Genomic DNA, 54,683 nt, shown 5'->3' with positions numbered 1-54,683 from the left:
ACGCGAAGCGCGCGCTTCATGGGGTTGCGGCCGATCCGGGCGAGGAGGTCGCGCCGGCCGACGATGAAACCCGCCTGCGGCCCGCCCAGCAGCTTGTCGCCGGAAAAGGTGACGAGGTCGGCGCCGGCGGCGATCGCCTCGCGCACCGTGGGCTCCTTCTCCAGGCCATAGCGCGACAGGTCGACCAGCACACCCGAACCCAGATCGTGGACCAGCGGAACGCCGGCCTCCCGCGCGATCCCGGCAAGCGTCGCCGCGCCGACCCCGGTGGTGAAACCCTCGATCCGGTAGTTGGAGGTATGGACCTTCAGGATCACCCCGGAGCGCGGGCCGAGGGCCGCGGTATAGTCGCGCGGATGGGTCCGGTTGGTCGTGCCGACCTCGGCCAGCCTGGCGCCGGCGCGGGCCATGATGTCGGGCAGGCGGAAGGCGGCGCCGATCTCGATCAGCTCGCCGCGGGAAACGATCGCTTCGCGCCCGCGGCTCAGGCTGTTGAGCGTGAGCAGGACGGCGGCGGCGTTGTTGTTGACCACCGTGGCGTCCTCGGCGCCGGTCAATTCGCACAGCAGTTGGCGGACGTGCTCGTCCCGTTCGCCCCGCTTGCCGGAGGCGACGTCGAACTCCAGTGCGGCGGCCATGCGCATGGCTCCGATGGCGGCCTCGACGGCGGCGTCGGCGAGGATGGCGCGCCCGAGATTGGTGTGCAGCACCACGCCCGTCAGATTGAACACCGGACGCAGGCTCGGCTGGCTCGCCTGCTCCAGGCGCGCGCCCGCGCGGGCGGCGATCTGGCCGACATCGGGGAGGCCGCCGTCGCTTTCGCGGAACGCGGCGCGAGCCTCGTCGAGCTCGGCGCGGATGGCGTCGGTCAGGGCGGGGCGGCCGAACCGACCCCTCAGCGCCTCCGCCTCGGCCGTGTTCAGCACCAGGTCGACGGAGGGCAGGTTTCGAAGGCTTCGCGGCGCGGAGGTCGCCACCGCCTCAATACCCCACCAGATAGGGATCCACGCCGGCCCGCCGGTAGTCGCTCCCGCGCAGCAGCTGGTCGAGGGCGAGGCTCGCCACGTCGTCGGCGATGGGCTCCAGCGCGGGGTCCTTGTCCTGGTAGAGCACCTTCAGATAGCCGCTGCAGGTGTCACAGGTCTCGGCCTTGACGGTCCCCGCGTGGCCCTCGATCTCCTCGTAGCCGACGCCTTCGGTCGAGCCGCAGGCGAGGCATTTCACCCGCACCTCGTTCCAGAGGGTCGAGCACAGGGCGCAAGCCGCATAGCGCGCGCCCTCCGCGCCGGCCCGGCCGGAGATGATCGAGACGGCCGGCGGCCCGCCGCAGGCGGGGCAGGCGCCCGTACCGACAGGCTTGAGCGCGTCCGGTTCGAGCTGCGCGGCCAGGCGTGTGAAATGGATCTGCAGGGCCGCAGTCAGAAGGATGTGCTCGGCGACCTCCGACGTCGGCGCCACGTCGCCGAGCGCCGCGGCGATCAGGTGATCGAGCTCCGCGTCATCGGCCTGACGGACGCGGGCGAGGGCGGCTTCGGCGGCGGCGGGCTTGGGCGCGGCGGCCAGGGCGGCGAACAATGCGCGGCAGGTCTCGCGCAGACCGGCGTCGGACGCGGCGGTCGCCCGGTCGAGCGACGGCATGGCGAATTCGCGAGCGCGGGCGAGCGCCTCGGCCGGCGGAGGAGCCGGCGCGGGCGTGGCGGAGACGATGTCAGCCTGGGCCTCGGCGATCGCCGCCAGGAAGTTGAGGTAGGGACCCAGCTCGCTGGACGCGGCCAGCACCCTCAGGCGCGCGGAGCGGCGGGCGAATAGTTCTTCGGGATCGGGGAGGAAGACGAACGGAGCCGTCCCGACCCGGCCGATCCTCGATGGGTCGGGCTCGACGCTGTGGGAATCGGACATCCTGTCTCCCGAGCCCGCCGGGCCACGGTTGCGGTTCTCCGCTCCTATAGCCGATCCGTTCCGGCCGCGCGACGCTCAGCCAGCTGACGAAACCATTTGCGGTGATGCCGCCAGGCCCAACCCGCCGTCACGTGACCCTTGATCATGGCGTCGAAGCTGCCGCGGACCCAGATCGCCGCGTAGACGTGTAGGATGATCACCAGGATCACGAAAACCGCCGACACGGCATGGACGATAAGGGCGATGCGCTGCGCCGGGATCGGCGTGAGCCCCTCGAAGAACTGATCCCAGATCATGATGCCGGTGGTCAGCATCACGACGATCAGCGCCGCCAGCGACCAGAAGACGAACTTCTGGCCGGCGTTGTACTTGCCCACCTCAGGCATCTTCTCGTCGTGGCCGGCGACCAGGTCGCCGAGGTGGGCGACCCAGGCGCCGTCCTCCGGCTTCCAGAGGTTGCCGCGCCAGAACTGCAGGAACAGCAAGAGGAAGCTCGCCGCCAGGACCAGGCCGAACAGCGGATGAAGCGTGCGCGCGATCTGTCCGCCGCCGAACAGCGAGGTCAGGAAGAACAGCGCCGGATGGAACAGGCCGAGGCCCGACAGGATCAGCAGCACCATGGTCAGGGCGGTGATCCAGTGGTTGATCCGGGCGCCGGCCCGATAGCGCTCGACGACCGGCGGCTCGCCGGGGCGGATGGCGTCGCCGGGCTCGACGAGCGTGGGTTGGCTCATGGGCGGCCTCCCGTCCCGTCACCCTCGGCGAGCGCTCGTCCCGCGTCCTCGTCTTCGGCCGTCACACGGTCGGGCTTGGCGAAGATCCCGTGCGCGATGGTGGCGGCCGCAGCCAATCCCATGGCCAGGAGACCCGCCGACTTGGTGACGCCCTTCCAGGCCGTCACCACCGGCGAGATGGCCGGATCGTCGGGCAGGCCGCTGTAGATGTGCGGCTTGTCCGCGTGGTGCAGCACGTACATCACATGGGTGCCGCCGACGCCCTTCGGATCGTAGAGGCCCGCGTTCTCATAGCCGCGGGATTTGAGGTCGGCGATCCGCTCCTCGGCGTGCGCCTTCATCTCCGTCTTGGTCCCGAACACGATGGCCTGGGTCGGGCAGGCCTTGGCGCAGGCCGGCCCCTGGCCGACCGCGACCCGGTCGGAGCAGAGCGTGCACTTGTAGGCCTTGTGGTCCTTCTTCGAGACGCGGGGGATGTCGAAGGGGCAACCCTTCACGCAGTAGCCGCAGCCGATGCAGGCGTCGTGGTCGATGTCCACGATGCCGTTCGAATACTGGACGATCGCGCCGGGCGACGGGCAGGCCTTGAGGCATCCCGGATCTTCGCAATGCATGCAGCCGTCCTTGCGGATCAGCCATTCGAGGTCGCTCGTCGCGGGGTTCTCCCACTCCTCGAACCGCATCAGGGTGAACATGTCGGGAGTGAGGTCGTGGGGGTTGGTGTACGCCCCGACGTTCTCCTCGATGTCCGGCTGGGTGTCGTTCCACTCGACGCAGGCGGACTGGCACGCCTTGCAGCCGATGCATTTGGACACGTCGATCAGCTTGGCGACCTCGTCGAGCTTCCGGGTCGGCGGCGGCAGGGACGCCGTCGCCGAACGCCGGACGACGTCGCCCTTGCCCAAGTTCTCCTTGAAGCCCTGGACGGGGGGATTGCTGACGGCGGGGTCGCGCGGGCTGTCGAGCATGTCAGTGTCCCTCCGGCGGGGTCGTCGGCTCGAGGTTCACCAGGAACGCCTTGAACTCCGGCGTCTGGGTGTTGGCGTCGCCAACGAAGGGCGTGAGCGAGTTCGGGCCGAAGCCCTTTCGCGCCGCGCCGGTGAAGCCCCAGTGCAGCGGTATGCCCACGATGTGGACCGTCTTGCCGTCGCAGATCAGCGGCTTGATCCGCTTGGTCACCACCGCCTTGGCCTTGACCGAGCCGCGCTTGGACCAGACCCGCACCCAGCCGCCGGCCGAGACGCCCTTCTCCTTGGCGAGCTGCTCGGAGATCTCCACGAAGAACTCCGGCTGCAGGGCCGAGTTCACCCGGTTATGCTTGGTCCAGTAGTGGAAGTGCTCGGTCAGGCGGTAGCTGGTGGCGGCATAGGGGAACTCCTCGGACGTGGCGAATTGGGCCAGGTCGTTGGCGAACACTCGCGCGGCCGGGTTGCCCCTGATCTTCGGATTGATCGGATTGTCGATCGGGGATTCGAACGGCTCGTAGTGGATCGGGAAGGGGCCTTCCTTCATCAGGCCGCGCGCGAACAGGCGGGAGACGCCCTCGGCGTTCATGATGAAGGGACCGACCTCCTGCGGCTTGGCGGTCGGCGCGATGTCGGGCACGTCGCCGCCGACCCACTTCGCCTGCCCGGTGTCCCATTCCAGGATCTTGCGGCTGGGATCCCAGGGCTTGCCCTCGAGATCGGCGGAGGCGCGGTTGTAGAGGATGCGCCGATTGAGCGGCCACGACCACGACCAGCCCGCATAGGTCCCCAGGCCGTCGTGATCGACGTTGTCGCGCAGGGCCATGTTGTTGCCGGCCTCGTTGAAGCAGCCGGAATAGATCCAGCAGCCGCAGGCCGTCGTGCCGTCGTCCTGCAGCTGCGAGAAGTTCAATAACTGCTTGCCTGCGGGCGTCACGACCTTGGTCTTGTCCTTCGGGTCGTGGACGTCGGCGAGGGCCCTGCCATTGATCTCGCGGGCCAGCTCCGCCGCCAGGGGCTCGCCGGGATTGGCGTAGGTCCAGGTCAGGTTGAGGATCGCGTCGGGGAACACCCCGCCTTCCTTGCGATAGAGGTCGCGCAGGCGGACGAAGATCTGGGCCATGATCCAGTTGTCGTGCTGGGCTTCGCCCGGCGGCGAGCCGGCCGGCCAGTGCCACTGCAGCCAACGGCCCGAATTGGTGAGCGAACCTTCCTCCTCGGCGAAACAGGTGGTGGGAAGCTGGATGACCTCGGTCTGGATCTTGGCGGTTTCCACGTTGTTGTAGTCGCCGTGGTTCTCCCAGAAGCGCGAGGTCTCGGTGTCCAGGGGATCCATGGTCACCAGCCACTTCAGGTTGGACAGGGACTGGGTGATCTTGGCGCGGTTGGGGAAGGCCAGCAGGGGGTTGAACCCCTGGCAGAAATAGCCGGTGACCTTGCCCTGGTGCATCAGCTCGAAGGTCTGCAGGACGTCGTAGTAGGGCTTGTCGAGCTTGGGGATGTAGTCGTAGGCCCAGTCGTTGTCCTGGGTGGCCGCATCGCCGAACAGGGCTTTCTGCAGGCTGACGACGAACTTGGGATAGTTCTGCCAGTAGCTCGTCTGGTTGGGCTTGAGCGGCTTGTACTGGCGTGTGGAGAGGTAGGTCTTGAGGTCGACCTCCGTCTCGTTGGGCATGTTGAGGTAGCCCGGCATCAGCTCCGACATCAGGCCCAGGTCGGTCAGGCCCTGGATGTTGGAGTGGCCCCTGAGCGCGTTCATGCCGCCGCCGCGGATGCCGATGTTGCCCAGGATCAGCTGGAGCATCGCCATGGCGCGGATGTTCTGGCAGCCCTTGCTGTGCTGGGTCCAACCCAGGGCGTACATCGAGGTCATCGCCTTGGCCGGCGAGGACGTCTCGGCCATCATCGCCGCGGCCTTCAGGAACTTGGCCTTCGGCGTCCCGCAGATGCGCTCGACCATCTCGGGCGTGTAGATGGCGACGTGCTCTTTCAGCAGGTTCCAGACGCAGCGCGGGTTCTGCAGTGTCGGATCGCTGACCGCGAAGCCGTCAGGTCCGATGTCGTAATCCCAGGTCGAGTGGTCGTAGGCCCGCTTGGCCGGGTCGTAGCCAGCGAACAGACCGTCCTGGTAGCCGAAGCCCTCCTTCACGACGTAGGCCGCGTTGGTGAAGTTCTTCACGTACTCCCACTGGACCTTGCCGTTCTCCATGCAGAAACGGATCACGCCGAGCAGGAAGGCGATGTCCGTCCCTTGCCGGATCGGCATGTAGAGGTCCGACACCGAGGCGGTGCGGGTGTAGCGCGGATCGATCACGATCAGCTTCGCGCCGCGATTGGCCTTGGCCTCCGTGACCCACTTAAACCCGCAGGGGTGGGCCTCGGCGGCGTTGCCGCCCATGACGACGACCAGATCCGTGTTGCGGATGTCGGTCCAGGAGTTGGTCATCGCGCCGCGACCGAACGTAGGGCCCAAACTGGACACCGTAGGTCCGTGTCAAACGCGCGCCTGGTTATCGAACGGCAGGATCCCCGCGCCGCGCACGACCTTGTAGGTCAGGTACGCGGTCTCGTTGGTGGTGGCCGAGGCGCCCAGGAAGCCGACCGTCGTCCAGCGGTTGACGGTGGCGCCGTCCTTGTTCTTGACGACGAAGTTCCTGTCGCGGTCGTCCTTCATCAGGCGCGCGATCCGGTCGAGCGCATTGTCCCAGCTCACCTGCTCGAACCTGTCCGAGCCGGGCTTGCGCACGCGCGGATGCAGCAGGCGAGTCCTCGAATGGACGAAGTCCTTCAGCGCCGCGCCCTTGGGGCAGAGCGTGCCGCGGTTGGTCGGGTGGTCCGCGTCCCCCTCGATGTGGGTGATCTCGGCCTTCTCGCCCTTCCGAAGGTCGCCCTTGGAATAGATGATCACGCCGCAGGCGACCGAGCAGTAGGGACAGGTGTTGCGGGTCTCGGTCGTCCGCGCGAGCTTGAAGGCTCGCACATGCGCCTGGATCGCCGCCTCCGCCTCGCCGAAGCCCAGGGCTCCCAGCGCCGTCCCTGCCGCCCCCGCGCCCGCAGCTTTCAAGAAGCTGCGTCGGGAGACTTCCACGTTCATCGGCAAACTCCTCCGCTGCGGGAACGGAAGCCCGTCCCTGGAAGCCGGCGCCGGTGACCTGTCGCCTCGCGGCTCAATCGCCCGGACGTCCAAGGCGGATTGTTAGACCCTATGGCGGCATCTTCAAGCTGTGATGCCCATTCGCCAGCGCACCTCGCCGCCTAGGCAAATCGCGGCGGGTTCTGGATACTGGGCCGATGGACGGCGCAACACCCTGGCCGCGACTGCGCTGGCGCGACGGCGGCGGGGAGCCCGGCGTGCGGGAGGTTCCGGACGAGACCCCGGTCGCCGTGGTCTACGATGCCTCCACCTACGCGGTGATGATGGCCACCCCGCTCGATCTCGAGGACTTCGCGCTAGGTCTCAGCCTGACCGAGGGCGTGGTGGCCTCGATCCACGACATCCGCGAGATCGAGATCGTCGAGGGCGAGCTGGGGATGGAGGCGCGGATGTGGCTCGCGCCCGGCCAACGCGAGGCGCTGGCCACTAGGCGCCGTCGCCTGGCCGGCCCCACGGGCTGCGGCCTCTGCGGCATCGACAGCCTAACGGAGGCGGCGCGCGCGCCGAGCCCGGTGACCGGCGAACTCACGCTGAGCCCGCAGGAGGTCATGGCCGCCCTGGCCGCGCTCCAGCCGGCCCAGGCGCTGGGAGGGCGCACCCGCGCGGTCCACGCGGCGGGCTTCTGGACGCCGGCGGCGAGCCTCGAGGCGGTGCGGGAGGACGTCGGCCGGCACAACGCCCTGGACAAGCTCGCCGGCGCCCTGGCGCGCGCCGGGCGGCAAGGCGCGGACGGCGCCGTGCTGCTGACCAGCCGCGTCTCGGTGGAGATGGTGCAGAAGACCGCAGTGATCGGCGCGCCGATCCTGATCGCGGTGTCCGCCCCGACCGCGCTGGCGGTGCGAACCGCGGAGGCGGCCGGCATCACCCTTGTCGCAGTCGCCCGCGCCGACGGCTTCGAGGTTTTCACCCACCCCGAACGGATCGTCTTAACTGGACCTTGAGCTTAGCTGTCGCGGCGCTTCCGGGCCTTGCCCAATCACCGTAATCTTCCAAGGCGCGCCGCTTCGAGCCAACGCCCAAGCGACGCGAGGCTCGTTGGGAGCGCGGGGAATGATCGGGGCCTTGATCCTGACAGGCGGCGCCGCGTCCAGAATGGGGCGCGACAAGGCGGAGTTGGACGTTTGCGGCAGGCGAGCCGTCGATCGGCTCCTGCAACTCTGTTTCGTCTCCGGCGCGACGGCCGTGTTCACCATCGGGGGCAAGGGCTACGGCTATCTGCACATCGACGATCCGGTCCCCTTGGGCGGGCCGGTCGGCGGCATCATTGCCGGAGCCGGAACTCTGCGTCGGCGAGGGTGCAAGACCGCCCTGGTGCTGGCGGTCGATGCGCCCACCCTGCAGTCCCAGGATCTGAAGCCCCTCTTCGATCTAGCCGAGGGCGCCGCTTACGAAGGCTACCCATTTCCCTTCGTGGCCCCGCTTGGCGGCCTGCCCGCGGATGCTCCGGCGGACTGGGCGGTCGGCCGCCTGCTCGACGCCTGGGGCGTCACCCGCTTGCCGGCACCCGTCCACGCCATCCAGCGCCTCCGCGGCGCCAATACGCCAGAGGAGTTCGAGGCTTTAGTGGAGGCGTTCAGAGGGTTGGAAGGAACCGGCTAACGACTTCCGGTATGCCTTAGAAGGCTGTGGCGTCCGCGCATCGTCGTTGAAGACCTCCGGTCTCCCACGGTCCGTCTGGCCTAAAGATCGACGGCAGCGACGGAACCGTGGCCTATCGCGTAGATCCGCTCGCGCCGTCGGTTAGCGCTCAGCAATTCAATTTTAGGACGGAAATTAGGACTCTAGTTTCGGCTGGAGATCTAGGAATATGAATTTCCTATATATTCCAGGAATCGATGGCTCCCCGAGCAGGACTCGAACCTGCGACAAGTCGGTTAACAGCCGACTGCTCTACCAGCTGAGCTATCGGGGATCAGGCCGTCGAGGGTGGGGCCTATACGCTGGCGCGCCGGTCTATGCAAGCCGGGCGGGTCGCCGCACCGGCGCGGCTGGAAAAAAGAGCCCGGCGCAAGCGCCGGGCTGGAAAAAGTCGGTGATGGTGGGGTGTCTTCAAGGAAGACAAGCGTGACCTTGGACTCGCGTGGTTAAGGGTCGATTAACAGCGTCCCGGCGCGCCAAGACATCGGTAAGGGACGCCTGCGCGGAGCGCGATTGGAGCCTGAATGGGCATGCGCTAGCCTTGTCCGGGCGGGGACGGACAGGCGAATCGGGAGCGAATCGAAGGCCGCCATGCGCATCCATTTCACCGGCGTCGCCGGAGCCGGCATGAGCGCCGCGGCGCTGATGATGCGCGAGGCGGGCCACGAGGTCTCCGGCTCCGACGAAGACGTCTTCCCGCCCATGTCGACCTATGTCGAAAGCCTGGGCTTTCCGTTCTACCGCCAGTTCGACGCCGCCAATCTGCCGGCGGGACTGGACGTCCTGGTGTTGGGCGCCAGCGCCAAGCTGGGCGGCGAGGCCAACCCCGAGGTGGCCGCGGCACGCCGCCGCGGCGCGACGGTCACCACCTTCCCGGAGCTGGTGGGCGAGACGACCTTTGGCCGCGTCAACACCGTGGTCGCCGGCTCCTTCGGCAAGTCCACCTGCACGGCGCTGATGGCCCATGTCCTGGATCGGGCCGGGCATGACGCGGGCTGGATGGTGGGCGCGATCTCGCCGTCGCTGCCGGACACCGGCCACTGGGGAAGCGCGCCCGAAATGGTGCTGGAGGGCGACGAGTACATCGTCTCGCCCACGGACCGGCGCTCGAAGTTCCTGCTGTATCACCCGCGCGACCTGCTCTTGACGTCACTGGTCCATGACCACGTCAACGTCTTCCCGACCTTCGCCGAATACGAGGCGCCGTTCCGGGAGCTGCTGCGCCTCTTGCCGCCGGATGGGCTGCTGGTGGCCCGCGAGCATCCGGCGATCCGCGCCATCGCCGAAGAAGCCGTCTGCCGCATCGCCTGGTACGACACCGGCCGCTGCCCCCATGGCGGTGAAGGGGGCTGGTGGGCCGATGAGGTGGCGTTCGGCGAGGAGAGCCGCTTTGTCCTGGTGCGTCCGGACGGCGGGCGCATCGCGCTCTCCACCCACCTCCTGGGCGCGCACAACATCGAGAACATCGTGGGCGTCGGCGCCTATCTGCTGGAGCGGGAACTGGTGAGCGAAGCCCAGCTCGCCGCGGGCGTGGCGAGCTTTGCCGGCATCCGGCGGCGCCTCGACCGGCTGACGACACGCTCGGCCGTGCCGGTGATCGAGGGCTTCGGCTCGTCCTACGAGAAGGCGCGCTCGGCCATCGAGGCCCTGCTGCTGCACTATCCGCACCGACCGCTGGTGGTGGTGTTCGAGCCGCACACCTTTTCCTGGCGCAGCGCCGACGCGCTTCCCTGGTACGACACGGTCTTCGAAGGCGTCGACCGCGTCCTGATGCTGCCGCCGCCGACCCACGGGGCGGCCACCCACCATCAGTCGAGCCTGAAGGACATCCTGCGCCGCACTGCGGCCGCCGGCGTCCCGGCGACCGGCGTGGCGACGGCGGAGGAGGCGACCCGGGCTCTCAGCGCCCTGAAGGGCGACGAGGTGGTGCTGCTGCTCTCGTCCGGCCCGCTGCTCGGCCTGCCCGGCAGCCTGCCGCCGGTGTTCGACCGCCTCTACGGCGGCCAGGCGGCGGCCTAGCCGTCCACCACGTAGATATAGGCCTCCACCGCGCCGTCCGGCCCCACGACCGTGACGGCCACGCGCCGGTAGTCCTCGCCCTCGAAGGCGTCGAGGCGCGCCCAATGGGCCGGCAGGTCCGGCGAGGTGAAGACCTGCACCCCGACTTCCGCGCCCTCCGGATCGAGCACCAGCCCCGGGAAGCCCTGGGCCGCGCCCCAGCCGGCCTGGCGCAGCGACCCGCGCACCGCGCCGGGCCGCCAGTCGCCGGCCAGCCCCGCCAGCTGGCCGTGGTTCGAGCGTCCGGGCGCCAGGGAGCCGTAGACCGCCAGCCGATGCTCCACAGTGTGGCTCAAGCCTCGATCCCCTGTTCGGCGAAAGCCCGCCGCTTGGGTCCGGCATAGCCGAACAGATAGGCGGCCACCTTGCGCATCTGGATCTCCTCGGAGCCCTCGGTGATCCGATAGCGGCGGTGATGGCGGTAGATGTGCTCGAAGGGCTTGTGCCGCGAATAGCCGATGCCGCCGTGGGTCTGCATGGCGCGGTCGGCCGCCTCGCAGACCAGACGGTTCGCCCAGTAATTGCACATGGAGACCTTGTCGGAGATCGTCCGCTCGATCTCCTTGTGGTCCATGCGGTCCATCTGCCAGGCGGTCTTGCGGATCAGCAGGCGCAGCATCTCCGCCTGGGTCGACAGCTCCACCAGCGGCCACTGGATGGCCTGGTTCTCCGCCAGCGCCTTGCCGAACGGCTTGCGCTCGCGGGCGTACTTCACGCTTTCCTCGATGCAGTAGACGGCCGCGCCGAGGGACGAGGCGGCTTGGCGGATGCGGTTCTGGTGCACGAAGCTTTGGCCGAGACTTAGGCCCTTGCCGACCTCGCCCCAATAGCTGTCCTCCGGCACCCAGACGTCGGTGAAGCTGACCCGCGGGTGGTCGGTGGGCATGTTGAAGGTCCAGAGGTACTCCTCGACCTTCACGCCTGGCGTATCGGCCGGGACGATGAAGCAGGTGATGCCGGCGGCGTCGCCATCCTTCCCCGAGGTGCGGGCGAAGACCATCACGTGGGTCGCCACGTGCATGCCGGTGGTCCACATCTTTTCGCCGCGGATCAGCCAGCCCGGCTTGCCGTCCTTGTCCTGCGGGACCGCCGTTGTCTCCATGAAGGTGGCGTCGGAGCCATGGTTGGGCTCGGTGAGGCCAAAGCCCGTGCGCAGCTGGCCGGTCAGCAGCTTGTCGGCGTCGCGCGCGTACTGGGTGTTGGTGGCGAAGGCCTTGAACATCAGGATGAAGGGGTTGTTGCCGACAATCGAGTGCTCATTCTGCAGGTCGTTGTGCAGGCCGAGGCCCTTGGCGGCCAGGTGCTCGCGGATCACCGCCAGGTCGAGCTGAGAGCCGCCGCCGCCGCCCAGCTCCTTGGGCCAGCCGTACTTCAGGTGGCCGGCCGCGTCGGCGCGTCGGCGCGCTTCGCTCAGCAGCTCTTCCCATTCCTTCTTCGGCAGGCCGCCGCGCTCCCAGTCGGTGCGCTCGTATTCCCGCCGGTGGTCGAAGTAGCGGATGTTGTCGTCCTGCGCCTCCAGCGGCTTGATCTCGCGCTCGATGAAGGCGTCGAGTTCGGCCAGATAGGCGGTCAGTTCGGGCGGCAGGTCGAAATCCACGGGCGTCCTCCAACGGCTTTTGCCGGGAGCTTAGCGCATCGCGGTCATTTACAAGCCGCTGGAACGCAGCCCTGATCGCGGGCAGGAGAGCCTGGTGTTGGGGGGTATTAAGTCATGAGCGTCGACGTGCTTGCCGTCTTGCCGGCGCTGGCCCGGCGGCTGGGGGGCGAAGACGCCGTCCTGGCCGCGGCCGAGCGGCTGTCGGGCGGGGCCAGCATGGAGACCTGGGCGTTCTCGATGGAGATCCCGGGCCAGCGCCGGCGCGACCTGATCCTGCGCCGCCGCTCCGCGCCCTTCGATCCGGATGCGTCGCGTTCCACCAGCCTGGCCGCCGAGGCCGCCCTGATCCGCGCGGTGCGCCTCCAGGGCGCGCCGGCCCCGCCGCTGGTGCACCTGTGCGACGACGAGGACGGCCTGGGCGAATGCCATGTCACTGAGCGGATCGTCGGCGAGGCGCTTGGCCGCCGCATCGTCGCCGACCCGCGCTTCGACGCCGTCCGGCCGGGGCTGGCGCGCCAATGCGGCGAGGTGCTGGCGCAGATCCACGCCACGCCGCCGCCGGCCGCCGCCGAGCTGAAGACCGCCGATTTCTTGGTCGAGCTTGGCCGCTATGAGGACATCTACCGCGCCTCGGGCGCCGAGCGACCGGTGCTGGAGCTCGCGTTCCAGCACCTGAAGGCGTCCGCGCCCGAGCCGGTCGACCTGGTGCTGCTGCACGGGGACTTCCGCAATGGCAACCTGATGATCAGCCCGGAGACCGGCGTGGCGGCGGTTCTGGACTGGGAGCTGTCGCACATCGGCGACCCGGCCGAGGACCTCGGCTGGATCTGCGTCAACTCCTGGCGGTTCGGGCGGCCCGACCGTCCGGTGGGCGGCTTCGGCGACTATGCCGACCTCCTCGCCGGTTACGAGGCCGCGGGCGGACGGCCCGTGCCGCTCCGCCGGGTCCGCGCCTGGCAGGCCCTGGGCTCACTGAAGTGGGGCGTCATGTGCCTGATGATGTACCTGAGCTGGTCCGGCGGGACGGAGGCCTCGGTGGAGCGTCCGATGATCGGCCGCCGCGTCTCCGAGACCGAGATCGACCTCATCCACCTCCTGGAGGCCGGGCTGTGATCACCCATCCGCGCACCGAGGAGCTGGCGCAGGCGGTGGCGCGCTGGGTGGACGAGCTGCGGCCCGACCTCGATCCGCGCAACGCCTTCCTGGCCCGGGTGGCCGTCAACGTCCTGGGGGTGATCGGCCGCGAGCTGACGCTGGGCCCGGCGGCCGAGGCCGCCGCGACCCAGCGGCTGGTCGTGCTGCTCGACCACGGCGGCGGCTACGCGGAGCTCAACGGCGAACTCTGCCGGCGCTTGCGCGAGGGGACGATGGATGTCGCATCGCCGGGCCTGCTGGCGGCCCTGAAAGCCAATGTCCTCGACCAACTCGCCATCGACCAGCCGAACTACCGGCACGAAGGCTAGGCCGCCTCCAGCACCCGGATGATCTGGCACTCGTCCTCATTCCACAGGACCGAGACGTTGGCGGCGCGGGCGCAGAGCTTGCCGAGCGCCTTCTTCACCTCGGGCGCGCGCAGGCGTTTTTCGCTGAGCCGCAGGAGGGTGCGGCCCGCGCCCTGGTCCTGGGCCTCGTCGTGGAAGCGCAGCACCGCGTCGACCACGGAGCCCGGCAGGGCAGGGCGTTCGAAGGCGGCCATCTCGATCGGCTTGGCCAAGCGGGAGCGGAAGCGGCGGTAGGTCATGGTCTGAACTCCGTTGCGGGTTTCAACGCGCTCAGCTCTGATTGGTCGCCACGCCAGAATCGGACGTACGAGGTCTCCATGCGCCACGAAAAGGCCGGACGGCTGCTGGAGCTGGCGCGGATGCTGGCCGCCACCGCCGAGGGCCTGACCCTCGACGAGATGGCCGAGCGTCTGGGGGTGGGCCGCCGCACCGCCGAGCGGATGCGCGACGCCGTGCGCGACGTCTTCCCGCAGATGGAGGAGGTCGACGACCCGCCCACCCGGCGTTTCCGCATCCCGGCGGGACTCGACGGCCTGTTTCAGGCTCCGACGGCCGAGGAGCTTGCGGCTGTGGCCGCGGCGGCTGAGATGTTCGCCCAGCAGGGCGCCTCGGCGCGGGCCGGGGCGCTGAAATCCCTGGAGCAGAAGGTGCTCTCGGCCACGCGCGCGGCGGCGCGGCGCAAGCTCGCCCCGGACCTGGAGGCGCTGTTGCAGGCCGAGACCATCGCCGTCCAGGCGGGGCCCCGGCCCTTCGAGGACGCAACCGTGCTGGCCGCGGTGCGCGAGGCGCTGCTGTCCCTGCGGGCCTTGCGCTTCCGCTATAAGGGCGGCGCCACGCCCGGGCGGGTGCGTCAGGTGACGCCCTTCGGTCTGCTGTTCGGCCGCTCCAACTATCTGGTGGCCGACGAAGGGCAGGGGCCGCGCAACTGGCGGCTGGACCGCATCCGCGACATCGAGGTCACCGCGCGGGCCGCCGTGCGCCCGGACGGCTTTTCCCTGCAGGACTACGCCGATCAGAGCTTCGGCATTTTCCATGACGACACCGAGGATGTGGTGCTGCGCGCCACGCCGGCGGGAGCGGAGGACGCCCTGCGCTGGCGCTTCCACGCCAACCAGTCGGTCGAACCGCAGGCGGACGGCGCGGTGATCGTGCGCTTCCGGGCCAGCGGCATGCTGGAACTGGCCTGGCATCTGTTCACCTGGGGCGACCGGATCGAGGTCCTGGCTCCGCCCGTGCTCAAGGCCACCCTCGCCGAACAGGTGGAGATCGCGCGGCGGGCCCATACGTCCGGAGCTGTCGTAGCGGGCGCCTAGAGCTTCCCCCTGTCATGCAGGAGGACCGCCGATGAGCGTTATCGCCGACTACGCCAACCTCTACGAAACCGAGATCCGCCCGCGCCGCCGGGGTCTGCGCTACCTGGGCGTGCTGGCCGTCTGGGGCGCGCTCTTCATTGTGCGGCCGAGCCTCGCCCTGGCCATCTGGCGCGAGAGGGGCTGATATCGCTCGGAATTTCGGTCGGGCGCCGCCGCGGAGGCGCCCGTTTTCCGCCTACGGAACTCTACCTACTCTACTCATACGGGAAACCACCTAGGTAAACGCCTCAGGATGATCCCAGCGAATCAACGTGGTTAAAAACATTAACCATAAGTCAATCGCTGAGAACGCCGCGCAGATGCCAAACCTTCGCCTAGTCACCGATGAGCAGCCCGACGGCCACACGGCCGCCACGGTGCTGCTGATCGACGACGATCCGGCCCTGCTGGATCTGATGGCCAAGGGCTTCATCGCCGCCGGCTACATCACGCACACCGCCGAGAACGGCCGCAAGGGCCTGCTCGCGCTGGACAGCTTTCACCCCGATCTCGTCGTCACCGACATCGTCATGCCGGAGATGGAGGGTATCGGCGCCATCCTGCAGATCAAGCGCCGGCCGACGCCGCCGAAGATCATCGCGATCTCCGGCGCGGGCCCGGGCGGGCGGCGGGATTACCTGAGTTGGGCGAAGCACCTGGGAGCCGACGAGGTCCTGGCCAAGCCCTTTCGCGTGTCGCAGATCCTGGCGATCTCCAATCGCCTGATCGGTAAGAATTCCAATCACTTAACTGGGCATGGGAGCTAAACGAGATGCATATCCTTCTGGTGGAAGACAATCCGGTTGCGGCCAAGAGCATCGAGCTGAAGCTCGTGGCCGAAGGGCACAATGTGTTCACGACCGACATGGGCGAGGACGCCATCGAACTGGCCGGCCTCTATGACTACGACCTGATGCTGCTTGACCTCGACCTGTCCGACATGGACGGCATCGAGGTGCTGCGCGCCGTCCGCCTGAAGAAGATCCGCACCCCGATCATCATCCTGACCGCCACCGGCGACATCGAGACCAAGGTCAAGACCCTGGGCGCCGGCGCCGACGACTTCATCACCAAGCCGTTCCACAAGGCCGAACTGGCCGCCCGGATCAACGCGGTGGTGCGCCGGTCGCGCGGCCACGCGGAATCGATCATCCGCACCGGGAACATCGCGCTCAACCTCGACACCCGCACCGCGGAAGTCGCCGGCGCGCCGGTCCACCTGACGCCCAGCGAGTACAAGGTGCTGGAGCTGCTGTCCCTGCGGAAGAACTCGGTGCTGACCAAGGAGATGTGTCTCAACCACCTCTACAACGGCCTGAAGGAGCCGGAGGTGAAGATCATCGACGTGTTCATCTGCAAGCTTCGCAAGAAGCTGGCCGCGGCCGCCCATGGCGCCAACCAGATCGAGACCGTCTGGGGCGGCGGCTACATGCTGCGCGACACGCCTGCCGAGTCGATGATCGAGGAACGCCAGGCGCTCGCCGCCTAGTCCCTGATAGGTCTCCCAGCCAAGAGGGCCGGACGCCAGGCGGCGTCCGGCCCTTTTGCTGTGCGGGGTGGACAGGAGATCGAGCCAAGCCACTAGGGACCGCTCATCCCGGCGAAGGCCGGGATCCAGATCTCAGGGCTCAGAAACTGACGGGATGTCCTCAGTGCGGATAGAAGCCGCGTTGGCGTCATCCCATCCGGGCCCCGGCCTCCGCCGGGACGAGCGGGGTCGAGGGAGGATGGAAGCGCCGACGCCAGCCGGTCAGGCGGCGACCGCGTCTGGCGCGGCGTCGAGCAGCGGCAGGTAGAGGGTGGCCGTCGTGCCCTGGCCCGGGCGGGACCACAGCGACAGCGCTCCGCCCGCCGAGCGGGCGAAGTCGGCCACAGAGCTCAGACCCAGGCCGGTTCCCGTCGCCTTGGTGGTGAACAGGGGATCGGTGGCGCGCGTCAGGGTCTCCGGCGACATGCCGCAGCCGGTGTCGCGCACCGAAAAGGCCGCATAGGCCCCGGCCGTGAGGCCCAGGTGGTCGGACCTGCCGACCTGCACGCGGTGGGCCTGGACGACCACACGGCCGCCCGCGGGCGTGGCGTGGCCGGCGTTCAGGCAGAGGTTGAGGAGCGCCATCTCCAGGCCGACGCGGTCGCCGGCGCAGGCGATCGCCTGGTTCGGCTCGCGGACCTCCAGGCGCACGTCCGGGGTGATGGCCTGGCGGGCGAGGCCCCGCACAGTGGCCAGGGCCTCGGCGGCGTCGATGGTGTCGGAATCGGGCGCTTGGCCCTGGGCCAGGGTGAGCGCACGGCGCAGCAGCTCCGCGCCGCGTTCGGCGGCCTCGAGGGCGATCAGGGCGAGCTTCCGCTGCTCGCTGCCTTCGGGCAGCTCTTCGGCGAGCCGCTCGTTGGCGCTGAGGATCACCCCCAGCAGATTGTTGAAATCATGGGTGAGCGCGCCGGACATCCGGTGCAGGGCGTCGAGGCGTTGCGCCACGTCGCCGGGCGCCGGATACGCTTGGCCCTCATTCGCCGGGGGAGCGGCGAGATGGGGTTTCAACACGGACTGGACGCTACTCATGGCAGGGCCGACTCAAGCATAGCCGCAGGCGAATTTCACCCGAGAGGCAATACTTAGGTAAAATCCCCTATCGCGCGATAGTCTTCGGAAAACGGTTCAGGCCGCGCCGCTGGAGAGGGTCATGCGGATCAATTCCGACAGGCTGTCGGCGCGCATCTTCGACATGACGTTGGCGCGGTAGATTTCCACCGTGCGCGGGCTGATCGCCAGGCTTGAGGCGATCAGCTTGTTGCTGGCGCCTTCCATGATCAGGTCGAGGACCTGGCGCTCGCGGGTCGTCAGGCTCTCGATGCGGCGCAGGACCCGCATGCGCCCGGCGCTCATGTCGTGGGCCTCGTCGTTCTCCTCGAGGCAGGCGCGGACCATGCGCAGGATCTGTTCGCTCTCGAAGGGCTTCTGGATGAACTCCGCGGCGCCGGCCTTCATCGCCTGCACCGCCACGGTGACGTCGGCGTGGCCGGTGATGACGATGACCGGCAGGATGCAGCCGATCTGCTTCAGGTGGCGCAGCAGTTGGACGCCGTCCATGCCGGGCATCCGCACGTCGCTGATCACGCAGCCGCGGGCGTTCGGCGACAGGGCGTCCAGGAACGCGTGAGCGGAAGAAAACCCGCTAGGGTTGAGTCCGTCCGAGCGCAGCAAAAGGACGAGCGAATCTAGCGCGGCGGCGTCGTCATCGACGACGAACACGGTCCGTTCGGACGCTGGCGTCATCACCCTTCACACTCGTCCGCGCCAGTACGAAACGAAAAGCGGCGCCTCCCAGCGGGCTGGATTCGACCCAAATCCGACCGCCGTGGTTTTCGACTATAGCGCGGCAAATCGAAAGGCCTAGCCCCATTCCGGTAGGCTTGGTGCTGGCGAGCGGTTGAAAGACCCTGCCCATAACCGCGGTATCGACCCCTGGACCACTGTCCTCGACTGTCGTCAGAAGTTTACCATCTGCATCCGGCTTGGTGGAGATTTTAATTTCTCGATCAGGGAACTTCGCCACTGCATCGATGGCGTTCCGCACCAAGTTAACCACAAGCTGTTGGATCTGGATCCGATCAGCAAGGACGACATCAGGACCTTGGTAGAGATCGTAGAATACCCTGGCGCCGGCATCACGAACCATTAACCCTATAATGAATTCGATTTCTCCTAAGATGCCGGAGAGGCTCTCGGCCTTCTGCTCCGTACCCCCACGTGTGGCCAAATCACGCATGGTCCGAATGATTTCACCGGCCCGGACAGCCTGGTCTCCGGCCCTCGAAACCGCGTCGATCAGGTCGTCGTCATCGATCTCATGATGGGCGATCAGGGTGCGGGCGGCGCGTAGGTAGTTGGCCACGGCGGACAATGGCTGGTTGAGTTCGTGCGCCAGCACCGAGGCCATCTCGCCCATGGAGTTCAGGCTCCAGACCTGGGTGAGGTGGGCCTGCAGTTCGTCGGAGCGCCGCTCGGCCTCGCGCATGGTCGACAGGTCGCGCACCGCGCCGATGAAGTAGCGCCGCCGGCCGACCCGCAGCTCGCCCAGGCGCAGCTCCATCGAGAAGGCCTCGCCGTCCTTGCGCCGACCGGTGACCATGCGCGAGGAGCCGACCACGCGCCGCTCGCCGGTCTCCACATAGCGGCGGATGTGGTTGTCGTGGCCCTGGGCGTCGGAGAGGGGCATCAGGATGGCGGCGTTGCGCCCGATCACCTCCGCGGCGGTCCAGCCGAACACGGCCTCGGCCGCGTGGCTGAAACCGATCACCACGCCTTCCTCGTCGACGACCACCGAGGCGTCGCTGGCCGCGTCCAGGCTGGCGCGCAGGATCGCGGCGCGTTCCGCCAGTTCGATCAGCTGCTGTTCCTGCCCAACGATCATGCGCCGCAGCTGGCCGCCGACCAGGGCGAAGCCCGCGCCCAGCAGCAGGAAGACCGCCGCGCGGCCGACCTGCTCGGGAAGCGTGAGCGCGGCGTAGGCGTCGGCGACGAAGGCGCCGATGGCCAGGATCACCGTGGCGCTCATCGCCGAGGGGAAACCGCCGAAGGCCGCGCAGATCAGCACCGCCGGCAGGCAGAACAGATAGACCGAATGGCTGAAGATGGGCCCGAACAGCATGTGCAGGGCCAGCGCCGCCACAGACGCCAGCAGCGCCAGGACCTGGCCCAGGAAGAAGCCGCGCAGGGAATTGCCGCCGTCGACGGGAATCGCCCTGAAGGCTGGCCACAATCTCGTCATAGGCTTCAATTCGCGGCTCGCCTCGAGCATCGCTATTCTGCGCGCGTCCATTCGTCCGGATCAATTCAGGGCAAACACCTAAGGGGCCGCGCCGGTTGTATCCGTCGGGTATCAAACATTTGCGGACGGCTTTTGAAAGGCCGCCAACCGGGGCGGGAATCGCGGGAGGCTCGGCCGCATGACAGCGGTGGTGATGTCCTGGAGCGGCGGCAAGGACGCCTGCATGGCGCTGAGCGCCCTGCAACAGACGCCTGGAACCACGGTCGCGGGCCTGCTGACCTCGGTCACCCGGGACAGCGAGCGGATCAGCATGCACGGCGTGCGCCGCGACCTGCTGGTCCGGCAGGCCACCGCCCTCGGCCTGCCGTTGCGCGAACTGGCGCTGCCGGCCTTCCCGAGCAACGCGGTCTACGAGGCCGCGCTGGGCGAGGCGCTGGCCGAGTATCGGCGCGCCGGGGTGGAGACGGTGGCCTTCGGCGACCTCTTCCTGGAGGACATCCGCGCCTATCGCGACGCGCTGATGGCCAGGCTGGGCATGACCGCCATCTATCCCGTCTGGGGCCGGGCGACGCGCGGCTTTCTCGAGGCGTTCATCGCCCAGGGCTTCAAGGCGGTGGCGGTCTGCGTCGACCTGGCCAAGCTGGATCTGAGCTTCGCGGGGCGGGCGGTCGACGTGGCCTTCCTGGCCGACCTGCCGGACGGCGTCGATCCCGCCGGCGAGAACGGAGAATTCCACACCTTCGTCTTCGACGGCCCGAACTTCCGCCAGCCGGTGGATTTCACGCTCGGTGGGCGTGAGGCGAGGGATGGCTTCGGCTTCGTCGACCTGATCCCGGCCGCCTAGGCTCGCGGCGGCGCCGGCGATGCGGTAGGGGAAGCGGCGTTCCTCAACTCCCGGAGTCCCGCCGGTGTCCCAGCCTCGCGCGCCGCGCATCGTCTCCCTGCTGCCCAGCGCCACGGAGATCGCCGTCGCCATCGGCTGCGGCGACGCCCTGGTCGGGCGCTCCCATGAATGCGACGTGCCCGCCGGGGTCGAGCGCCTGCCGGTCTGCACGGCGACCAAGCTCGAAAAGGGCCTGACCGCGCGCCAGGTCGAGGACCGGGTGCAGGAGATCGTCCGCCAGGGTCTGTCGGTCTATGAGGTGGACGCCGAGCGGCTGAAGGCGCTCAAGCCCGACATCATCCTCACCCAGTCGCAATGCGCGGTCTGCGCAGTGACCCCGCGCGACCTGGAAGAGGCCTTGGCGAGCTGGGTTGGGACGCCGCCGGTGCTGCTGTCGCTCGCACCCGACACCCTGGCCGACGTCTGGGGCGACATCCGAAGGGTCGGCGAGGTCGCCGGCGCGGACAAAGCCGCCGCCGAGACCATCGTCAGGCTGGAGGCCCGGCTCGAGCGGCTGCGGGCGAAGGCCGCGCGCCGGGACTGGCGTCCGCGCGTGGCGGCGGTCGAATGGATGGATCCGCTGATGGCGGCCGGCAACTGGGTCCCCGAGCTGATCGAGGCGGCGGGCGGCGCGCCCCTGTTCGCCGCGGCCGGCCAGCATTCGCCCTGGCTGGAATGGGACGCCCTGCGCGAGGCCGACCCGGACGTGATCGTGCTGATGCCCTGCGGCTGCCGCATCCCGCAGGTCCTGGACGAGATGCCGGCGATGACCGGGCGCCCCGGCTGGCGCGACCTGAAGGCCGTGCGGTCCAGCCGCGTCTACGCCGTCGACGGCCACCACTATTTCAGCCGCCCCGGCCCGGGCCTGGTGGAATCGGCCGAGGTGCTGGACGAGATCTTCGACGACGCCCGCGACCCGCGCGGCGTCCCGACGCCACGCTGGCGGCAGGTCGAGCTCAGCCTGGCGTCCGGCCTTTCAGCCTAGCCGGGCAGGGCGTTCACCCGGGGCGCGACGCCGCGGGGCCAGGTCTGATATGGGGGCTTGAACCAGGGCTGAACCGTCCGGTCGCGGTTCCGTTTGAGGATTTGCATGATGATCCGCGACCGGCCCGCGCCCGCCCGCCCCACCGTCGCGGTCATCGGCGGCGGCTTCAGCGGGCTGCTCACCGCCATCCACCTGCTGCACGCCGATCCGGAGGTGGTGGTCCGGCTGGTCGAGCGGGCGCCGCAGTTCGGCCGCGGCCGCGCCTATGGGACGGAAAACCCCGACCACCTGCTCAACGTGCGCGTCGCCAACATGAGCGCCTTCCCCGACGAGCCGGAGCATTTCGCGGCCTGGCTGCGCGCCCAGGGCGACTGCGACGGGCCGGGCGCCTTCGTCAGCCGCAGCCGCTACGGCGACTACCTGCAGAGCCTGCTGCGCGGGCACCTGGACGACCCCGGCAGCGTCGGCCGGCTCTTGCTGGAGCAGGACGAGGCGGTCGACATCGTCTGGCGCGACGGCCGCCAGAGGGTCGAGCTCAAGCTGGGGCGCGGCTTCGCGGCCGACGCCAGCGTCCTGGCCGTGGGCTCGCCCCTGCCGGCTGCGCTGCCGGGCGCCGACGAGGCGGTCATCGCCGCGCCGAACTATGCGCCGAACCCCTGGAGCCTTGGCGGCGGCGCCCTGCCGCAGGGCGAGGTCCTGGTGGTCGGCTCGGGCCTGACCATGGTCGATGTCGCCATCGCGCTCTCCCGGCCGGGGCGGCGGCTGACGGCGGTGTCGCGGCACGGTCTCCTGCCGCGGGCGCATGCGCCCACCGCGCCGCACACCCCGCCGCCCGCCGGGCCGCTCGACACCCCCGCGCGCGCGCTCCGCACCCTGCGGGCCTATGCGGGGCAGGTCGGCTGGCGCGAGGCGGTGGACAGCATCCGCCCCCAGGCCGCCGCCATCTGGCGGGGCTGGCCGCTCGCGGAGAAGCGCCGCTTCCTGCGCCATCTGCAGAGCTGGTGGGACGTGCACCGCCATCGCATGGCGCCCGCCATCGCCGCCCGGGTCGAGACGCTGGTCGCCGCCGGCGACCTCGAGGTGCTGGGCGGCCGGCTCGCGCGCATCCGGGCGGTCGACGGGGGCTTCGAGGCCACCTTCCAGCGCGGATCGGACGGCCATTGGATCACGCGGCGCTTCGAGGGGGTGGTCAACTGCACGGGCCTGCGCGGCGCGCCCCAGGCGGGGACCGAGGACCTGCTCGGCCGGCTGGCGCATCGCGGCGCCCTGCGCGCCGATCCGCTCGGCCTGGGCCTGGACGTCGACGGCGCCTTGCGGGTGATCGGCCAGTCGGGCGCGCCGACCCCGGGCCTCTTCGCGGTCGGGCCGCTCACCCGCGGCGCCTTCTGGGAAGCGATCGCCGTGCCGGACCTGCGGATCCACACCGCCCTCGTCGCCGGCGCGGTGCTGGAGGGCCTGCGGCGTCGGGTCGAGGCCTAAGGCGCGGCTGAAGTCTTGGAAAATTTGGAGGCCTGACCGGGAATCGAACCCGGGTTCACGGATTTGCAGTCCGGTGCGTCACCACTCCGCCATCAGGCCGCCGCGAGCCCTGTGCGGGCCCGGCGTTCCCCGGATCGCGCCATCGCGCGGCGGGGAGGCGGATCGCTAACAGAAGGCCCGCGCCAGGGCAACGGGGCGGGCGCCTTGGCCGCGGGGCCCTGCGACGCGCCGGCGCGATTGCCTTGGGCCGCGGCGGGGACCTATAAGCCAGCCAGAATCCACTGCCGCCCTTCCTCGCACTTTCAGGGACGACCCGATGGCCGACTTCGCCGCCGCCCGGCTGAACATGGTGGAGAGCCAGGTGCGTCCGGCGGACGTCACCGACGTGCGCATCCACGACGCCATGCGCGTCCTGCCGCGCGAGAGCTTCCTGCCGGCCGAGCGGGCCTACCTGGCCTACGCCGATATCGAGGTGGCCTATGCGCCGGGCCGCACCCTCCTGAAGCCGCGCGACCTGGCCAAGCTGATGCAGGCGGTCCGGCCGATGCCGGGCGAACGGGCGCTGGCCATCGCCGCCCCTTACGCCGCCGCCCTGCTGGAAAAGCTGGGGCTGAGCGTCATGACGGTGGAGGGGGGCGATCTGTCGCAGCTGCCCGCCGGCGAGTTCGACGTGATCGTTTGTGAGGGCGCCGTGGGCCGCGCGCCCGCCGCCTGGACCGCCCAACTGTCCGAAAACGGACGGTTGGGGGTGGTCGAACGCGATGGCCCGGTGGGCAAGGCCTGTGTCTATCTCCGCGCTAAGGACGGTCTCGGGCGCCGCGAGGTGTTCGACTCCACGCCGCCCGTCCTCGACGGCTTCGCGGCTGAACACGGTTTCGCCTTCGAATAGTCTTCAAAACTCACGACGAGTAGTTTCAGAAGCGAAACGGATGCAAAGTCCGGGGTGAAAAAAGCTTAAGGTGACGCGGCCCCGCCGTTGGCTGCACAAGTCAGCCCAACGAGAACAAGCCGCTCGCCACTACGGGGATCACTGATGTCGATGACGCTTCGCGGACGGCTGCTCGCCGCGATTTTCTCTGCCGGCGCGGCGGGGGCCATGGCGGCGCCGGCGTGCGCCGAGACCCTAGCTGACGCGCTCTCGCTTGCCTACCAGACCAATCCCAACCTGCTGGCCCAGCGCGCTACGCAGCGGGCGCTGGATGAGACCTACGTCCAGGCCCGCACCGGCTACCGGCCGACGCTCAATTTCAGCACCGAAGCCGCCTATCTGGAGACCCGCACGCCGCACGCCGCCGGCGGCGGACTGATCGACACCAACGGCGACGGTATCCCCGACGCGGTGGGCAAGGGCATCTCGCGCAGCAACTCCGCCTTCATCGGCCTGGATCTGTCGCAGCCCCTGTGGAACGGCGGGCGCACCGCCACGGCGGTCTCGGCGGCGGAATCCGACATCCTTTCCGGCCAGGAGACCCTTCGCCGCGTCGAATCGCAGGTGATGCTGCAGGTGGTGCAGGCCTACCTCGACGTGCGCCGCGACCAGGACGCCATGCGGATTCGCCAGGAAAACGTGGTCGTGCTGCAAAAGCAGCTCGAGGAATCCCGAGCCCGCTTCGATGTGGGCGAGATCACCCGCACCGACGTGGCCCAGTCGGAGTCGCGCCTGGCCGCCGAGCAGTCGCTGCTGTCCAGCGCCACCGCCCAGCTGGCGGTCAGCCGCGCCAACTACGCCGCCGCCGTGGGCCAGAACCCCGGCGAGCTGGCGCCGGAGCCGTCGCTGGCCTTCCTGCTGCCGCCCAACGCCGACGAGGCCTTCGCCGTCGCCGAGAAGTTCAACCCGACCCTGCGCGGTCAGGAATACGCCGAGCAGGCCAGCCGCGCGCGGGTGGCCCAGGCCCGCGCCGAACGGATGCCCACCGTCACCTTGCACGCGGAGTACGGCTTCACCGGCATCGTCGAGCCGTTCAACTCCGGCCTCTATTCGAGCGACCTCTTGGGCCAGGCGACGTTCAGCATGCCGATCTTCACCGGCGGCCTGAACAATTCGCGGATCCGCCAGTCGGTGGAGCGCAACAACACCGACCGCATCGGCATCGAGACCCAGCGCCGCCAGGTGCTGCAGACCATCACCCAGGCCTGGAGTCAGCTGATCGCCGCCCGCGCCAACATCGATTCCACCGACCAGGCCGTGCGCGCCGCCGGGATCGCCGCCGAGGGCACCCGCGAGGAACAGCACGTCGGCCTGCGCACCACGCTCGACGTGCTGAACGCTGAGGAAGAGCTGCGCAACGACGAGTTGAGCGCCACCGCCGCCAAGCACGACGAGTACCTGGCCGCGGCCACCGTGCTGTCGGCCATGGGCCGGCTGGAGGCCAAGGACCTGATCCCGGCGGTGACGCCCTACGATCCGAAGCGCAACTTCCGCAAGCTGCGCTTCGCCGGGGGCTATGTGCCCTGGGAAGAAGGCGTGGCGGCGATGGACAAGGCTCTGGCCTGGCCGGCCATCCCCTCGCCGCAGCTGATTCCTGGTGAGTCGGCGATCGGCCCCGGCCTGCAGCCGCCGCCGGCCGCCGCGCCTGCCACCCCTGCGACACCCCCTGCGACACCCAAGAAGTAGGGCGTTTTTCGAAGCGGCTCCCCTTCGCCGGAAAATGGTCTAGGCTGCGCCGACAGATTCATTCGCTTAAACGGCCGCCATGTCTGAACAGACGTCTCAAGAACCGACGATGGAGGAAATTCTCGCCTCCATCCGCCGCATCATCTCCGAAGACGACGCGCCCGCCGCCGAGGAGGCGGAGGCCGCTCCGGCGGAGGAGCCGGCCGCTGTCGCTCCCGAGCCCGAGCCCGAGCCGGAACCCGAGCCTGTCGCCGTCGCCGCGCCCGAACCTGAGGTGGTCGCGCCTGAACCTGAGCCGGAGCCCCCGGCCGAGGAGGACGCCCTGGAGTTGACGGACAAGGTGGAAACCCACGGCGATCTCGACGTCTTCCCGCAGGCCGCCGCGCCGGCGGAGCCCGAGCCCAGGCCGATCGAGGCCCTGGTGAGCGAACGCGCCGCCTCCGCCGCGGCCTCGTCCTTCGGGGCGCTGTCGGCCGCCATCGCCATGCCGCAGGCCGGCCGCACGCTCGAGGATGTGGTGCGCGAGTTGCTGCGGCCGTTGCTGCAACAGTGGCTCGATGAGAACCTGCCCGGGATCGTCCAGCAGGCCGTCCAGGCCGAGGTCGAACGCATCGCCCGCGGGCGAGTACGTTAGACCGCGAAATAGCCGCTCATCCCCGCGGAAGCGGGGACCCAGGCGTTTTTGTGCTAGCTGAGCTTCGCGCTCGCAGGCCGTAACCAGCCCAATCGCTGAAACGGAAAAAGCCTGGGTCCCCGCTTCCGCGGGGATGAGCGGAATTGTAATTGGACCGGCCCAGCAGAATTCCGAGATGCTTGAAAAGACCTTCGATCCGAAATCCGTCGAACCGCGCCTCTACGCCGCCTGGGAGGCGTCGGGCGGCTTTGCGCCGATCGACGACCCGAACGCCGAGACGTTCGCCATCGTCATACCGCCGCCGAACGTCACCGGCTCGCTGCACATCGGGCACGCGCTGAACAACACCCTGCAGGACGTGCTGATCCGCTTCGAGCGCATGCGGGGCAAGGCGGCGCTCTGGCTGCCCGGCACCGACCACGCCGGCATCGCCACCCAGATGGTGGTGGAGCGCCAGCTCGCCGCCGAGGGCAACCTGAGCCGCCGCGACCTCGGCCGCGACGACTTCGTCGCCAAGGTCTGGGAGTGGAAGGCCAAGTCGGGCGGGACCATCGTCAACCAGCTGAAGCGCCTGGGCGCGAGCTGCGACTGGTCCCGGGAACGGTTCACCCTGGACGAGGGCCTCTCGGCGGCAGTTCGCAAGGTCTTTGTGACCCTTTACAAGGAAAAGCTCATCTACCGCGACAAGCGGCTGGTGAACTGGGATCCGCACTTCCAGACCGCCATCTCGGACCTGGAGGTCGAGCAGCGCGAGGTCGACGGCCACTTCTGGCACTTCGCCTATCCGCTGGAGGACGGCTCCGGCGAGATCGTGGTGGCCACCACCCGGCCGGAGACCATGCTGGGCGACACCGCCGTCGCCGTGCATCCGAAGGACGAGCGCTACCAGCACCTGATCGGCCGCGCCGTGCGCCTGCCGATCGTGAACCGGCCCGTGCCGATCATCGCCGACGACTACGCCGACCCGGAAAAGGGCTCCGGCGCGGTGAAGATCACGCCGGCGCATGATTTCAACGACTTCATGGTCGGCAAGCGCAACAACCTGCCGATGATCAACGTCTTCGACGACTTCGCGCGCATCAACGACGAGGCGCCGCCCGAGTACCGCGGCCTGGACCGCTTCGCCGCGCGCAAGAAGGTGGTCGAGGCCTTCGAAGCGCTGGGCCTGCTGCGCGGGGTTGAGAAGACCCGCCACATGGTGCCGCACGGCGACCGCTCCGGCGTGGTGGTCGAGCCCTATCTGACCGACCAATGGTACGTGAACGCCGAGGTCCTGGCGCGGCCGGCCATCAAGGCGGTGGAGGAGGGCACCACCGTCTTCGCGCCCAAGGCCTGGGAGAAGACCTATTTCGAGTGGATGCGGAATATCCAGCCCTGGTGCATCTCGCGTCAGCTCTGGTGGGGCCATCGCATCCCCGCCTGGTTCGGGCCGGACGGGAAGATCTTCGTCGCCGAGGCGGAGGACGGCGCGAGGGCGCAGGCGCGCGAGCACTACGGCCGCGACGAGCCCCTGCGCCAGGACGAGGACGTCCTCGACACTTGGTTCTCCTCGGCGCTGTGGCCGTTCTCGACCCTGGGCTGGCCGGAGAAGACCGAGGACCTGGCCCGGTTCTATCCGACCCACACCCTGGTCACCGGCTTCGACATCATCTTCTTCTGGGTCGCCCGGATGATGATGCAGGGCCTGCACTTCATGGACGAGGTTCCCTTCAAGCGCATCTTCATCAACGCCCTGGTCCGCGACGCGGAAGGCAAGAAGATGAGCAAATCCAAGGGGAACGTCATGGACCCCCTGGAGCTGGTCGACGACTATGGCGCCGACGCTCTGCGCTTCACGCTGACCGCCATGTCGGGCCAGGCGCGGGACATCAAGCTCTCCCGCGAGCGGATCGAGGGCTACCGTAACTTCGGCACCAAGCTGTGGAACGCCACGCGCTTCACCCAGATGAACGGCGCCGCGCGCGCCGAGGGTTTCGACCCGGCGACGGTGAAATTGCCGCTGAACCGCTGGATCGTCGGCGAGACCACGCGGACCGCCAAGGCGGTGACGGCGGCGCTGGGCACCTGTGGCTTCGACGCCGCCGCCGACAGCCTCTACCGCTTCGTCTGGCGCCAGTACTGCGACTGGTACGTGGAGCTGGCCAAGCCCGTGCTGGGCAAGCCGGACGAACCCAATCCACCCCCCGAGGGGGTGGATCGCGAAGCGAGGGGGGGTGATGCGCGTCGCGCGTCAGGGGACGAGGCGGCCCGCGACGAGACCCGCGCCACCGCCGCCTGGGTGCTGGACGTGATCCTGAAGCTGCTGCATCCGGTCATGCCCTTCTTGACCGAGGAGCTGTGGGGCCAGACCGCGGGCCTCGGCGCGCCGCGCGCCCACCGGGGCTTCCTGATGACCGCGCCCTGGCCTGACCTGCCCGACAGCCTGATCGATCCGGCGGCCGACGCCGTCATCGGCCTGATCGTCGAGACCATCGCCGAGGGCCGCTCGGTGCGCTCGGAGCTGAACGTGCCCAACTCGGCGCGGCCGCCGCTGATGGTGGTGGACGCTACCGCCGCCCAGGAGGCCGTGCTGCGCGACGCCGAGCCCCTGATCCGCCAGATGCTGCGGGTCGAGGGCGTGGAGATCGTGGAGGCCGCCCCGGCGGGCGCCATCCCCTACGTCGTCGAGGGCGCGACCCTGGCGCTGCCGGTGGCGGAGTTCATCGACGTCGCCGCCGAGCGCGCGCGGCTGGGCAAGGAGGTCGGAAACCTCGCCGTCGACATCGACCGCACGGCCAAGAAGCTGGCCAACGCCGACTTCGTCGCCCGCGCGCCGGAGGAAGTGGTCGAGGAGAACCGCGAACGCCTGGCTGACGCCGAGGCCGCCAAGGCCAAGCTGGAAGCCGCCCTCGAACGCCTGGGCGCGGTGGTCTAAGCCGTCCGCGTCCCACGCGGGACCGCGCGCCGCCAGAGGTCGCGGAGCGCCGGCGGGGCCAGCACCACGCCCAGCGGCAGGATGGGCGTGTAGAGCAGGCCCCAGTAGGTGTTGTCAGGCCGCCCCAGCACCAGGAAGCCGGCCATGTAGCCGCCGACGATCAGGCCCGCGCGCGTTGCGACCGGATTGCGGGCTCCGGCAAGGCCCACGAGCGCCACGCCCACCGCCGCGGCGATGATGGCGGTCGGCGCCAGCAGCAGGCCGACGTTGGAGCGCGCCATCTGCAGGATGAACGGCGCGCCGCCCAGGCCCAGCCAGCCGGGCGAGACGGCGTCGCCGGGAAGGTGCAGCCCCGCCGCCGCCCGCAGGTGCAGGCTGAACAGCCCGGCGAACACCGCCATGGCCGCACCCCAGCCGCAGGCTTCCCGCCAGCGCCGCTCCCACAGGGCGGCGGCGGCCATGGCGACCAGATAGCCCACCGCCAGCTCCCGGATCAGGCAGGCGCAGAGGCCGATCGCCACCGGCGCCAGCCATCGCCGCGGCGAGTAGAGCGCCAGCGACAGCGCGATCAGCAGGCCCGCCCAGGCCTCGTGCATGAACAGCATCCCGCGGATGATGACGACGCCGATGCCCGTGGCCATGACCGGCATGGCGGCCAGAAGGTAAGGGAACGGCATGCCGCCGCGCTCCAGGGCCAGAATCGTCGCGGCGCCGACCGCAAGCGCCAGGCCGTAGAAGGCCGCCTTGCGCCAGACCTCGGCCCTCAGCGCCGCCATCATCCAGCCCAGCGCCGGCTCCCGGAACACCTGCGGGGGCGCGGTGGGATAGCCGTGCGCCCGGTGCTCCGCCGCCGCCGCCGAATAGTAGTCCTCGCCGTGGGCGACGCGCGCGGCGACGGCCGCGTAGAGGTCGCCGTCCTGGTAGGTCACCTTCGGCGACGCCAGCAGCGGGGCATGGATCGTCGCGCCATAGGCGATCAGGGCCGCGAGCAGGGCGAGGGCGAGCCGAGCCGCCCAAGGCGGCCAGGCGCCGAATCGAGTCATGCGAGTTCCGCCCCGCCGTCAGGACTCACAGGATAGCGGCAAACGCCGCCGCCGCGACCGCTGGCGTCGGGGGAGGGCCGCGGGGCCCCTCAGGCCGCGTCGCTGAAGTCGCCCATCTGGGCGTCCAGCGCCCGCTGGAACGCCGGCCGGGCGGTGCAGCGCTCGACGTAAGCCGCCAGCCTGGGATCGGTCACCAGGGGCGGAGCGATGCGCAGCACGGTGCTCATCATCAGGTCGCCGACGGTGAACCGGTCGCCGTCCAGGTAGGGCTTGTCGCCCAGCGAGGCGGCCAGCGCGCTCAGGCGGCGGCCAGCGAATTCGGTCGCGCTGGGTTTGCGCAACTTCGCCCATTCCTCGTCGGCGTAGAAGACGTCGAGGGTGGCGGCGTTCATGATGTGCGGCTCAACCGAGTTCAGCGCCGCGATCAGCCACTGTGTCGCCCGGGCCCGGGCGCCGGGATCCGTCGGCAGCAGGGCCTCGCAACGCTCGCCGATGTGCAGCAGGATGGCGCCCGTTTCGAACAGCACCTGGCCCGCTTCCTCGAAGATCGGCACTTGGCCGAAGGGCTGCAGGGCGCGGTACTCAGGCTTGTCTTGGTCGCCGAAGCTCAGCAGCCGCGCGCGGTAGGGGATGCCGGCTTCCTCCAGCGCCCAGCGCACCCGCAGGTCGCGCACCTGGCCCTGCGCGAACGGCGGGACCCAACGGAAGGCGGAGATGGTGATCATGCGCTTGTCTCCTGATGATCCCGCCGAACGCTCGCCCATGCGGCGCGCGGCGGAAAGAGGGTTCACTTGCAAGACGCGCCACGAGCCCCCGATGCGACAGGCGGCGAGGGATTTTCGGCGGTTGGACTTGCCGCCGCGCGGGGTTTAGCCAATCTGCCAGCCCTGAAGTCTGGGGATTCTCCGCATGCGCATGATGACGATCGCGGCCGTGGCCGCCTTGGCGCTTTCGTTCGGGCTCGCGACGGCGGGGCCTGCCGCGGCGGCTGACGATCCGCCCAAGGCCGACGCCGCCAAGAAGGACGACGCCAAGAAGTCCGACATCGACCTGCCGCCATTCCCGGCCGACGCCAGCGTCAAGCAGGTGACCCATGTGGCCGGCAAGACCCTGAACTACACGGCCACCGTCGGCTCGCTGCCGGTGCGCGACGAGAAGGGCAAGAAGGTCGCGGAGGTGGTGTTCACCGCCTACACCCTGGATGGCCCGCGCGATCCCAACCGGCCGGTGACCTTCGCCTTCAATGGCGGCCCAGGCGCGGCCTCGGTCTACCTGAACCTGGGCGCCATCGGGCCCAAGCGGGTGCAGTTCGGCGCCCAGGGCGACGCGCCCTCCGATTCCGCCGCCCTCGTCGACAACCCCGGCACCTGGCTCGATTTCACGGACCTGGTGTTCATCGACCCGGTCGGCACCGGCTTCTCCCGCTCCCTGGTCGACAAGGACGAGAGCAAGAAGCGCTTCTATTCGATCAAGCCGGACATCGAGTACCTGAGCCGTGTGGTCTACGACTGGCTGCTCAAGAACGGCCGAATGGCCTCGCCCAAGTACATCACCGGCGAGAGCTACGGCGGCTACCGCGTGCCGCGCATCACCTACTTCCTGCAGACCCGCCTGGGCGTCGGCATCAACGGCATGGTGGCGGTGAGCCCCTATCTCGAACCGCCGATGGACCAGGCGCCGGAGTTTTCGCCCATGCCGTGGGTGACGACCCTGCCGTCGATGACGGCCGCGAACTACGAGCGCCAGGGCAAGACCCTGTCGCCGGCGGTGATGAAGGAAGTCGAGGACTACGCCCGGGGCGAGTTCGCCTCCGACCTGCTGAAGGGCCGGCGCGACCCCGCGGCGGTCGATCGGCTGGTCTCCAAGGTCACCGCCTACACCGGCCTCGACCCGACCTTCGTGAAGCGCTCCGGCGGGCGCATCGAGACCGGGGCCTTCCTGCGCGAGCTATACCGCGACCAGGGCAAGATCGCCTCGGTCTACGACTCCAACGTCACCCAGGACGATCCCTTCCCGTGGGCGCCGCAGGGCCGGCGCAACGACCCGATCCTCGACGCCATCATCGCGCCCACCACCAGCGCCATGGTCGACTTCGACACCCGCGTCGTCGGCTGGAAGGTGGACGGCCGTTTCAACGCTCTGAGCTACGAAGTGGGCAGCGATTGGGAGCCTGGCGTCGAGCTGACCGAGGCGACCACGGACCTGCGCCAGGCCATCGCCGCCGACCCGAAGATGAAGGTGCTGATCGCCCACGGCTGGGACGACCTGAGCTGCCCCTACTTCGTCTCGCGCCTGGTCATCGACCAGATGCCGATCACCGGCGACCCGAACCGGGTGAAGCTGTCGGTCTATCCCGGCGGCCACATGTTCTATTCCCGCCCCGCCAGCCAGGCGGCCTTCCGCGCCGACGTGCTGCAGGTGTTCGGGGCCAAGTAACGCCCTACGCCGCGCCGGACCGTCGGCTACCGCCCCCGCGCAGCGGGGGCGGAGAAGGGGACGAGCGGGCGCGCTGTCGTGGATAGCGGCTTCGCGCCAGGACCGGTGGTGGGTTTCTTGCCCTCAGGCGCTTGCAAGAGTCCCGGCTCTACGCCGCAAGGCCGCGCCGACCATCCCGAAGCCCGCGATGAGCATTGTCCATGTCGCCGGCTCGGGCACGCCCCGGGCGCTCGCGATGTCGAGGATCATGCCGAAGCTATCAACGGAGCCGGGGCCTGTATAGGTCCCGGACGTGATCACGCTCGAGCAGCACGTGATCGACTGGCCCTCAAAGAGAAAAAGCGGATCCGGCGTCGGCGTGTTGAACTCGTTCCAGGTTTGGAACGGCGTTAGAAACGGGTTGGTCGTCGGGCCAACGTCGAGAACCCAATATTTCTGTCCCTGCTGCAGCTGCACGCCGCCGGTATAGGAGCCGGTTGCGAAGGAGTTCGTCGTCGTGCTTTCGCTGAGGGACAAGGTCTCGAGCTGAGTCCCAAGTTGGTTTTTTCCATTGTCGGCGTAGATGATGACTTGGCCCGAGGTCGCGCCGTAGAGCGCAAGCTTCAGGCTGTCGATATATCCGGTGGCGGTCGCCTCGAACTCCACGCCGGCGTCCTCTCCATCGAAGCCCGTAAACGGGTTCGACTCGGCCCCTACGCCGAAGCCACCGCCGGTGAAGGTGGATCCGGTGAGCGAGTCATAGCTGACGACGGCGTTGGCCGGGCCGGCCAAGGCCGCTGACAGCACGGCCATCGCGCCGACGCCCGACAGGAATTCGAATTTCATCTCGCCGCCCCTTGAATTGCATTCGCCTGCGCGCCGTCTATTGAGACCCTGCGGATCCGGAAAGGCTGCGGCTCAAGATTGAGACCGTCGATCAACAGATTGAGACGCCCGGCAATTCCAACATTCGCGCGGCGGGCGAGAGGCGTTATTTGTGTCGAAGAGTTCGTTGCGATCGGCGGAAGGAACCGGCGGCCGAATGCCGTCGCAGTTCCGCGTCGCCCTGTCGGTTACGCGAGGTAACGCGCGAGAATTCGAACTCTGGCGGAACGGGCTGCGGCCCCTGTTCGCGATGGATGCGCTCGATGCGGCGTCGCGGTCGTCCTTCGCCATCGAGGCGACCAGCTATCAGTTCTCGGACGTGGCCGTCGTCTCCGGTCGTTCGTCGGCCGCGCTCTTCCAGCGCGGCCCGCTGATGATCGCGCGCGGCGGGCTCGATCACATCTGCGTCCTCATCTACACCCAGGGCGGATGTTCGCTCGATCTCGAGGGCCGTTCGGCAGAGGTGCATGCCGGCGACGCCTGCTTTCTCGACCTGTCGCGCCCGGTCACCTTGCGGGCGCCCGACTACGCCAGCCTGACCCTGATCCTGCCGCGCGCGACGCTTCAGGCCTATGTCGCCGATCTCGATGCCCTCCACGGCCGGATCCTGCGCAAGTCGCACCCGCTGAACGCGATGCTGGTCAGTCATCTGCAGATGCTGTTCGCCCAGGCGCCGACCCTCAACGCCGCCGACGGCGCCGTCGCCGCGAAAGGCGCCGCGGCGCTGGTCGCGGCCTTCGTGGGCGCGTCGGAGGACGGGCGCGACCTCATCGCTCGGTCCAAGCCCGCCGCGACGCTCCCGACGTTCCGGCAGCATATCGAAAAGCATCTCGGGGATCTCGACCTGGGGCCGGACTCGCTGTGTCAGCGGTTCGGGGTGTCGCGCGCGACGCTGTTTCGCGCCTTTGAGCCGATGGGTGGCGTCAGGCGATATATTCTTCAACGCCGACTGGCGCGGGCGCGTCGCCTGATCGTCGACCCCGCCGACGCGCATCGCCGCGTGGGGTCCATCGCGTTGCAATGCGGGTTCGGGAACACCTCGGTGTTCAGCCGCGCGTTCCAGAGCGCGTTCGGCCTGTCCCCGACCGAATTGCGCGCGGCCCAGGCGAGCGGCGAGCTTTCGGAGGCGGCCTTTTCCGGCGATCAAGGCTTCGCCTCCATGGGCCGCTGGCTGCTCGGCCTCGACTCCAGCGGACCATAAGATCGCCCACGCCGCGGCGGTCCCCGCGGCCTCGCCGTGCGCCGGGGCGACGGCCGCGAACGCCGGTCCGCGTTTGCCTCCCGCCCTGGGTTATGCTTGTTCACTTGAGCACGCGCGGGGCCGAATAACGCCCGCCAGCCCAGGGAGTTAGCTCATGTCAGAATTCGCCCTTCCGCCCGGCTGGCCCGCCATGTCGATCGAGCAGGCGCACGCGATCCTCAGCGGGCCCGGCATGCCCACCGAGATCGCCGAGGAGACCATCCGGGGGATCCCCACCAAGGTCTGGAAGAACCTGCCGCCGACCCTGCGCGACGTGGTCGCCGCGTCCCGCGCGCACGGCGAGAAGATCTTCCTGGTCTACGAGGACGAGCGGGTCAGCTTCGAGGCCTTCCACCGCGCGGTGGCCGCGCTGGCCGCCGAGCTGGCCGCCGAGGGCGTCGGCAAGGGCGACCGGGTCGCGGTGATCATGCGCAATATCCCCGAGTGGGTGGTCGCCTTCTACGCCGCCGCCTCCCTGGGGGCGGTGGTGACGCCGCTGAACGCCTGGTGGACCGGTCCGGAGCTGGAATACGGCCTGACCGATTCCGGGACCAAGGTCGTGCTCATGGACCGCGAGCGCTATGAGCGGATGACCGAGCACCTGCCCAACTGCCCGGACCTGGTGCGGGTCTATGTCACCCGCGAGCGCGACGAGATCGCCCACCCGCTGGTCAAGCGCCTGGAGGCCGTCCTGGGCGCGCCCGGCGCCTGGAAGGACCTGCCCGACCGGCCGCTGCCCACCGTGGCGATCGCCACCGACGACGACGCGACCATCTTCTACACCTCCGGCACCACGGGGAAGCCGAAGGGCGCGCTCGGCACCCAGCGCGGGGTCAATTCCAACATCATGGCCGCGGTCTGCGGCGCGGCGCGCTCGTTCCTGCGGCGCGGCGAGCAGCCGCCGGCGCCCGATCCCAACGCCCAGCGCGCCTCGCTGATCTCCGTGCCCTTCTTCCACGTCACCGGCTGTTTCGCGGTCCTGAACCCCAGCCTCTTCGGCGGGGCCAAGCTGGTGATGATGCGCAAGTGGGAGGCGATCCGCGCCTTCGAGCTGATCGAGCGCGAGCGGGTGAACATGGCCGGCGGCGTGCCGACCATCGCCTGGCAGCTGCTGGAGCACCCGGCGCGGGCCAACTACGACCTGTCGTCGCTGGAGTCCGTCGCCTATGGCGGCGCGCCCTCGGCGCCGGAGCTGGTCCGCAAGCTGAAGGAGGTCTTCCCCAACTCCGTGCCCGGCCAGGGCTGGGGCATGACGGAGACCTGCGCCACCGTCACCGGCAACGGGGCGGAGGACTACATGCACCGCCCGGAAAGCTGCGGCGTCGCCGTTCCGGTCTCCAAGCTGCAGATCCGCGACGCGGCGGACGGCAAGACCGTGCTGCCGGCCGGCGTGGTGGGCGAGCTGTGGTGCAACGGGCCGCAGATGATGAAGGGCTACTGGAACAAGCCCGAGGCCACCGCCCAGACCCTGGTCGACGGCTGGGTGCGCACCGGCGACCTGGCCCGCCTCGACGAGGAGGGCTTCTGCTACATCATCGACCGGGCCAAAGACATGCTGATCCGCGGCGGCGAGAACATCTACTGCATCGAGGTCGAGAACGTCCTCTACGACCACCCCGCGGTGATGGACGCGGCCCTGGTGGGCGTGCCGCACCGAACCCTGGGCGAGGAGCCGGCGGCGGTGGTGACCCTGAAGCCCGGGGCGCACGCCACCGAGGACGAACTGCGCGCCCACGTGGCCGAGCGCCTGGCGGCCTTCAAGGTGCCGGTGGCGGTGAAGTTCTGGCCCGAGGTGCTGCCGCGCAACCCCAATGGCAAGATCCTCAAGAACGAGCTGAAGAAGCTGTTCGAGGGCGAGCAGACGGACGCCTGACAGGGCCATGAAGACCCGCGCGGACCTGCTGCTGGTCGCGCGCGGCCTGTTCGAGAGCCGGGCCAAGGCGCGGGCGGCCATTGAGGCCGGCGGGGTGCTGGCCGACGGACGCGCGGTGGCCAAGGCCTCGGAGATGCTGGACGAGGCCGCCGAGCTCTCGGCCACGCCGGCGCATCCCTGGGTCGGCCGGGGCGCGCTGAAGCTGGAGCAGGCGCTGAGCCTCTGGCCGATCGCCGTCGAGGGCCGGGTGGTGCTGGACGTGGGCGCATCGACCGGCGGCTTCACCGAGGTCTGCCTGGCGGCCGGCGCGCGGCGGGTCTACGCCGTCGACGTGGGGCGCGGCCAGTTGCACGCCAGTCTGGCTGGCGATCCGCGGGTGGTGGCCCTGGAAGGCTTCGACGCGCGCCGGTTGACGGCGGCGGAGGTTCCCGAGCCGCCGGACCTGGTGGTCTGCGACGTGAGCTTCATCGGCCTAGCGAAGGCTCTACCGGCGGCCCTGGCCTTGGCGGCCGACGGCGCGGACCTGGTAGCCCTGGTCAAACCGCAGTTCGAGGTCGGGCCGGAGCGGGTGGGCAAGGGCGGCCTGGTCAAGGATCCCGCCGCCCGCGCCGAGGCCCTGGCCGGCGTCGAGGCCTTCCTGGGCGAAGCGGGCTGGATGGTGCGGGCGTCCGCTGACAGCCCCATCGCCGGCGGCGACGGCAATCTCGAACACCTGCTCTGGGCGCAAAAGAAGGCCGCCCGCGGGTGAGGCGGGCGGCCAAGGCGGCTAGCGATGGACAGCTAGCGACAGATCGGATCAGCCGACGATGCGATAGCGGCCGTAGTAGTCCGGGCAGACGCGGACCGTGCGGGACTCGACGCGGCCGTCGGGCAGGTAGACCGGGCTCTCGGCGATGGTGCAGCCGTCGGGGCCGGCGCGCTCCATGACCACCCGGTAACGGATCCCGTGACGGCTGTAGACGAAGACCGCCGGGCCGGACGCGTAGCCTGGCGCATAGTAGCCGGGCGGCGGCGGAGGCGGCGGGGCGCCGTAATAGCCCGGCGGCGGGGGCGGAGGCGGCTGCTGGCCGTCATAGTAGGCTTGTGGACCGGGCGGCGGCGGAGGCGGGCCGCCGTCGGCGAAGGGTTGGCCGGGCGGCGGCGGGGGCGGGTTGGAGCAATTGGCGCTGCTGTGGCCGATGGCCGCGCCGGCGAGGGCGCCCACCACGCCGCCCAGGATCGAGCCGTCGGTGCGGTGGCCGCCCGCGGCGACCTGCGAGCCCAGCACCGCGCCCGCGCCGCCGCCGATCAGGGCGCCGGCCACGCCGCGGCCGTTGGCGTCCTGTTGGCAGGGGGTGTCGTAGTACCCGGGAGGCGGCGGCGGCTGGGCGCTGGCCGCGGCGGCCACCGCCAGGGCGGCCAGGCCGGCCGCGGCGGCGATAGTCCCCTTGGCGAAGGCGGAAGACTTGGTCATGGGTATCCCCTCTCTTGAATCTCTTCAGGCGGCCTTGGGCCGGCTTCGAGGATGGTTTTCGCCGAACCAAGCTGAACGAACTTTGATCGGAGCGTTCATCTTCGTTCATCTGGTGCGCGAGGTCGCCGTCACGCGCGCGCAGACGCCCACTTCCCGCTAAAGCAGGTCCATGAAGCCCAAGGCGCGCCGCCATCGCCCGACCCGCCCGGCCGCCTCCGGCCCGCAGACCGAGCTCCTCATCGAGCAGGTAGGCGGCGAGGGCGACGGCCAGGCCGCCGGCCCCGCCTTCGTGCCCTTCACCTTGCCGGGCGAGCGAGTGCTGGCGGTGGGGGGCGGCGAGCGGCGGGAGCTGCTCGAGGTGCTGGCGCCCAGCGCCGAACGCGTCGATCCGCCATGCCCGCACTTCGGCGTCTGCGGCGGCTGCGCCCTGCAGCACTGGGCGCACGCGCCCTATCTGGCCTGGAAGGTCGAGCGCCTCGCCGCGACGCTGGCGCGCCAGCAGATCGAGACGGAGCTGCTGGCGCCCTTCGCCGCCCAGCCCGGCACGCGCCGGCGCGTGGCCCTGCACGCCCGCCGCGGAACCCGCGAGGCGGCGCGGCTGGGTTACAAGACGCGCAAGTCCTGGGACCTCGTGGACATCGCCGTCTGCCCGATCGCCGACCCTAAGATCCAGGCGGCGATTCCGGCCCTGAAACGCCTGGCCGCGCCCTTGCTTGAGCACCCAAAGTCCGCGCCGACCCTGCACGTGACTCTGACGCCGGCCGGCCTCGATATCGACATCTCCGGCGTGGAGCGCCGCTCCGGCGGCCTCTCCGCCGACGCCCGGGTGCAGTTGGCCGAGCGCGCGGCGGAGGCCGATTTCGCCCGGGTGACCCTCGACGGTGAGGTGGCCTACCAGGCGCGCTTGCCGCAGGTGCGCCTGGGTCCCGCCACCGTCACCCTGCCGCCCGGCGCCTTCCTACAGGCGACGCCCGCCGCCGAAGCCGCTCTGGCCGCCTTCGTCGCCGAGGCCGCCGCCGGGGCGTCGCGGATCGCCGACCTCTATTGCGGGGTCGGCACCTTCACCTTTTGCCTGGCCGAGATCGCACCGGTCCACGCCGCCGACTTCGCCCCGGAGGCCATCCGCGCGCTCAGCGGGGCGTTGGCCGGTGCGCCGGGCCTGCATGGCGTCACCGCCGAGGCCCGCGACCTGGTCCGCCGCCCCGTCCTGGCCGAGGAACTGAAGAAGACCGACGTCGCCGTCTTCGACCCGCCGCGCGCCGGCGCCGCCGAACAGACCGCCGAACTCGCCAGGTCCTCCGTCGCCCGCGTCATCGGCGTCTCCTGCAACCCCGCCACCTTCGGCCGCGACGCCCGCACCCTGATCGACGCTGGCTTCAGCCTCGACCGCGTCCTGCCGGTCGACCAGTTCCTCTGGTCGCCGCACATCGAATTGGTGGGCGTGTTCAGTCGTTAAGTGAAAAACCTCCCCCGCGAGCGGGGAGGTTTAAGTATCGATTTGATTTTGCTTGTATTGTCACCCGAACAGATCGATCTGGCTCCCTGCTTTCGGCGGGACGCGGAAGAGGCCGAGGTCCAAGGGCGGGAGCTTCGCTGCGAGGCCGTAGCGGGCCTTGGCGGCGGCGAAGCGTTTGGAGGTGATCGCGGCGATGGGGCCTTCGCCCTTCATCCGCTTGCCCCACTGGCTGTCGTAGGTCTTGCCGCCGCGCATCTGCTTGATGAGCGACATCACCCGCGCTGCGCGGTCGGGGTGGTCGGTGGCCAGCCACTCCTGGAAGAGGTCGGCGATCTCCAGCGGCAGGCGCAGGGACACATAGCCCGCGCCCTTCGCGCCAGCGGCGGCGGCGCGCTCCAGTACGGCCTCCATCTCGTGGTCGTTGAGGCCCGGGATGCAGGGGGCGAACATCGCCACGGTGGGCACGCCCGCCTCGGTGAGCCTACGCACCGCGTCCAGCCGCTTCTCCGGCGTCGCCGCGCGCGGCTCCATGGACCGCGCCAGCTTGCGGTCCAGGGAGGTGATCGAGATCGCCACCCTCACCAGGTTCCGCTCGGCCATCGGCGCGATCAGGTCGAGGTCGCGCAGGATCAGCCCGGATTTGGAGATCACCGAGAAAGGGTGGTTGAAGCGGCCCAGCACCTCGATCACCTGGCGGGTGATGCGCAGGCGGCGCTCCTGCGGCTGGTAGGGGTCGGTGTTGCCGCCGATGTGGATCACCTCGGGGACGTAGCGCGGGTTCGACAGCTCCTTCTCCAGAAGCTTGGCGGCCTCGGGCTTGAAGAACAGCTTGGATTCGAAATCGAGGCCTGGCGACAGGCCCATGTAGGCATGGGCGGGCCGGGCGTAGCAGTAGATGCAGCCATGCTCGCAGCCGCGGTAGGGATTGATCGAGGCCGAGAAGCCGACGTCCGGGCTGTCGTTGCGGGTGATGATCACCCGGGCCTTTTCCGGCGTGACGGTGGTGACGAGCTGCGCCGGCTCGGCGTCCTCGGCCGTCCAGCCGTCGTCGAAGGTTTCGCGGGTCTGGCTCTCGAAGCGGCCGGAGGCGTTGGTGCGGGCCCCGCGGCCGCGGACGACGTTGATCTGACTGGTGAACCCATCCATCCCGGCAACCTAGCGCCGGGATAAGAACAAAACAAGAACAATTAGGCTTGGTTGCGATAGATGGAATCGAACTGGTTGACGAGAACAATATAAGAACACATGGTCTGATGAGCGGCGGGCTAGCCGCGCAACTGACGGATCAATGATGCGCGCTGTTGACGCGGAGCACTATTGGATCGCCGCACGGTTTGAGCGTCGGGAAGGATGGGATGCTGGATCCTATCCGTTCAACCTGCCGGTGGTCCGCGACCTAAACGAGTTGGTCTTCCATCCCAAGGTCACCTTTCTGGTGGGCGAGAACGGCTCGGGCAAATCGACGCTGATCGAGGCTCTGGCGGTGGCCTGGGGCTTCAATGCCGAAGGGGGCAGCATCAACTTCAACTTCGGTACGAGGCCATCGCACTCAGATCTGCATGGGTTCGTGCGGCCCATCCGGTCGGCTCGGCGCGCCCAGGACGGCTTCTTCCTACGGGCGGAAAGCCACTTCAATGTCGCCACAGAGGTCGAAAATCTTGGGGCGACAGCTTCCTACGGCGGCGTCTCGCTGCACGAACAATCTCATGGGGAGTCCTTCTTCGCCCTGATCGACAATCGTTTTCGGGGGCGCGGTCTTTACATCATGGACGAGCCCGAGGCGGCCTTATCGCCGAACCGACAGCTGAACTTCCTCGCTCGGATGCATGAGCTGGTCGGCCAGAAGTCGCAGTTCATCATCGCGACCCATTCGCCGATCATTCTCGGCTATCCGGACGCGTGGATCTACCAGACCACGCCCAAGGGGTTGGAGCGTGTCGACTATGAGGATACCGACCATTTCCAGGTCACCCGCAACTTCCTGAACCATCGCCCGGTGTTTCTGGACACCCTGCTGGCGGAAGACTGATCGGCGGCTAGGCGAAATAAGCCGGCTTCAGTCCCGGATAGGGCCAGCGCGCCTTGACGATCCGGCCAAGGCCCGAGGAGGTCACCCAGACGTCGCGCATGTCCGGACCGCCGAAGGCCAGGTTGGTGGTGAAGGGGTCGTCGAACTGGATGAACTCGGTCTGGCCGGCGGGGTCGATGATGCTGACGCCGCCGACGATCAGGGTGCAGACGCAGACCTTGTTGTCGGCCAGCACCTTCAGACTATCGGCCACCGAGCGGTCGCGCAGGTTGGCATGGGCGGCCTCGGGGTAGGAGACGCTGGGGCCTAGCTCGCCAGGGCCCTTGATATCGAAGGTCAAAAGCTGGCGCCCCAGGCTGACGTGTAGCTGCTTGCCGTCGGGCGACAGGCCGATGCCGTTGGGCGCGTTCATGGCGTCCTTGACGAGTTTGATCCCCTTGCCGTCGGCGCGGGCGTAGTAGATGGCGCCGTCGCCGCGCGCCTTGCCGTATTCGCTGATCCACATGCCGCCCTGGTGGTCGAAGACCAGGTCGTCGGGGGCGATGAGGGGCTTGCCCTCGCAGGTGTCGTAGAGGGTGAGCGCCTTGCCGGTCTTGAGGTCCAGCCGCTGGATGCAGCCGCCCTTGAAGTCGGCTGGGAGCGCGCCCGGGAAATTGTACTCGCCGCGCTGGACGAAGGAGAACCGCCCGCCGTCGTTGGCGATGTAGAGCGCCTTGTCCGGTCCGACCGCCAGGCCGTTGGGGCCGCCCTCGAGCTGGGCTACCAGTTCCACCTTGCCGTCCGGCTTCAGGCGGCTGACCTGTTTGGCCTGGATCTGCACGAAGAGCAGGGAGCCGTCCTTCATCACCACCGGCGCCTCGGGGAAGCGCAGGCCGCTCGCCACCGTGGTCAGGGCCAGGGTCGGCGGCGGCAAGGCGATTGGCGCCGGCGCGCGCGGTGCGGCGGGCGGCGTCGCGGGTGCGGGCTGCTGGGCCCGCGCCATCCCGGACAAGGCTAGAGCTGGCGCGGCGGCGAGCAGCGTGCGGCGATCCATCGGTTTTCCCCCAGTCTTCTTGCGTTTGCGACAGCGTCCGACATCGCGCGGCGAGTGTCGACTGTTGACCTGGCCACGGCGCAAGGGCTTCTGGCGCCATGCTGAGCGTTATCGTCGAAACGGCGGAGGCGGGTGACCGGCTGCCGGCCCTGCTGGCGGCCCTGACCTCCCTGGCGGTCGAGGGGCTGGTGCGTGAGGTGCTGATCGCCGGCGGCGGCCCGCCGGAGCTGTTGGCCGTGCTGCGCGAGGAGACCGGGGCGGAGCTGTCGACGGACCTTGCCCAGGGCATCGCCGCGGCGCGCTCGGAGCGCCTGCTGGTCTTGCCGGCGAAGATCCGGCTCCGGGCCGGCTGGCTGGAGATGCTGGCCAAGCACCTGCGGAGCGGCGGCGGCGACGCCCTGATCCTGGGCGAGGGCGGCGGAGTGTTCCGGGAAAAGCCGTTCGGGGTGCTGCTGGCGCGGCCGGCGGCGGCGGGCCTAGCGCATCCCGATCTGAAGCGGCTGCGCGGCCAGCTGGCTCGCGGCGCGGTTCGGCTGGCCTAGGTCGAGCCGGTCGTCGATCACGCGCGCGCCGCCGGCCAGGGCGTCCAGGCTGGCGTTCGGCTGGCCCCACATCCTGCGGTAGGTCCAGTAGCCGGCCATCACCCGCTGGACATAGGTCCGTGTCTCCTGGGCCGGCAGGCATTCCATGAGCAGCAGCGGGTCGGCGTCGTCGCCCAGCATCTGGGCGGTCTTCAGGATCGGGCCGGGACCGGCGTTGTAGGCGGCGACGGCGCGCATCAGGTTGTGGCCGACGCCGCGCTCCAGCAGCCAGGCGAAGTAGTCCTGGCCGACACGCAGGTTGTAGGCCGGCTCGAGCAGCGGCGAGGGATCGCGCTGCAGGTTCTTGTCGCCGGTCGCAAGCGCCGCCGAGCCCGGCATCACCTGCATCAGTCCCGTGGCGCCCGGCCGCGAGACCGCCTGCGGGTTGAAGCGGCTTTCCTGGCGGACGATGGCGTAGACCAGGGCCTTATCCAGGGTGAAGCCGTAGGCGGGCTGCAGATCGGGCGCGGGATAGTCGAGGTCGCCTGAGCGCGGCGGGGCGTAGCGTTCGGCGAGCGAGCTCCCCATCGCCATGGTCAGGGCCTGCCAGTTCGCACGCTCAGCGGGCGTGCGGGCCAGCGCCAGGCCGGCGCGTAGCTCCTGGATGGCGTCGGAGCCCCGGCCGATCTGCGCCAGGGCGGCGGCCCGGTGGGCGCGCGGATCGGTGATCACGAACTGCGCCAGGTCGGGGGAAGCGCCGGGCGCCGGGCCGGCGTAGGCGGCGAGGATCAACCGGGCCACCGGGTCGTCGGCCGCCTGGGCGCTGGCGTCGCGGGCCAGGTTGAGTTGGCGGCCGGCGACTATGCCGTAGAACGTTTCGGAGTTGCGGGCGGCGACGCGCAGGAACTTGGCGGCGGCCTCCGTGTCGCCCTGGGCGGCGGCCGAGCGGCTGGCCCAGTAGGCGGCGGCCGACTGCATCCAGGCGTCGCATTCGCCGTCGCGGGCAAGGTCGGCGAACGCCTCGCCGGCCTTGTCGTAGGCGGCCAGGCGGTAGTTCGCCAGGCCGACGATCCAGCGGTCGCCGGCGGCGGTGGCGAGGGGCAGGGCCTTCCTGACGTCGCCGGAGAAGAAGGCCTCGCGCCCACGGCGCGCCTTGTCGGACAGCACCGGGTTGGCGATGCGCGGCCCGTCGCCCAGGTCCATCGGCCGCGGGCCGGCGTCGGCCATGGGGTCGGTCTTGCGTTTCGCGGCAAGCTGGAAAATGCGGTCGGCCACCGGCAGGTCGCGGAACTTGGCCAGCCAGTCCGACAGCTCGTCGAAGGCGGCCACATGCGCCGTGGGATGCATCAGCTGATGGAAGGTGATGTAGCCCAGCAGCGAGCGGTCCTGGACGGCGGCGCTCTGCATCTGGGCGTCGATGAAGTCGCCCCGGTCGGTGGCGTCGAAAGCCGCTGCATAGGCGCGGGCGTCGTCGCTCGACAGCGCCGGCGGCGCTTCGGCGGCCGCCGCACTGGCGATGGAGGCGGAGCAGGCGAGGGCGAAAACCCCGGCCCACAGGCGCTTCTTCAGCGTCATGCCGTCTCTTTCGCGCGGACCCCGTCTTCTTTCCGGCGGGCGGCGCGCGATCCTCTTCTCGAAGTCCCCGACGCCTAGGGTTATGCGGGACGCTCCGGCCGATCAAGCCTTTCCGTGAGCGTCATAAGGTCCGACCAGGCCTGTTTCTTCGCGGGCGGCTGACGGAGCAGGAAGGCGGGGTGAAGCGTCGGCATCGCCGGCAGCTCCATCGCCCCATCGCTGGAGCGCCATTCGCGCCAGCGGCCGCGCAGGGACAGGATGCCCTGGTCGGTCTGCAGCATCGACTTGGCCGCGGCGCCCCCCACCAGCAGCAGCATCCTCGGCCGGACCAGCGCGATGGCGCGCTCGACGAAGGGCGCGCAGACCGCCTGCTCCGGCAGGGTCGGCGTGCGGTTGCCGGGCGGGCGCCAGAAGACGGTGTTGGTGATCAGCGCGCGGCCCGTCAGCCCGGCCGCCGCCAGCATCTTGTCCAGCAGCTGGCCGGCGCGGCCGACGAAGGGCTGGCCCTGGCGGTCCTCGTCCTGACCGGGGCCTTCGCCGATCACCATCAAGGGGGCGTTGGGCTCGCCGCGGTAGACCACGGCCTGTGAGGCCGCGCCCTCGAACTTCAGCGGGCAGCCGTCGAAGCCGGCGATGGCGGCGGCCAGGGCCTCCAGGCTGTCGGCGGCGGCGGCGAGCGCGCGGGCCTCCGCGATCGCGCCCGAGACGTCGGCTTGGGCCGGCCGCAGCGGCGAGGGCGGCGGAGCGGCGGCGGCGGGCGCTTTGCGCGCCATCGGTTGCGGCGGGGCGATGCGGCCCGCGGCGATCCGGTCGAGCGGCTCGTCCAGCAGCATGGCGTCCACGCCGGCGTCCGCCCAGAAGGCGAGCAGGGCTTCGGCGGCGGCGTTGGAAGCGGCGGCGGTCACTTCGGAATCATGGCCGCCTCGACGCGGCTTGTCAGCAGGCGAGTGGCGCCCGCGCCATAATCAGAAAACCCCGGCCCGTTAAGGCCGGGGCTCCCCGAGCGTCCAGTCTCATTTCAGGTGTGCGTGGCGACCTGACGATGCAGACCCTGCGGGCGGCGGTAGGGCGTTGCAATGGGCCTCAACCAAGGTGCGAATTCCTCGCACGCGGGGGAAACGCCTCAGGTGATCCGCATCCAGAAGCTGGCGCCGTAGAGGTCGAGGTTGGTCAGCGGACCTTGCCGCAACACGGCCCCGGCGTGGGCGGCCAGGGCTGAGTCGCGGCCCACGAACCAAGCCGGGAACAGTATCTCGAAGCGCGGGGCGCCGAACAGCAGGGCCGTGGCCAGCAGGTATTGCTCGTTCCACAGCCGGGGCACGTGGCCGGAGATGTAATCGAAGGGCAGGTAGATGTCGTGGATGTGCACGATCACCCCCGGCTTCAGCCGCGGCAGGATCTCCAGGAAGAAGACGGTGACGTCGGAGCCCTGGAAGCTGCGGTGCGAGGAATCCAGGAAGAAGATGTCCCCGGGCTCGAGGGATTCGAACAGGCTGGCCGGGCAGGCTTCCAGCGGCTGGCGGATGACCTCATCGCACAGCCGGTCGATCTCGTTGCGCGGTTGCGGGTCGATGGAGGTCAGGCGCGTGCGCAGGCCGTAGAGCTTGACCGCGCGGCGGGCGAACTTGGTGGAGACGCCCGAGCCCACCTCGACGAAGCGCCTGGGGTCATGGTCGCGCAGCATGCCGGTCAGCGCCATGCCGTCCAGCGGCGGGAACCAGCTGTTGAGCCAGAAGGGCTCGGCCTCGTCATAGCGGCCGCGCCACGGCGTCCTGGCGAAGTCCGCCTGCAGCTCGCCGAGGCGATTCAGGAAGGCGGCGTACCGCTCCCGCCCGCCGCCGATCAGCCGGGCGAGCTCCGGATGCGCCGGCCGCCCGGCGCCGTAGCGGACCGTCGCCTGGTAGTCGTAGTCGATCACTTTGAAATTCTGCCGCCAGAACTCGGTGGAGAAGGCCTGGCTGGCCAGGGGCGGCGAGGCGTCAGCGTGGTCCCGGGGCGGAATCTGGGCCTCGATCCCGCGCGCATAGGCCGCCGCCGCCTCGGCCCCGCGCCCGGTGTCGCGCAGGGCGACGGCCAGGTCGAACCAGACGCGCGGATTGTCCGCATCGCGCGCCGCCGCCGCGCTCAGCTGCGCGATCGCCTCGTCCTGGCGGCCGAGCTTGAACAGGGCGATCCCCAGCAGACGTTCGGCCAACGGGTGGCCCGGCGCCACGGCCAGGATCTGGCGAAGGCCGTCCTCGGCGTGGTTGACGAAGCTGTCCCGCAACCAGTGCAGACACTGGGCGACCTGGGCGGCGTAGGGGTCGGCCGGCGGCTCGGCTGACATCGAATTCCGGTCCTAGGCCAGGCCCTTGTTCGGATTGATCAGGTACTTCTCGCCGGTCGTCTTCCTGTTGTAGGCCGCCGCGACCTTGGGATCGAGCGCCTCGGCCAGGCCGATCTCGGCGGTGTAGTGGCTGGCGAAGGTGGTCGTGAGCTCGTCGGCCACCCGCTGGCGCAGCTTCTGCACCTCGGCCGGCGGGCTGCGCATCAGGAAGTAGGTCAGGAGCCAGCCGCCCAGGCCCCAGGCCATTCCGAAGTTGCGGACCAGCTCGCTGGGGCCGGTGTCCAGGCCGCCGTAGATGTAGACCTGCTTATGCGTCGCCGAGCCGTAGCGGCTGTAGACCGGGGCCGTGCGGACCAGGGCCGCTTCCATGGCGCCCAGGATCTGGCCCGCCAGCTTGCCGCCGCCGATGGCGTCGAAGGCCAGCGTCGCGCCGGTCTCGGCCAGGGTGTCGGTGAGGTCGGCGACAAAGCTGGGCGAGGTGGAATCGAGGACGTGCCTGGCGCCGATGTCGGTCAGGATCTTCGCCTGCTCGGCGTTGCGCACGATGTTCACCAGGGTGACGCCGTCGGCCAGGCAGATCTTCTGCAGCATCTGGCCCAGGTTGGAGGCCGCCGCGGTGTGGACGAGCGCCTTGTGGCCCTCGGCGCGCATGGTGGCGACCATGCCCAGCGCTGTCAGCGGATTGACGAAGCAGGACGCCCCGTCCGCGGCGCTCGCGCCCGGCGGCAGCGGCAGGACGTCGGCGGCCTTGAAGGTGCGGTACTGGGCGTACATGGCCCCGCCGAGGCCGGCGACGGTCTTGCCGAGCAGGGCCTGGGCGGCCGGATCCGAGCCCGCGGCCACCACGGTTCCCGCGCCCTCGTTGCCCACCGGCAAGGACTGGTCCACGCGGCCGGCCATGGCGCGCATGAGCTGTTGCGGCACGCTGGCCGTCAGTGTCGGCCCATCGCCTGCCTTGGCGGTGGAAAGGTCCGCCGCGCCCAGCAGCAGGCCGAGGTCGGACGGATTGAGCGGCGTCGCCTCCACCCGCACCAGCACCTCGTCGGCGGCCGGATCGGGAATGTCGACGCGGGCCAGCGAAACCTCGAGTTCGCCGCTGGACTTGATCAGCGAGCGCAGCTGCAGGCCGGAGCCCGGGTTTCCGTCGGCCATGGTGGTTCTCCTCGTTCGAGGCGCGCACAGAACCGCGTTGCGCCGGCTGCGGCAACCTCAGAAGCCCTGGCGGGGCGATCAGCGACGCTGGCCGCCGATCGGTCTAGGGTCCGCGCCATGACCGACGCTCCGCCCGCCGCCGCCCGCACCTCGCCCGCCACCGCGCGCAACCGCCAGCCGATCCTGGAGGTCCTGGCCCCGCGCCTGGCCTCCGGGGCGCGCGTCCTCGAAGTGGCCAGCGGGGCGGGCGAGCACGCGGTGTTCCTGGCCGCCGCGCTGCCCGGCGTGACCTGGCAGCCGACCGACCGCGACGACGAGGCCCTCGCCAGCATCGCCGCCTGGCGCGAGGCGGACGGTTCGCCGAACCTCGCGCCGCCGCTGCGGTTGGACGCCGCGGACCTGGCGACCTGGCCGGCCGGACCCTTCGAGGCGGTGGTCTGCATCAACATGGTCCACATCTCGCCGTGGGCGGCGAGCGAGGGGCTGATGGCCGGCGCCGGCCGCGTGCTGACGGCGGGCGGCCGCCTGTTCCTCTACGGTCCCTATCTGGAAGCCGAGGTCGAGACCGCGGCCAGCAACCTGGCCTTCGACGCCAGCCTGAAGGGGCGCGACCCTGCCTGGGGCCTGCGCGGCCTGGCCGACGTCAAGGCGCTAGCGGCGGCCCATGGCCTGGCCTTCGCCGGGCGCATCGCCATGCCGGCCAACAATCTCGTCGTGGTGTTCGACAAGGCCTAGGTCTTGAGGTCGGGTCGCGAGGCCAGGAAGGCGGCCTTCTCGGCGGCGGTGAGCACTTTGCCCTTCTTCTGGCGCGACACCTTCGGTGTCGGCGGGGCGTAGACGCCGGCCGGCGGCGAGCCGCCCTTCAGGTCGGAGAGGCGCTTGGGCGGAGGCTTCATGCGGCGGGCGTCCTCAGCGTTTGCGGAAGCGTTGGGCTTCGGCGGCCAGGGAAACGCCCCAGGGATCGGGACGGTCGTCCTCCGGCTGGAAGGGCAGGGACCCGGCCACGCCGCGCAGGGCGAGCCAGAGCTGCTGGTTGAAGTGGCCGAGCACCCGCAGCGGCCGGCGCTTGTCGTCGGTGACGTCCCAGCCCTCGGCCTCGAAGGCCAGGACCTGGGCGGGGATCGGCAGGCGCTCGGCCTTGTCCCAGGCGGCGGGCCGCGGATGGTCCTCGGCCTCCTCGGCGGTGAGGCCGAAGTTGGCCCGCGAGCAGGCTTCGATCTCTGGATGCTCAGCGCGGGCCTCAGGCTCGGCGAACTCGCGCTTCAGGAGGGCGCGGTACTCCAGGTCCGCCACGCCCGGCAGGTCGATCAGGCGGCGGAGCGGCGGCGTGCGGTCCATGGCCCTGGCCTATCGCGGTTTCGGTGATTTGGCTGGAGAAAAGCGCCGTGCGATGTCGGAACAACGCCTTTCCCGGCGTCCTTTGGGCCAACAGCCCTTCCGGAGGTCCCTATGCCCAAGATCCATCCCTTCTTGTGGTTCGATACTCAGGCCGAGGCGGCGGCGGACTTCTACGTCTCGGTGTTCCCGAATTCGAAAATCCTGCGGACCATGCGCAATCCGGAAGCCGCGCCGGGCCCGACCGGCGGCGTGCTGACGGTCGAGTTCGAGCTGGATGGTTTCCCGGTCACCGCCCTGAACGGCGGCCCGCATTTCCACTTCTCCGAGGCGGTCTCCTTCTGGATCAGCTGCAAGGATCAGGCGGAGGTCGACCGCTACTGGGAAAAGCTGTTGGACGGCGGCGAGCCCAGCCAGTGCGGCTGGCTGAAGGACCGCTTCGGCTTCTCCTGGCAGGTGGTGCCGGACGGCTTCTTCGACATCATGAACGGGTCGGACCCGGCCGGCCGCGAACGGGCGATGGCGGCGATGATGAAGATGGTGAAGCTGGACCTCGCCACGCTGCAGGCGGCCTACGTCGGCGAGGGCTAGCGCCTAGCGGTTGATCTCGACCGCCAGCACCCAGGCGTTGGCCAGCGCCACGAAGTAGGTCAGCAGCATGCCTGGAACCAGCCAGTAGACACCCGGCGCGCCGCGCAACAGGAGCTCGCCGCCGGACGCGGTGATCAGGGCCGCCATCACCTGCCCCAGGATGGCCGCGGTCAGGGCGCGGCGGCGGAAGGCTGCGTCCATGCGCCGGAAGCTGTCCACGTGCAGCCAGATGATCACCCCCCAGGTGAACAGGCCGCCGCAGAGCACCTGGCCGCCGAAGCTGGCCGGGGTCTGGCCGGGCACCAGGAAGAGCAGGGACAGCACCAGGTTCATCAGGAGGACCAGCAGGGCCTCCTGCGCCCGGTTCGGCAGGTAGCCGGAGCTCACGATCTTATTCAGGTTGAGCGAGACGCCCACGAACACCAGGCCGGCGAGGGACGCCGAGGCGCCCACCTGGGCCATGAAGAAATTCTCCCACCCCGGCATGGCGGCGTCTCCGGTCACTGGAACAGGCTGAGGTCGACGGCCTCGCCCATCACCCGGTAGCCGGAGTCGTTGGGGTGCAGCCAGTCGCCCGACTGCAGCTCGGCGCGCATGCGCTCGGGCTTGGCGGGATCGCGCATCGCCGCGTCGAAGTCGATGACGCCGTCGAACTCGTGGCCGGTGCGGATCCAGGCGTTGATCTTCTGCCGCTCCGCCTCGCCGGCCGCGCTGAAGTAGACCGCCCCGCCATAGGGCAGGATCGTGCCGCCGATGATCTTCATCCCGTGCTCATGGGTCCGCGCGATCAACTGACGATAGCCGGCGATGATCTCGGCGGCGGCCGGCGTCGGCTTGGTCATGCCGAGGTCGTTGACGCCCTCCAGCACCGTCACGTGGGTGACGCCCGGGATGGCCAGCACATCGCGGTCGAAGCGGGCCAGGGCGTTCTGGCCGAAGATCGGCAGCTGCTCGGTCAGGACCCGGTTGCCGCTGATCGCCGGGTTGACCACCGCGAAGGGCCTTTTTCCGGCGTCCAGGCGCTCGGCCAGCCGGTCGGGCCAGCGATGGTTCCCATTGTCCGTCGAACGGTAGCCGTCGGTGATGGAGTCCCCGAAGGTCGCGATCACGGGCCGCAGCGGCGCGGCGGTCTCCACGTCGACCTGCGTGAGGAAGGCGCGGTAGTCGGGGGCGTCCTTGGCGGGGGCGGGCGGCGCCTGGGTGGCGTCGCCGGGCGCGATCGAGACGAGGTCCATCCCCGTCATGTGGCAGGTGCAGCCGTTGCTGTCGGCTGGCAGGTAGAGGGCGACGCGTAGGCTTGCGAGCGCCTTGGTGGGCAAGGCCACCGGATCGCTCAGGAGGGGCGACCCGGCCGGGATCGTGGCGGCGGCTTCGCCGGAGAAGGTCACGGCGTGCGCGCTGCCCGGAACCACGACGCCGTCCCGCCCGACCAGGGCGACCCGAACGGCGCCGATGCGCAGCGGCTTCGGGCCATATTCGTTCGACAGGCGGATCCGCAGGCGTGAGCCCCCGGCCGAGAGGCGCACGACCTGGGTGATCGTCTGGTTGTTGAAGGTGGGCGTGCCGCGGGCGGGATTGTTGGCGGGCGCCGCCATGGGCATGGCGGGCGAGGCGGCCCAACTGCCGATCCAGCGGCCGTTCGCCGCCTCCGCGCCGGACGCAGCGAAGGCGAAAGCGCAGAGCAATGCCAGCAGGCGCATGATTTTCTTCCCCAACCCCGCGGCCTTGGCCGCCTGATTTCTTCCCCAAGACCGCGGCTTTCGCCGCGTGTGGCGCATGGTTCTTGCTTGACCGCCGCCATGTGACCTTCCGATAAGTCGGGCGAGGGATCAACGGAGCGCCGGGGCATGAGCGAACCAATGGCCAACGAGGCCGAAGTCCGCGAGGCGATGGAATATGACGTCGTCATCGTGGGCGCCGGGCCGTCAGGCCTGTCGGCGGCGATCCGGCTGAAGCAACTCGCCCAGGCGGCCGGGACCGAGGTTTCCGTGGCCGTGCTGGAGAAGGGCTCCGAGGTCGGCGCCCACATCCTGTCCGGGGCGGTGATCGACCCCAAGGGGATCTCCGAGCTGTTCCCCGACTGGAAGGCTATGGGCGCGCCCCTGGAGACGCCGGTCACCGCCGACCGTTGGCTGATCCTGGGGCCGCAGGGCTCGCTGCAGCTGCCGACCTTCGCCATGCCGCCGCTGACCCACAACCACGGGACCTACATCGCCTCCCTGGGCAACGTCTGCCGCTGGCTCGCCGAGCAGGCCGAAGCCCTGGGCGTCGAGGTCTATCCCGGCATGGCGGCGTCCGAGGCGGTGTTCGACGAGACCGGCGCCCTCAAGGGCGTCGTCGCCGGCGTGTTCGGCATCCAGAAGGACGGCAGCCACGGCCCGGACTACCAGCCGGGCATCGAGCTGCACGGCAAGTACGTCTTCGTCGGCGAGGGCGTGCGCGGCTCGCTCTCCAAGCAGCTGCGCGCCAAGTTCAGCCTGGGCGAGGGCGCCGACCCCGAGAAGTACGGCATCGGCCTGAAGGAGCTCTGGCAGGTGCCGGACGAGGTCTTCCAGCCGGGCCTGGTGCAACACGCCGCCGGATGGCCGCTGGACGACCAGACCGGCGGCGGGGGCTTCCTCTATCACTTCGGCGACCACTATGTGTCGGTCGGCTACGTGGTGCACCTGAACTACAAGAACCCCTGGCTCTCGCCGTTCGATGAGTTCCAGCGCTACAAGACCCATCCCGACATCGCCAAATACCTGAAGGGCGGCAAGCGCATCGCCTATGGCGCGCGGGCCATCTCCGAGGGTGGGCTGCAGTCGGTGCCACGGCTCTATTTCCCGGGCGGCGTCCTACTGGGCGACAGCGCGGGCTTCGTGAACGTGCCGCGCATCAAGGGCAGCCACAACGCCATGAAGAGCGGCATGATGGCCGCCGAGGCCGCCTACGCCGCCCTGCAGGCCGGCCGCCAGCGCGACGATCTCGTGGAATACGAGCAGGCCTACCAGACCTCCTGGGTGCGCAAGGACCTGAACCTGGTGCGCAACGCCAAGCCGATCCTGTCGAAGTTCGGCACGGCGTTGGGCGGGGTGCTCAGCATGATCGACATGTGGTGCACCACCCTCCTGGGCGGCTTCTCGTTCCTGGGCACGATGCACCACGAGAAGAACGACGCGGACTCGACGGGGCTGGCGAAGGACTACAAGCCCATCGTCTATCCGAAGCCTGACGGGGTGCTGTCCTTCGACAAGCTCTCCAGCGTCTTCCTGTCCAACACCAACCATGACGAGAACCAGCCGGCGCACCTGAAGCTGCGCGATCCGGCGGTGCCGGTGCAGATCAACCTGCCCAAGTACGGCGAGCCGGCGCGGCTCTACTGCCCGGCCGGGGTTTATGAAGTCCTGTATGACGATAAGGGCGAAAACCCGAAGTTCCAGATCAACTTCCAGAACTGCGTCCACTGCAAGACCTGCGACATCAAGGACCCCTCGCAGAACATCGACTGGACCACGCCGCAGGGCGGCGACGGACCGAACTATCCGAACATGTGACGGCCCGTTCCTGCAAAAGGGAGCTGGTTTAAGGGCTCCAAAACCTCCTGCGGCGCGTATGGTCGTCGACTGTTGCTTTGTGACGCCGCGCCGCCTTGCCGCGGCCATCCTTAGGTCCGAAGGTTCGCGACATGCGCCTTTCCCTGCTCCTCGCCGCCGCCCCGTTGGTTCTCCTCGCCGCCTGCGCCACCGCGTCGGGCGGAGCCGGCCCCGGGCCGTCGGCCTCCGCCGACGCTCCGGTCCGCGAGGTCGCCGGCAACGCCTCGCCCTATGGCATGTTCCTGGCCGGCGAGGCCGCCCTGAACAACGGCAAGAGCGTCGAGGCCGCCAGGTTCTTCGACCAGGCCCGGCAGGAGACCGGCGATAGCCTGATCGCCGAGCGCGCCTTCACCTCGGCCCTACTGGCCGGTGAGATCCAGAAGGCCGCGGCGCTGGCGCCGACCGGCGACGACGCCACCGAGGCGGCCAAGCGGCTCGGCAAGCTGGTGGTGGCCGTGGAGGATATCGCCGACGGCAAGGGCCAGGCCGCCAAGGCGATCCTCACCGACCAGAACATCGCCTTCCCGCACAAGTCGGCCGCGGCCCTCTTGGCCCCCTGGGCGGCGGCCCAGGTCGGCGACCTGGAAGGCTCGCTGGTCCGCCCCGAGGTGCGCGGCGACCGGCTGGTGGACTATTTCGGCCAGCTCGGCCAGGCGGCGCTGTTCGAGCGCGCCAAGCGCTATGACGAGGCCGAGACCGACTTCAAGGCGGCCTTCTCGGTGGAAAACCCCACCGAGATGGCGGTGTTGTCCTATGGCGGCTTCCTGGAGCGGCGCGGCCGCCGGGTCGATGCGCTCGCGGTCTACGCCGAGGACCTGTCGCACGATCCGGACAGCTTGGCGGTGAAGGCCGCCCAGGCGCGCGCCGCCGCCGGCAAGCCCGCCCCGCCGCCGCCGACCATCCGCGAAGGCGCCGCCGAGGCGTTGATCGCGCCGGCCGCCACCATGATCGCGGCCAAGCAGACCCAGCTGGCGCTCGCCTATCTGCGCCTGGTGCTGCGCCTCGAT

At 69.6% G+C, this 54,683-nt stretch carries 52 protein-coding genes and 2 tRNA genes (2 of these 54 only partly in view); 27 read left to right on the top strand and 27 right to left on the bottom strand.

Going from position 1 to position 54,683, the window contains the following annotated elements; genetic code table 11:
- The 5 genes in view from selA to fdnG are tightly spaced (at most 44 nt apart) and all read right to left on the bottom strand, a layout consistent with a single transcriptional unit that may run on beyond the window.
- A protein-coding gene (gene selA / locus E8A49_RS21030) for an L-seryl-tRNA(Sec) selenium transferase (RefSeq protein WP_293386196.1) crosses the window boundary here: on the bottom strand, positions 1-977 show its 5' portion. The gene continues 433 nt to the left of window position 1, outside the view; 977 of the gene's 1,410 nt are visible here — the first part of the coding sequence; its start codon is at positions 975-977; its stop codon lies off the left edge, out of view.
- 4 nt (positions 978-981) lie between these two features.
- A complete protein-coding gene (gene fdhE / locus E8A49_RS21025) occupies positions 982-1,899 on the bottom strand; it encodes a formate dehydrogenase accessory protein FdhE (protein ID WP_293386194.1) in 918 nt (305 codons plus the stop codon).
- 44 nt (positions 1,900-1,943) lie between these two features.
- On the bottom strand, positions 1,944-2,633 hold the full coding sequence (locus E8A49_RS21020) for a formate dehydrogenase subunit gamma (protein ID WP_293386192.1): 690 nt from the start codon (positions 2,631-2,633) through the stop codon (positions 1,944-1,946).
- Positions 2,630-3,601: a formate dehydrogenase subunit beta gene (gene fdxH / locus E8A49_RS21015; RefSeq protein ID WP_293386190.1), complete on the bottom strand. Its 972-nt coding sequence runs from the start codon at positions 3,599-3,601 to the stop codon at positions 2,630-2,632. Before fdxH ends, E8A49_RS21020 begins: the two co-directional genes overlap by 4 nt.
- Position 3,602: 1 nt before the next feature.
- Positions 3,603-6,692, bottom strand: a complete 3,090-nt coding sequence (gene fdnG / locus E8A49_RS21010) for a formate dehydrogenase-N subunit alpha (RefSeq protein ID WP_293386188.1) — start codon at positions 6,690-6,692, stop codon at positions 3,603-3,605.
- A gap of 197 nt (positions 6,693-6,889) precedes the next feature.
- Here fdnG and fdhD point away from each other — a divergent pair, with 197 nt between their 5' ends.
- Both fdhD and E8A49_RS21000 read left to right on the top strand, forming a co-directional pair.
- Positions 6,890-7,693 (top strand): formate dehydrogenase accessory sulfurtransferase FdhD, encoded by an 804-nt coding sequence (fdhD, locus tag E8A49_RS21005; RefSeq protein WP_293386186.1) that lies wholly within the window; start codon positions 6,890-6,892, stop codon positions 7,691-7,693.
- 109 nt (positions 7,694-7,802) lie between these two features.
- Positions 7,803-8,351, top strand: a complete 549-nt coding sequence (locus E8A49_RS21000; protein WP_293386184.1) for an NTP transferase domain-containing protein — start codon at positions 7,803-7,805, stop codon at positions 8,349-8,351.
- Positions 8,352-8,588: 237 nt separating this feature from the next.
- Here E8A49_RS21000 and E8A49_RS20995 read toward each other — a convergent pair.
- A tRNA-Asn gene (locus E8A49_RS20995) sits at positions 8,589-8,664 on the bottom strand.
- A gap of 317 nt (positions 8,665-8,981) precedes the next feature.
- On the opposite strand from E8A49_RS20995, the gene E8A49_RS20990 reads away from it, so the two are divergent.
- Positions 8,982-10,409 carry a Mur ligase family protein gene (locus E8A49_RS20990; RefSeq protein ID WP_293386182.1) on the top strand — a complete coding sequence of 476 codons (1,428 nt, stop codon included), beginning with the start codon at positions 8,982-8,984 and terminating at the stop codon, positions 10,407-10,409.
- Here the strand turns inward: E8A49_RS20990 and E8A49_RS20985 are convergent.
- Together E8A49_RS20985 and E8A49_RS20980 are read right to left on the bottom strand one after the other, a co-directional pair.
- Entirely contained in the window at positions 10,406-10,744 is a 339-nt protein-coding gene (locus tag E8A49_RS20985; RefSeq protein WP_293386180.1) for a gamma-glutamylcyclotransferase, read from the bottom strand. The two genes, E8A49_RS20990 and E8A49_RS20985, sit on opposite strands and share 4 nt — an antisense overlap.
- Positions 10,741-12,045, bottom strand: a complete 1,305-nt coding sequence (locus E8A49_RS20980) for an acyl-CoA dehydrogenase family protein (RefSeq protein ID WP_293386178.1) — start codon at positions 12,043-12,045, stop codon at positions 10,741-10,743. Before E8A49_RS20980 ends, E8A49_RS20985 begins: the two co-directional genes overlap by 4 nt.
- Before the next feature lie 114 nt (positions 12,046-12,159).
- On the opposite strand from E8A49_RS20980, the gene E8A49_RS20975 reads away from it, so the two are divergent.
- Both E8A49_RS20975 and E8A49_RS20970 read left to right on the top strand, forming a co-directional pair.
- The gene (locus E8A49_RS20975) at positions 12,160-13,158 is read left to right on the top strand and encodes a phosphotransferase family protein (RefSeq protein WP_293386176.1); all 999 of its coding nucleotides are present in this window, start codon (positions 12,160-12,162) and stop codon (positions 13,156-13,158) included.
- Complete coding sequence (locus E8A49_RS20970; protein ID WP_293386174.1) at positions 13,155-13,508, top strand: DUF6285 domain-containing protein; 354 nt, start codon at positions 13,155-13,157, stop codon at positions 13,506-13,508. The genes E8A49_RS20975 and E8A49_RS20970 overlap by 4 nt, the downstream gene beginning before the upstream one ends.
- On the opposite strand, the gene E8A49_RS20965 is transcribed toward E8A49_RS20970, so the two are convergent.
- Entirely contained in the window at positions 13,505-13,786 is a 282-nt protein-coding gene (locus tag E8A49_RS20965; protein WP_293386172.1) for a hypothetical protein, read from the bottom strand. The genes E8A49_RS20970 and E8A49_RS20965 overlap by 4 nt on opposite strands.
- A 78-nt stretch (positions 13,787-13,864) precedes the next feature.
- Between E8A49_RS20965 and E8A49_RS20960 the strand changes: the two genes are divergently transcribed.
- The 4 genes from E8A49_RS20960 to E8A49_RS20945 all read left to right on the top strand — a co-directional run bounded on the left by E8A49_RS20960 (position 13,865) and on the right by E8A49_RS20945 (position 16,388).
- The gene (locus E8A49_RS20960; RefSeq protein ID WP_293386170.1) at positions 13,865-14,860 is read left to right on the top strand and encodes a WYL domain-containing protein; all 996 of its coding nucleotides are present in this window, start codon (positions 13,865-13,867) and stop codon (positions 14,858-14,860) included.
- Positions 14,861-14,891: 31 nt separating this feature from the next.
- A complete protein-coding gene (locus E8A49_RS20955) occupies positions 14,892-15,044 on the top strand; it encodes a hypothetical protein (RefSeq protein WP_293386168.1) in 153 nt (50 codons plus the stop codon).
- Between the two features lie 175 nt (positions 15,045-15,219).
- Positions 15,220-15,666 (top strand): response regulator, encoded by a 447-nt coding sequence (locus E8A49_RS20950; RefSeq protein WP_293386166.1) that lies wholly within the window; start codon positions 15,220-15,222, stop codon positions 15,664-15,666.
- A 5-nt stretch (positions 15,667-15,671) separates the two neighbouring features.
- Positions 15,672-16,388: a response regulator transcription factor gene (locus E8A49_RS20945; protein WP_293386164.1), complete on the top strand. Its 717-nt coding sequence runs from the start codon at positions 15,672-15,674 to the stop codon at positions 16,386-16,388.
- Between the two features lie 261 nt (positions 16,389-16,649).
- Here E8A49_RS20945 and E8A49_RS20940 read toward each other — a convergent pair whose 3' ends face one another.
- From E8A49_RS20940 to E8A49_RS20930, 3 genes are all read right to left on the bottom strand, one after another.
- A complete protein-coding gene (locus E8A49_RS20940; RefSeq protein ID WP_293386162.1) occupies positions 16,650-17,372 on the bottom strand; it encodes an ATP-binding protein in 723 nt (240 codons plus the stop codon).
- 180 nt (positions 17,373-17,552) lie between these two features.
- A complete protein-coding gene (fixJ, locus tag E8A49_RS20935) occupies positions 17,553-18,170 on the bottom strand; it encodes a response regulator FixJ (protein ID WP_293386160.1) in 618 nt (205 codons plus the stop codon).
- Positions 18,130-19,716, bottom strand: a complete 1,587-nt coding sequence (locus E8A49_RS20930) for a PAS domain-containing sensor histidine kinase (protein ID WP_293386158.1) — start codon at positions 19,714-19,716, stop codon at positions 18,130-18,132. The genes fixJ and E8A49_RS20930 overlap by 41 nt, the downstream gene beginning before the upstream one ends.
- Positions 19,717-19,843: 127 nt before the next feature.
- Here E8A49_RS20930 and E8A49_RS20925 point away from each other — a divergent pair, with 127 nt between their 5' ends.
- The 3 genes from E8A49_RS20925 (at position 19,844) to E8A49_RS20915 (ending at position 23,012) form a co-directional block, all read left to right on the top strand.
- The gene (locus tag E8A49_RS20925) at positions 19,844-20,509 is read left to right on the top strand and encodes an adenine nucleotide alpha hydrolase (protein ID WP_293386156.1); all 666 of its coding nucleotides are present in this window, start codon (positions 19,844-19,846) and stop codon (positions 20,507-20,509) included.
- Between the two features lie 64 nt (positions 20,510-20,573).
- On the top strand, positions 20,574-21,533 hold the full coding sequence (locus E8A49_RS20920; RefSeq protein ID WP_293386154.1) for a cobalamin-binding protein: 960 nt from the start codon (positions 20,574-20,576) through the stop codon (positions 21,531-21,533).
- A gap of 105 nt (positions 21,534-21,638) precedes the next feature.
- Positions 21,639-23,012 (top strand): FAD/NAD(P)-binding protein, encoded by a 1,374-nt coding sequence (locus E8A49_RS20915; protein ID WP_293386152.1) that lies wholly within the window; start codon positions 21,639-21,641, stop codon positions 23,010-23,012.
- A gap of 25 nt (positions 23,013-23,037) precedes the next feature.
- On the opposite strand, the gene E8A49_RS20910 is transcribed toward E8A49_RS20915, so the two are convergent.
- Positions 23,038-23,111 (bottom strand) — tRNA-Cys (locus E8A49_RS20910).
- 217 nt (positions 23,112-23,328) lie between these two features.
- Here E8A49_RS20910 and E8A49_RS20905 point away from each other — a divergent pair.
- From E8A49_RS20905 to E8A49_RS20890, 4 genes are all read left to right on the top strand, one after another.
- Positions 23,329-23,901, top strand: a complete 573-nt coding sequence (locus E8A49_RS20905; RefSeq protein ID WP_293386150.1) for a protein-L-isoaspartate O-methyltransferase — start codon at positions 23,329-23,331, stop codon at positions 23,899-23,901.
- Positions 23,902-24,045: 144 nt separating this feature from the next.
- Positions 24,046-25,626, top strand: a complete 1,581-nt coding sequence (locus E8A49_RS20900; RefSeq protein WP_293386148.1) for a TolC family outer membrane protein — start codon at positions 24,046-24,048, stop codon at positions 25,624-25,626.
- 79 nt (positions 25,627-25,705) lie between these two features.
- Positions 25,706-26,260, top strand: coding sequence for a DUF2497 domain-containing protein (locus tag E8A49_RS20895; protein ID WP_293386146.1), 555 nt, complete (start codon positions 25,706-25,708; stop codon positions 26,258-26,260).
- A gap of 175 nt (positions 26,261-26,435) precedes the next feature.
- Positions 26,436-29,174, top strand: a complete 2,739-nt coding sequence (locus tag E8A49_RS20890) for a valine--tRNA ligase (RefSeq protein WP_293386144.1) — start codon at positions 26,436-26,438, stop codon at positions 29,172-29,174.
- Here the strand turns inward: E8A49_RS20890 and E8A49_RS20885 are convergent.
- Both E8A49_RS20885 and E8A49_RS20880 read right to left on the bottom strand, forming a co-directional pair.
- A complete protein-coding gene (locus E8A49_RS20885) occupies positions 29,171-30,217 on the bottom strand; it encodes a hypothetical protein (RefSeq protein WP_293386142.1) in 1,047 nt (348 codons plus the stop codon). The two genes, E8A49_RS20890 and E8A49_RS20885, sit on opposite strands and share 4 nt — an antisense overlap.
- A gap of 89 nt (positions 30,218-30,306) precedes the next feature.
- Positions 30,307-30,942 carry a glutathione S-transferase family protein gene (locus tag E8A49_RS20880; RefSeq protein WP_293386140.1) on the bottom strand — a complete coding sequence of 212 codons (636 nt, stop codon included), beginning with the start codon at positions 30,940-30,942 and terminating at the stop codon, positions 30,307-30,309.
- A gap of 184 nt (positions 30,943-31,126) precedes the next feature.
- On the opposite strand from E8A49_RS20880, the gene E8A49_RS20875 reads away from it, so the two are divergent.
- Positions 31,127-32,653, top strand: coding sequence for a peptidase S10 (locus E8A49_RS20875; protein ID WP_293386138.1), 1,527 nt, complete (start codon positions 31,127-31,129; stop codon positions 32,651-32,653).
- A gap of 123 nt (positions 32,654-32,776) precedes the next feature.
- Here the strand turns inward: E8A49_RS20875 and E8A49_RS20870 are convergent, their stop codons facing one another.
- Positions 32,777-33,478 carry a PEPxxWA-CTERM sorting domain-containing protein gene (locus tag E8A49_RS20870; RefSeq protein WP_293386136.1) on the bottom strand — a complete coding sequence of 234 codons (702 nt, stop codon included), beginning with the start codon at positions 33,476-33,478 and terminating at the stop codon, positions 32,777-32,779.
- Between the two features lie 196 nt (positions 33,479-33,674).
- On the opposite strand from E8A49_RS20870, the gene E8A49_RS20865 reads away from it, so the two are divergent.
- The 3 genes from E8A49_RS20865 to E8A49_RS20855 all read left to right on the top strand — a co-directional run bounded on the left by E8A49_RS20865 (position 33,675) and on the right by E8A49_RS20855 (position 37,378).
- Positions 33,675-34,718 (top strand): AraC family transcriptional regulator, encoded by a 1,044-nt coding sequence (locus E8A49_RS20865; RefSeq protein ID WP_293386134.1) that lies wholly within the window; start codon positions 33,675-33,677, stop codon positions 34,716-34,718.
- Between the two features lie 154 nt (positions 34,719-34,872).
- On the top strand, positions 34,873-36,630 hold the full coding sequence (locus E8A49_RS20860; protein ID WP_293386132.1) for a class I adenylate-forming enzyme family protein: 1,758 nt from the start codon (positions 34,873-34,875) through the stop codon (positions 36,628-36,630).
- 7 nt (positions 36,631-36,637) lie between these two features.
- Positions 36,638-37,378, top strand: coding sequence for a TlyA family RNA methyltransferase (locus E8A49_RS20855; RefSeq protein WP_293386130.1), 741 nt, complete (start codon positions 36,638-36,640; stop codon positions 37,376-37,378).
- A gap of 48 nt (positions 37,379-37,426) precedes the next feature.
- Here the strand turns inward: E8A49_RS20855 and E8A49_RS20850 are convergent, their stop codons facing one another.
- On the bottom strand, positions 37,427-38,083 hold the full coding sequence (locus E8A49_RS20850) for a glycine zipper 2TM domain-containing protein (RefSeq protein ID WP_293386128.1): 657 nt from the start codon (positions 38,081-38,083) through the stop codon (positions 37,427-37,429).
- A gap of 169 nt (positions 38,084-38,252) precedes the next feature.
- On the opposite strand from E8A49_RS20850, the gene E8A49_RS20845 reads away from it, so the two are divergent.
- Positions 38,253-39,539 (top strand): RNA methyltransferase, encoded by a 1,287-nt coding sequence (locus E8A49_RS20845; RefSeq protein WP_293386126.1) that lies wholly within the window; start codon positions 38,253-38,255, stop codon positions 39,537-39,539.
- Positions 39,540-39,599: 60 nt separating this feature from the next.
- Here the strand turns inward: E8A49_RS20845 and E8A49_RS20840 are convergent, their stop codons facing one another.
- Positions 39,600-40,685 carry a PA0069 family radical SAM protein gene (locus E8A49_RS20840; protein WP_293386124.1) on the bottom strand — a complete coding sequence of 362 codons (1,086 nt, stop codon included), beginning with the start codon at positions 40,683-40,685 and terminating at the stop codon, positions 39,600-39,602.
- A gap of 142 nt (positions 40,686-40,827) precedes the next feature.
- Between E8A49_RS20840 and E8A49_RS20835 the strand changes: the two genes are divergently transcribed.
- Positions 40,828-41,568: an AAA family ATPase gene (locus E8A49_RS20835; RefSeq protein WP_293386122.1), complete on the top strand. Its 741-nt coding sequence runs from the start codon at positions 40,828-40,830 to the stop codon at positions 41,566-41,568.
- Between the two features lie 7 nt (positions 41,569-41,575).
- On the opposite strand, the gene E8A49_RS20830 is transcribed toward E8A49_RS20835, so the two are convergent.
- Complete coding sequence (locus tag E8A49_RS20830) at positions 41,576-42,601, bottom strand: SMP-30/gluconolactonase/LRE family protein (protein WP_293386120.1); 1,026 nt, start codon at positions 42,599-42,601, stop codon at positions 41,576-41,578.
- Between the two features lie 98 nt (positions 42,602-42,699).
- On the opposite strand from E8A49_RS20830, the gene E8A49_RS20825 reads away from it, so the two are divergent.
- Positions 42,700-43,143 carry a cell wall biosynthesis glycosyltransferase gene (locus E8A49_RS20825; RefSeq protein ID WP_293386118.1) on the top strand — a complete coding sequence of 148 codons (444 nt, stop codon included), beginning with the start codon at positions 42,700-42,702 and terminating at the stop codon, positions 43,141-43,143.
- Here the strand turns inward: E8A49_RS20825 and E8A49_RS20820 are convergent.
- The 4 genes from E8A49_RS20820 to E8A49_RS20805 form a co-directional block, all read right to left on the bottom strand.
- Complete coding sequence (locus E8A49_RS20820) at positions 43,078-44,697, bottom strand: lytic transglycosylase domain-containing protein (protein WP_293386116.1); 1,620 nt, start codon at positions 44,695-44,697, stop codon at positions 43,078-43,080. The genes E8A49_RS20825 and E8A49_RS20820 overlap by 66 nt on opposite strands.
- Before the next feature lie 80 nt (positions 44,698-44,777).
- Positions 44,778-45,602, bottom strand: a complete 825-nt coding sequence (locus E8A49_RS20815; protein ID WP_293386114.1) for a uracil-DNA glycosylase — start codon at positions 45,600-45,602, stop codon at positions 44,778-44,780.
- Between the two features lie 218 nt (positions 45,603-45,820).
- Positions 45,821-47,023 (bottom strand): class I SAM-dependent methyltransferase, encoded by a 1,203-nt coding sequence (locus E8A49_RS20810; RefSeq protein WP_293386112.1) that lies wholly within the window; start codon positions 47,021-47,023, stop codon positions 45,821-45,823.
- A gap of 12 nt (positions 47,024-47,035) precedes the next feature.
- On the bottom strand, positions 47,036-48,175 hold the full coding sequence (locus E8A49_RS20805; protein ID WP_293386110.1) for a zinc-binding dehydrogenase: 1,140 nt from the start codon (positions 48,173-48,175) through the stop codon (positions 47,036-47,038).
- 117 nt (positions 48,176-48,292) lie between these two features.
- Between E8A49_RS20805 and E8A49_RS20800 the strand changes: the two genes are divergently transcribed.
- Complete coding sequence (locus E8A49_RS20800) at positions 48,293-48,910, top strand: DUF938 domain-containing protein (protein WP_293386108.1); 618 nt, start codon at positions 48,293-48,295, stop codon at positions 48,908-48,910.
- Here E8A49_RS20800 and E8A49_RS20795 read toward each other — a convergent pair.
- Together E8A49_RS20795 and E8A49_RS20790 are read right to left on the bottom strand one after the other, a co-directional pair.
- On the bottom strand, positions 48,907-49,071 hold the full coding sequence (locus E8A49_RS20795) for a hypothetical protein (protein WP_293386106.1): 165 nt from the start codon (positions 49,069-49,071) through the stop codon (positions 48,907-48,909). The two genes, E8A49_RS20800 and E8A49_RS20795, sit on opposite strands and share 4 nt — an antisense overlap.
- A 13-nt stretch (positions 49,072-49,084) precedes the next feature.
- On the bottom strand, positions 49,085-49,513 hold the full coding sequence (locus tag E8A49_RS20790) for a hypothetical protein (protein ID WP_293386104.1): 429 nt from the start codon (positions 49,511-49,513) through the stop codon (positions 49,085-49,087).
- Positions 49,514-49,624: 111 nt separating this feature from the next.
- On the opposite strand from E8A49_RS20790, the gene E8A49_RS20785 reads away from it, so the two are divergent.
- Positions 49,625-50,101: a VOC family protein gene (locus tag E8A49_RS20785; RefSeq protein WP_293386102.1), complete on the top strand. Its 477-nt coding sequence runs from the start codon at positions 49,625-49,627 to the stop codon at positions 50,099-50,101.
- 3 nt (positions 50,102-50,104) lie between these two features.
- Here E8A49_RS20785 and E8A49_RS20780 read toward each other — a convergent pair whose 3' ends face one another.
- On the bottom strand, positions 50,105-50,587 hold the full coding sequence (locus tag E8A49_RS20780; protein ID WP_293386100.1) for a hypothetical protein: 483 nt from the start codon (positions 50,585-50,587) through the stop codon (positions 50,105-50,107).
- 14 nt (positions 50,588-50,601) lie between these two features.
- On the bottom strand, positions 50,602-51,801 hold the full coding sequence (locus E8A49_RS20775) for an SGNH/GDSL hydrolase family protein (protein ID WP_293386098.1): 1,200 nt from the start codon (positions 51,799-51,801) through the stop codon (positions 50,602-50,604).
- 159 nt (positions 51,802-51,960) lie between these two features.
- On the opposite strand from E8A49_RS20775, the gene E8A49_RS20770 reads away from it, so the two are divergent.
- Together E8A49_RS20770 and E8A49_RS20765 are read left to right on the top strand one after the other, a co-directional pair.
- Complete coding sequence (locus E8A49_RS20770; RefSeq protein ID WP_293386306.1) at positions 51,961-53,637, top strand: electron transfer flavoprotein-ubiquinone oxidoreductase; 1,677 nt, start codon at positions 51,961-51,963, stop codon at positions 53,635-53,637.
- Between the two features lie 131 nt (positions 53,638-53,768).
- Positions 53,769-54,683, top strand: partial view of a tetratricopeptide repeat protein gene (locus E8A49_RS20765; protein ID WP_293386096.1) — the 5' portion only. Its footprint extends 807 nt past the window's final position; the window shows 915 of its 1,722 coding nt (coding positions 1-915); its start codon is at positions 53,769-53,771; its stop codon lies off the right edge, out of view.

It is taken from the genome of Phenylobacterium sp., from assembly GCF_004799515.1.
Lineage (GTDB): Bacteria > Pseudomonadota > Alphaproteobacteria > Caulobacterales > Caulobacteraceae > Phenylobacterium.
This window is presented reverse-complemented; position numbering and strand designations above follow the sequence as displayed.

Excerpts from the sequence above, each read along its gene's own strand:
- E8A49_RS20850 (WP_293386128.1), bottom strand. The coding sequence starts at position 38,083 with ATGACCAAGTCTTCCGCCTTCGCCAAGGGGACTATCGCCGCCGCGGCC.
- E8A49_RS20875 (WP_293386138.1), top strand. The coding sequence starts at position 31,127 with ATGCGCATGATGACGATCGCGGCCGTGGCCGCCTTGGCGCTTTCGTTC.
- E8A49_RS20825 (WP_293386118.1), top strand. The coding sequence starts at position 42,700 with ATGCTGAGCGTTATCGTCGAAACGGCGGAGGCGGGTGACCGGCTGCCG.
- fdhD (WP_293386186.1), top strand. The coding sequence starts at position 6,890 with ATGGACGGCGCAACACCCTGGCCGCGACTGCGCTGGCGCGACGGCGGC.
- E8A49_RS20960 (WP_293386170.1), top strand. The coding sequence starts at position 13,865 with ATGCGCCACGAAAAGGCCGGACGGCTGCTGGAGCTGGCGCGGATGCTG.
- E8A49_RS20965 (WP_293386172.1), bottom strand. The coding sequence starts at position 13,786 with ATGACCTACCGCCGCTTCCGCTCCCGCTTGGCCAAGCCGATCGAGATG.
- E8A49_RS20950 (WP_293386166.1), top strand. The coding sequence starts at position 15,220 with ATGCCAAACCTTCGCCTAGTCACCGATGAGCAGCCCGACGGCCACACG.
- E8A49_RS20975 (WP_293386176.1), top strand. The coding sequence starts at position 12,160 with ATGAGCGTCGACGTGCTTGCCGTCTTGCCGGCGCTGGCCCGGCGGCTG.
- E8A49_RS20885 (WP_293386142.1), bottom strand. The coding sequence starts at position 30,217 with ATGACTCGATTCGGCGCCTGGCCGCCTTGGGCGGCTCGGCTCGCCCTC.
- E8A49_RS20895 (WP_293386146.1), top strand. The coding sequence starts at position 25,706 with ATGTCTGAACAGACGTCTCAAGAACCGACGATGGAGGAAATTCTCGCC.
- E8A49_RS20810 (WP_293386112.1), bottom strand. The coding sequence starts at position 47,023 with ATGTCAGCCGAGCCGCCGGCCGACCCCTACGCCGCCCAGGTCGCCCAG.
- E8A49_RS20925 (WP_293386156.1), top strand. The coding sequence starts at position 19,844 with ATGACAGCGGTGGTGATGTCCTGGAGCGGCGGCAAGGACGCCTGCATG.
- E8A49_RS20775 (WP_293386098.1), bottom strand. The coding sequence starts at position 51,801 with ATGCGCCTGCTGGCATTGCTCTGCGCTTTCGCCTTCGCTGCGTCCGGC.
- fixJ (WP_293386160.1), bottom strand. The coding sequence starts at position 18,170 with ATGACGCCAGCGTCCGAACGGACCGTGTTCGTCGTCGATGACGACGCC.
- E8A49_RS20905 (WP_293386150.1), top strand. The coding sequence starts at position 23,329 with ATGGCCGACTTCGCCGCCGCCCGGCTGAACATGGTGGAGAGCCAGGTG.
- E8A49_RS20790 (WP_293386104.1), bottom strand. The coding sequence starts at position 49,513 with ATGGACCGCACGCCGCCGCTCCGCCGCCTGATCGACCTGCCGGGCGTG.
- E8A49_RS20855 (WP_293386130.1), top strand. The coding sequence starts at position 36,638 with ATGAAGACCCGCGCGGACCTGCTGCTGGTCGCGCGCGGCCTGTTCGAG.
- E8A49_RS20835 (WP_293386122.1), top strand. The coding sequence starts at position 40,828 with ATGATGCGCGCTGTTGACGCGGAGCACTATTGGATCGCCGCACGGTTT.
- E8A49_RS20805 (WP_293386110.1), bottom strand. The coding sequence starts at position 48,175 with ATGGCCGACGGAAACCCGGGCTCCGGCCTGCAGCTGCGCTCGCTGATC.
- E8A49_RS20800 (WP_293386108.1), top strand. The coding sequence starts at position 48,293 with ATGACCGACGCTCCGCCCGCCGCCGCCCGCACCTCGCCCGCCACCGCG.
- E8A49_RS20955 (WP_293386168.1), top strand. The coding sequence starts at position 14,892 with ATGAGCGTTATCGCCGACTACGCCAACCTCTACGAAACCGAGATCCGC.
- E8A49_RS20795 (WP_293386106.1), bottom strand. The coding sequence starts at position 49,071 with ATGAAGCCTCCGCCCAAGCGCCTCTCCGACCTGAAGGGCGGCTCGCCG.
- E8A49_RS20785 (WP_293386102.1), top strand. The coding sequence starts at position 49,625 with ATGCCCAAGATCCATCCCTTCTTGTGGTTCGATACTCAGGCCGAGGCG.
- E8A49_RS20900 (WP_293386148.1), top strand. The coding sequence starts at position 24,046 with ATGTCGATGACGCTTCGCGGACGGCTGCTCGCCGCGATTTTCTCTGCC.
- E8A49_RS20820 (WP_293386116.1), bottom strand. The coding sequence starts at position 44,697 with ATGACGCTGAAGAAGCGCCTGTGGGCCGGGGTTTTCGCCCTCGCCTGC.
- E8A49_RS20880 (WP_293386140.1), bottom strand. The coding sequence starts at position 30,942 with ATGATCACCATCTCCGCCTTCCGTTGGGTCCCGCCGTTCGCGCAGGGC.
- E8A49_RS20865 (WP_293386134.1), top strand. The coding sequence starts at position 33,675 with ATGCCGTCGCAGTTCCGCGTCGCCCTGTCGGTTACGCGAGGTAACGCG.
- E8A49_RS20870 (WP_293386136.1), bottom strand. The coding sequence starts at position 33,478 with ATGAAATTCGAATTCCTGTCGGGCGTCGGCGCGATGGCCGTGCTGTCA.
- fdxH (WP_293386190.1), bottom strand. The coding sequence starts at position 3,601 with ATGCTCGACAGCCCGCGCGACCCCGCCGTCAGCAATCCCCCCGTCCAG.
- E8A49_RS20915 (WP_293386152.1), top strand. The coding sequence starts at position 21,639 with ATGATGATCCGCGACCGGCCCGCGCCCGCCCGCCCCACCGTCGCGGTC.
- fdhE (WP_293386194.1), bottom strand. The coding sequence starts at position 1,899 with ATGTCCGATTCCCACAGCGTCGAGCCCGACCCATCGAGGATCGGCCGG.
- E8A49_RS20990 (WP_293386182.1), top strand. The coding sequence starts at position 8,982 with ATGCGCATCCATTTCACCGGCGTCGCCGGAGCCGGCATGAGCGCCGCG.
- E8A49_RS20845 (WP_293386126.1), top strand. The coding sequence starts at position 38,253 with ATGAAGCCCAAGGCGCGCCGCCATCGCCCGACCCGCCCGGCCGCCTCC.
- E8A49_RS20890 (WP_293386144.1), top strand. The coding sequence starts at position 26,436 with ATGCTTGAAAAGACCTTCGATCCGAAATCCGTCGAACCGCGCCTCTAC.
- E8A49_RS21020 (WP_293386192.1), bottom strand. The coding sequence starts at position 2,633 with ATGAGCCAACCCACGCTCGTCGAGCCCGGCGACGCCATCCGCCCCGGC.
- E8A49_RS21000 (WP_293386184.1), top strand. The coding sequence starts at position 7,803 with ATGATCGGGGCCTTGATCCTGACAGGCGGCGCCGCGTCCAGAATGGGG.
- E8A49_RS20930 (WP_293386158.1), bottom strand. The coding sequence starts at position 19,716 with ATGGACGCGCGCAGAATAGCGATGCTCGAGGCGAGCCGCGAATTGAAG.
- E8A49_RS20780 (WP_293386100.1), bottom strand. The coding sequence starts at position 50,587 with ATGCCGGGGTGGGAGAATTTCTTCATGGCCCAGGTGGGCGCCTCGGCG.
- E8A49_RS20840 (WP_293386124.1), bottom strand. The coding sequence starts at position 40,685 with ATGGATGGGTTCACCAGTCAGATCAACGTCGTCCGCGGCCGCGGGGCC.
- E8A49_RS20860 (WP_293386132.1), top strand. The coding sequence starts at position 34,873 with ATGTCAGAATTCGCCCTTCCGCCCGGCTGGCCCGCCATGTCGATCGAG.
- E8A49_RS20830 (WP_293386120.1), bottom strand. The coding sequence starts at position 42,601 with ATGGATCGCCGCACGCTGCTCGCCGCCGCGCCAGCTCTAGCCTTGTCC.
- E8A49_RS20770 (WP_293386306.1), top strand. The coding sequence starts at position 51,961 with ATGGCCAACGAGGCCGAAGTCCGCGAGGCGATGGAATATGACGTCGTC.
- E8A49_RS20945 (WP_293386164.1), top strand. The coding sequence starts at position 15,672 with ATGCATATCCTTCTGGTGGAAGACAATCCGGTTGCGGCCAAGAGCATC.